Source organism: Sphingomonas liriopis (assembly GCF_024211255.1).
Lineage (GTDB): Bacteria > Pseudomonadota > Alphaproteobacteria > Sphingomonadales > Sphingomonadaceae > Sphingomonas > Sphingomonas liriopis.
In genome coordinates this window covers 1-54,963 of the sequence record NZ_JAMLDY010000023.1, presented here as the reverse complement: position 1 = coordinate 54,963, position 54,963 = coordinate 1, and the positions used below count along the sequence as shown (strand labels likewise).

General features: G+C 65.4%; 59 protein-coding genes. 20 read left to right on the top strand and 39 right to left on the bottom strand.

Features of this window, described 5'->3' with window-relative positions; genetic code table 11:
* Nucleotides 1–13: 13 nt before the first annotated feature.
* The 6 genes from M9979_RS15700 to M9979_RS15675 form a co-directional block, all read right to left on the bottom strand.
* Nucleotides 14–289, bottom strand: a complete 276-nt coding sequence (locus M9979_RS15700) for a hypothetical protein (protein WP_254290298.1) — start codon at nucleotides 287–289, stop codon at nucleotides 14–16.
* Between the two features lie 30 nt (nucleotides 290–319).
* Complete coding sequence (locus tag M9979_RS15695; protein WP_211280109.1) at nucleotides 320–607, bottom strand: ribbon-helix-helix domain-containing protein; 288 nt, start codon at nucleotides 605–607, stop codon at nucleotides 320–322.
* Nucleotides 607–1,242: a nucleotide-binding protein gene (locus M9979_RS15690; protein WP_254290297.1), complete on the bottom strand. Its 636-nt coding sequence runs from the start codon at nucleotides 1,240–1,242 to the stop codon at nucleotides 607–609. Before M9979_RS15690 ends, M9979_RS15695 begins: the two co-directional genes overlap by 1 nt.
* Nucleotides 1,243–1,303: 61 nt before the next feature.
* Complete coding sequence (locus M9979_RS15685; protein WP_254290296.1) at nucleotides 1,304–1,936, bottom strand: transcription elongation protein SprT; 633 nt, start codon at nucleotides 1,934–1,936, stop codon at nucleotides 1,304–1,306.
* 341 nt (nucleotides 1,937–2,277) lie between these two features.
* Nucleotides 2,278–2,694, bottom strand: a complete 417-nt coding sequence (locus M9979_RS15680) for a type II toxin-antitoxin system VapC family toxin (RefSeq protein WP_254290295.1) — start codon at nucleotides 2,692–2,694, stop codon at nucleotides 2,278–2,280.
* Complete coding sequence (locus tag M9979_RS15675) at nucleotides 2,691–3,785, bottom strand: hypothetical protein (protein ID WP_254290294.1); 1,095 nt, start codon at nucleotides 3,783–3,785, stop codon at nucleotides 2,691–2,693. Before M9979_RS15675 ends, M9979_RS15680 begins: the two co-directional genes overlap by 4 nt.
* Before the next feature lie 140 nt (nucleotides 3,786–3,925).
* Here M9979_RS15675 and M9979_RS15670 point away from each other — a divergent pair, with 140 nt between their 5' ends.
* Complete coding sequence (locus tag M9979_RS15670; RefSeq protein WP_254290293.1) at nucleotides 3,926–4,753, top strand: BglII/BstYI family type II restriction endonuclease; 828 nt, start codon at nucleotides 3,926–3,928, stop codon at nucleotides 4,751–4,753.
* On the opposite strand, the gene M9979_RS15665 is transcribed toward M9979_RS15670, so the two are convergent.
* The 8 genes from M9979_RS15665 to M9979_RS15630 form a co-directional block, all read right to left on the bottom strand.
* Entirely contained in the window at nucleotides 4,722–5,348 is a 627-nt protein-coding gene (locus tag M9979_RS15665) for an MT-A70 family methyltransferase (protein ID WP_254290292.1), read from the bottom strand. The genes M9979_RS15670 and M9979_RS15665 overlap by 32 nt on opposite strands.
* Nucleotides 5,349–5,643: 295 nt before the next feature.
* On the bottom strand, nucleotides 5,644–6,231 hold the full coding sequence (locus tag M9979_RS15660) for a recombinase family protein (protein WP_254290291.1): 588 nt from the start codon (nucleotides 6,229–6,231) through the stop codon (nucleotides 5,644–5,646).
* Between the two features lie 163 nt (nucleotides 6,232–6,394).
* A complete protein-coding gene (locus tag M9979_RS15655; protein ID WP_254290290.1) occupies nucleotides 6,395–6,748 on the bottom strand; it encodes a response regulator in 354 nt (117 codons plus the stop codon).
* A 33-nt stretch (nucleotides 6,749–6,781) separates the two neighbouring features.
* Complete coding sequence (locus M9979_RS15650) at nucleotides 6,782–8,311, bottom strand: sensor histidine kinase (RefSeq protein ID WP_254290289.1); 1,530 nt, start codon at nucleotides 8,309–8,311, stop codon at nucleotides 6,782–6,784.
* Between the two features lie 255 nt (nucleotides 8,312–8,566).
* Nucleotides 8,567–9,049: a c-type cytochrome gene (locus M9979_RS15645; RefSeq protein ID WP_254290288.1), complete on the bottom strand. Its 483-nt coding sequence runs from the start codon at nucleotides 9,047–9,049 to the stop codon at nucleotides 8,567–8,569.
* Nucleotides 9,050–9,063: 14 nt separating this feature from the next.
* Nucleotides 9,064–10,299: a molybdopterin-dependent oxidoreductase gene (locus M9979_RS15640; RefSeq protein WP_254290287.1), complete on the bottom strand. Its 1,236-nt coding sequence runs from the start codon at nucleotides 10,297–10,299 to the stop codon at nucleotides 9,064–9,066.
* Between the two features lie 89 nt (nucleotides 10,300–10,388).
* Nucleotides 10,389–11,540, bottom strand: coding sequence for a TDT family transporter (locus tag M9979_RS15635; RefSeq protein ID WP_093008091.1), 1,152 nt, complete (start codon nucleotides 11,538–11,540; stop codon nucleotides 10,389–10,391).
* Nucleotides 11,537–12,412 carry a LysR family transcriptional regulator gene (locus M9979_RS15630; protein ID WP_254290286.1) on the bottom strand — a complete coding sequence of 292 codons (876 nt, stop codon included), beginning with the start codon at nucleotides 12,410–12,412 and terminating at the stop codon, nucleotides 11,537–11,539. The genes M9979_RS15635 and M9979_RS15630 overlap by 4 nt, the downstream gene beginning before the upstream one ends.
* 146 nt (nucleotides 12,413–12,558) lie before the next feature.
* Between M9979_RS15630 and M9979_RS15625 the strand changes: the two genes are divergently transcribed.
* Together M9979_RS15625 and M9979_RS15620 are read left to right on the top strand one after the other, a co-directional pair.
* On the top strand, nucleotides 12,559–13,626 hold the full coding sequence (locus M9979_RS15625) for a molybdopterin-dependent oxidoreductase (protein WP_254290285.1): 1,068 nt from the start codon (nucleotides 12,559–12,561) through the stop codon (nucleotides 13,624–13,626).
* Entirely contained in the window at nucleotides 13,623–14,135 is a 513-nt protein-coding gene (locus M9979_RS15620; protein WP_007406274.1) for an MgtC/SapB family protein, read from the top strand. Before M9979_RS15625 ends, M9979_RS15620 begins: the two co-directional genes overlap by 4 nt.
* A 51-nt stretch (nucleotides 14,136–14,186) precedes the next feature.
* Here M9979_RS15620 and M9979_RS15615 read toward each other — a convergent pair whose 3' ends face one another.
* The 4 genes from M9979_RS15615 to M9979_RS15600 are packed head-to-tail and all read right to left on the bottom strand — an operon-like array spanning nucleotide 14,187 to nucleotide 17,271.
* Nucleotides 14,187–14,957: an anti-sigma factor family protein gene (locus M9979_RS15615; RefSeq protein WP_007406229.1), complete on the bottom strand. Its 771-nt coding sequence runs from the start codon at nucleotides 14,955–14,957 to the stop codon at nucleotides 14,187–14,189.
* Nucleotides 14,954–15,463, bottom strand: coding sequence for an RNA polymerase sigma factor (locus M9979_RS15610; protein ID WP_254290284.1), 510 nt, complete (start codon nucleotides 15,461–15,463; stop codon nucleotides 14,954–14,956). Before M9979_RS15610 ends, M9979_RS15615 begins: the two co-directional genes overlap by 4 nt.
* A gap of 1 nt (nucleotide 15,464) precedes the next feature.
* On the bottom strand, nucleotides 15,465–16,904 hold the full coding sequence (locus M9979_RS15605; RefSeq protein WP_254290283.1) for a YncE family protein: 1,440 nt from the start codon (nucleotides 16,902–16,904) through the stop codon (nucleotides 15,465–15,467).
* Nucleotide 16,905: 1 nt separating this feature from the next.
* The gene (locus M9979_RS15600) at nucleotides 16,906–17,271 is read right to left on the bottom strand and encodes a DUF305 domain-containing protein (protein WP_254290282.1); all 366 of its coding nucleotides are present in this window, start codon (nucleotides 17,269–17,271) and stop codon (nucleotides 16,906–16,908) included.
* Nucleotides 17,272–17,503: 232 nt separating this feature from the next.
* Between M9979_RS15600 and M9979_RS15595 the strand changes: the two genes are divergently transcribed.
* Together M9979_RS15595 and M9979_RS15590 are read left to right on the top strand one after the other, a co-directional pair.
* Nucleotides 17,504–18,061: a recombinase family protein gene (locus M9979_RS15595; protein ID WP_254290281.1), complete on the top strand. Its 558-nt coding sequence runs from the start codon at nucleotides 17,504–17,506 to the stop codon at nucleotides 18,059–18,061.
* Between the two features lie 77 nt (nucleotides 18,062–18,138).
* The gene (locus M9979_RS15590; RefSeq protein ID WP_254290280.1) at nucleotides 18,139–18,657 is read left to right on the top strand and encodes a hypothetical protein; all 519 of its coding nucleotides are present in this window, start codon (nucleotides 18,139–18,141) and stop codon (nucleotides 18,655–18,657) included.
* A gap of 39 nt (nucleotides 18,658–18,696) precedes the next feature.
* On the opposite strand, the gene M9979_RS15585 is transcribed toward M9979_RS15590, so the two are convergent.
* Complete coding sequence (locus M9979_RS15585) at nucleotides 18,697–19,101, bottom strand: MerR family transcriptional regulator (RefSeq protein ID WP_479725612.1); 405 nt, start codon at nucleotides 19,099–19,101, stop codon at nucleotides 18,697–18,699.
* 72 nt (nucleotides 19,102–19,173) lie between these two features.
* On the opposite strand from M9979_RS15585, the gene M9979_RS15580 reads away from it, so the two are divergent.
* A complete protein-coding gene (locus tag M9979_RS15580; RefSeq protein ID WP_254290278.1) occupies nucleotides 19,174–19,941 on the top strand; it encodes a glutaredoxin in 768 nt (255 codons plus the stop codon).
* A 21-nt stretch (nucleotides 19,942–19,962) separates the two neighbouring features.
* Here M9979_RS15580 and M9979_RS15575 read toward each other — a convergent pair whose 3' ends face one another.
* The 11 genes from M9979_RS15575 to M9979_RS15525 all read right to left on the bottom strand — a co-directional run bounded on the left by M9979_RS15575 (nucleotide 19,963) and on the right by M9979_RS15525 (nucleotide 32,299).
* Entirely contained in the window at nucleotides 19,963–20,295 is a 333-nt protein-coding gene (locus M9979_RS15575; RefSeq protein WP_254290277.1) for a copper-binding protein, read from the bottom strand.
* Nucleotides 20,292–23,432, bottom strand: coding sequence for an efflux RND transporter permease subunit (locus M9979_RS15570; protein ID WP_254290276.1), 3,141 nt, complete (start codon nucleotides 23,430–23,432; stop codon nucleotides 20,292–20,294). Before M9979_RS15570 ends, M9979_RS15575 begins: the two co-directional genes overlap by 4 nt.
* Nucleotides 23,429–24,928, bottom strand: coding sequence for an efflux RND transporter periplasmic adaptor subunit (locus M9979_RS15565; protein WP_254290275.1), 1,500 nt, complete (start codon nucleotides 24,926–24,928; stop codon nucleotides 23,429–23,431). Before M9979_RS15565 ends, M9979_RS15570 begins: the two co-directional genes overlap by 4 nt.
* On the bottom strand, nucleotides 24,925–26,151 hold the full coding sequence (locus tag M9979_RS15560; RefSeq protein WP_254290274.1) for a TolC family protein: 1,227 nt from the start codon (nucleotides 26,149–26,151) through the stop codon (nucleotides 24,925–24,927). The genes M9979_RS15565 and M9979_RS15560 overlap by 4 nt, the downstream gene beginning before the upstream one ends.
* Before the next feature lie 87 nt (nucleotides 26,152–26,238).
* The gene (locus tag M9979_RS15555) at nucleotides 26,239–26,601 is read right to left on the bottom strand and encodes a hypothetical protein (protein WP_254290273.1); all 363 of its coding nucleotides are present in this window, start codon (nucleotides 26,599–26,601) and stop codon (nucleotides 26,239–26,241) included.
* Nucleotides 26,602–26,676: 75 nt separating this feature from the next.
* Nucleotides 26,677–27,840 (bottom strand): permease, encoded by a 1,164-nt coding sequence (locus M9979_RS15550; protein WP_254290272.1) that lies wholly within the window; start codon nucleotides 27,838–27,840, stop codon nucleotides 26,677–26,679.
* Nucleotides 27,841–27,843: 3 nt separating this feature from the next.
* Nucleotides 27,844–29,013: a copper resistance protein B gene (locus M9979_RS15545; RefSeq protein ID WP_254290271.1), complete on the bottom strand. Its 1,170-nt coding sequence runs from the start codon at nucleotides 29,011–29,013 to the stop codon at nucleotides 27,844–27,846.
* The gene (locus M9979_RS15540) at nucleotides 29,010–30,953 is read right to left on the bottom strand and encodes a copper resistance system multicopper oxidase (RefSeq protein WP_254290270.1); all 1,944 of its coding nucleotides are present in this window, start codon (nucleotides 30,951–30,953) and stop codon (nucleotides 29,010–29,012) included. The genes M9979_RS15545 and M9979_RS15540 overlap by 4 nt, the downstream gene beginning before the upstream one ends.
* 67 nt (nucleotides 30,954–31,020) lie before the next feature.
* Entirely contained in the window at nucleotides 31,021–31,590 is a 570-nt protein-coding gene (locus M9979_RS15535; protein WP_254290269.1) for an RNA polymerase sigma factor, read from the bottom strand.
* Complete coding sequence (locus M9979_RS15530) at nucleotides 31,587–32,027, bottom strand: periplasmic heavy metal sensor (RefSeq protein ID WP_254290268.1); 441 nt, start codon at nucleotides 32,025–32,027, stop codon at nucleotides 31,587–31,589. The genes M9979_RS15535 and M9979_RS15530 overlap by 4 nt, the downstream gene beginning before the upstream one ends.
* The gene (locus tag M9979_RS15525; protein WP_254290267.1) at nucleotides 32,024–32,299 is read right to left on the bottom strand and encodes a hypothetical protein; all 276 of its coding nucleotides are present in this window, start codon (nucleotides 32,297–32,299) and stop codon (nucleotides 32,024–32,026) included. The genes M9979_RS15530 and M9979_RS15525 overlap by 4 nt, the downstream gene beginning before the upstream one ends.
* A 128-nt stretch (nucleotides 32,300–32,427) precedes the next feature.
* Here M9979_RS15525 and copC point away from each other — a divergent pair, with 128 nt between their 5' ends.
* Both copC and copD read left to right on the top strand, forming a co-directional pair.
* Nucleotides 32,428–32,796, top strand: a complete 369-nt coding sequence (gene copC, locus M9979_RS15520) for a copper homeostasis periplasmic binding protein CopC (protein ID WP_254290266.1) — start codon at nucleotides 32,428–32,430, stop codon at nucleotides 32,794–32,796.
* Nucleotides 32,797–32,800: 4 nt separating this feature from the next.
* Nucleotides 32,801–33,724, top strand: coding sequence for a copper homeostasis membrane protein CopD (gene copD / locus M9979_RS15515; protein WP_254290265.1), 924 nt, complete (start codon nucleotides 32,801–32,803; stop codon nucleotides 33,722–33,724).
* 243 nt (nucleotides 33,725–33,967) lie between these two features.
* Here copD and M9979_RS15510 read toward each other — a convergent pair whose 3' ends face one another.
* From M9979_RS15510 to M9979_RS15480, 7 genes are all read right to left on the bottom strand, one after another.
* Nucleotides 33,968–34,654, bottom strand: a complete 687-nt coding sequence (locus tag M9979_RS15510) for a ZIP family metal transporter (protein WP_254290302.1) — start codon at nucleotides 34,652–34,654, stop codon at nucleotides 33,968–33,970.
* Between the two features lie 10 nt (nucleotides 34,655–34,664).
* Nucleotides 34,665–35,639 (bottom strand): cation diffusion facilitator family transporter, encoded by a 975-nt coding sequence (locus M9979_RS15505; RefSeq protein WP_254290301.1) that lies wholly within the window; start codon nucleotides 35,637–35,639, stop codon nucleotides 34,665–34,667.
* A gap of 10 nt (nucleotides 35,640–35,649) precedes the next feature.
* Nucleotides 35,650–38,877, bottom strand: coding sequence for an efflux RND transporter permease subunit (locus M9979_RS15500; RefSeq protein ID WP_254290264.1), 3,228 nt, complete (start codon nucleotides 38,875–38,877; stop codon nucleotides 35,650–35,652).
* A gap of 3 nt (nucleotides 38,878–38,880) precedes the next feature.
* Complete coding sequence (locus M9979_RS15495; RefSeq protein ID WP_254290263.1) at nucleotides 38,881–40,047, bottom strand: efflux RND transporter periplasmic adaptor subunit; 1,167 nt, start codon at nucleotides 40,045–40,047, stop codon at nucleotides 38,881–38,883.
* Complete coding sequence (locus M9979_RS15490; protein ID WP_254290262.1) at nucleotides 40,044–41,309, bottom strand: TolC family protein; 1,266 nt, start codon at nucleotides 41,307–41,309, stop codon at nucleotides 40,044–40,046. Before M9979_RS15490 ends, M9979_RS15495 begins: the two co-directional genes overlap by 4 nt.
* Before the next feature lie 65 nt (nucleotides 41,310–41,374).
* On the bottom strand, nucleotides 41,375–41,674 hold the full coding sequence (locus M9979_RS15485) for a hypothetical protein (protein WP_254290261.1): 300 nt from the start codon (nucleotides 41,672–41,674) through the stop codon (nucleotides 41,375–41,377).
* A 52-nt stretch (nucleotides 41,675–41,726) separates the two neighbouring features.
* Nucleotides 41,727–42,389 carry a cation efflux transmembrane domain-containing protein gene (locus M9979_RS15480; protein WP_254290260.1) on the bottom strand — a complete coding sequence of 221 codons (663 nt, stop codon included), beginning with the start codon at nucleotides 42,387–42,389 and terminating at the stop codon, nucleotides 41,727–41,729.
* Between the two features lie 70 nt (nucleotides 42,390–42,459).
* On the opposite strand from M9979_RS15480, the gene M9979_RS15475 reads away from it, so the two are divergent.
* The 7 genes from M9979_RS15475 (at nucleotide 42,460) to M9979_RS15445 (ending at nucleotide 46,550) form a co-directional block, all read left to right on the top strand.
* On the top strand, nucleotides 42,460–42,864 hold the full coding sequence (locus M9979_RS15475; RefSeq protein WP_254290259.1) for a MerR family transcriptional regulator: 405 nt from the start codon (nucleotides 42,460–42,462) through the stop codon (nucleotides 42,862–42,864).
* Nucleotides 42,865–42,921: 57 nt separating this feature from the next.
* Nucleotides 42,922–43,254: an ArsR/SmtB family transcription factor gene (locus tag M9979_RS15470; RefSeq protein ID WP_254290258.1), complete on the top strand. Its 333-nt coding sequence runs from the start codon at nucleotides 42,922–42,924 to the stop codon at nucleotides 43,252–43,254.
* Nucleotides 43,255–43,265: 11 nt separating this feature from the next.
* Nucleotides 43,266–43,694, top strand: a complete 429-nt coding sequence (arsC, locus tag M9979_RS15465) for an arsenate reductase (glutaredoxin) (protein ID WP_254290257.1) — start codon at nucleotides 43,266–43,268, stop codon at nucleotides 43,692–43,694.
* Nucleotides 43,694–44,980, top strand: coding sequence for an arsenic transporter (locus M9979_RS15460; RefSeq protein ID WP_254290256.1), 1,287 nt, complete (start codon nucleotides 43,694–43,696; stop codon nucleotides 44,978–44,980). Before arsC ends, M9979_RS15460 begins: the two co-directional genes overlap by 1 nt.
* Nucleotides 44,977–45,411: an arsenic resistance N-acetyltransferase ArsN2 gene (gene arsN2 / locus M9979_RS15455; protein ID WP_254290255.1), complete on the top strand. Its 435-nt coding sequence runs from the start codon at nucleotides 44,977–44,979 to the stop codon at nucleotides 45,409–45,411. Before M9979_RS15460 ends, arsN2 begins: the two co-directional genes overlap by 4 nt.
* The gene (arsH, locus tag M9979_RS15450) at nucleotides 45,411–46,157 is read left to right on the top strand and encodes an arsenical resistance protein ArsH (RefSeq protein WP_254290300.1); all 747 of its coding nucleotides are present in this window, start codon (nucleotides 45,411–45,413) and stop codon (nucleotides 46,155–46,157) included. The genes arsN2 and arsH overlap by 1 nt, the downstream gene beginning before the upstream one ends.
* A gap of 81 nt (nucleotides 46,158–46,238) precedes the next feature.
* The gene (locus M9979_RS15445) at nucleotides 46,239–46,550 is read left to right on the top strand and encodes a hypothetical protein (protein WP_254290254.1); all 312 of its coding nucleotides are present in this window, start codon (nucleotides 46,239–46,241) and stop codon (nucleotides 46,548–46,550) included.
* A gap of 233 nt (nucleotides 46,551–46,783) precedes the next feature.
* Here M9979_RS15445 and M9979_RS15440 read toward each other — a convergent pair whose 3' ends face one another.
* Entirely contained in the window at nucleotides 46,784–47,473 is a 690-nt protein-coding gene (locus tag M9979_RS15440; RefSeq protein WP_254290253.1) for a DUF6118 family protein, read from the bottom strand.
* Between the two features lie 33 nt (nucleotides 47,474–47,506).
* Complete coding sequence (gene traA, locus M9979_RS15435; RefSeq protein WP_254290252.1) at nucleotides 47,507–50,431, bottom strand: Ti-type conjugative transfer relaxase TraA; 2,925 nt, start codon at nucleotides 50,429–50,431, stop codon at nucleotides 47,507–47,509.
* 173 nt (nucleotides 50,432–50,604) lie between these two features.
* On the opposite strand from traA, the gene M9979_RS15430 reads away from it, so the two are divergent.
* From M9979_RS15430 to M9979_RS15410, 5 genes are all read left to right on the top strand, one after another.
* Nucleotides 50,605–50,934, top strand: a complete 330-nt coding sequence (locus M9979_RS15430; RefSeq protein ID WP_254290299.1) for a conjugal transfer protein TraD — start codon at nucleotides 50,605–50,607, stop codon at nucleotides 50,932–50,934.
* Nucleotides 50,935–50,947: 13 nt separating this feature from the next.
* Nucleotides 50,948–51,166: a conjugal transfer protein TraD gene (locus M9979_RS15425; protein WP_254290251.1), complete on the top strand. Its 219-nt coding sequence runs from the start codon at nucleotides 50,948–50,950 to the stop codon at nucleotides 51,164–51,166.
* A complete protein-coding gene (locus M9979_RS15420) occupies nucleotides 51,163–51,447 on the top strand; it encodes a hypothetical protein (RefSeq protein WP_254290250.1) in 285 nt (94 codons plus the stop codon). The genes M9979_RS15425 and M9979_RS15420 overlap by 4 nt, the downstream gene beginning before the upstream one ends.
* Nucleotides 51,447–52,991, top strand: coding sequence for a type IV secretory system conjugative DNA transfer family protein (locus tag M9979_RS15415; protein ID WP_254290249.1), 1,545 nt, complete (start codon nucleotides 51,447–51,449; stop codon nucleotides 52,989–52,991). The genes M9979_RS15420 and M9979_RS15415 overlap by 1 nt, the downstream gene beginning before the upstream one ends.
* Before the next feature lie 887 nt (nucleotides 52,992–53,878).
* Nucleotides 53,879–54,757 (top strand): replication initiation protein, encoded by an 879-nt coding sequence (locus tag M9979_RS15410; protein WP_254290248.1) that lies wholly within the window; start codon nucleotides 53,879–53,881, stop codon nucleotides 54,755–54,757.
* Nucleotides 54,758–54,963: the final 206 nt, after the last annotated feature.

Below are 54,963 nucleotides of genomic sequence, written 5' to 3'. Positions count from 1 at the left end.
TATCGACACTGCGCTACCGCTCATCCTCCATCTCGTTTTGAAGGCGTGCGATCTGGGCTCGGCGGCTTTCGTTGCGCGCCTTCCGTCCCTCCCACATCCGTTCCGCATCGGCCCAGCCTTGGGGGTCGCTTTCCTTGAAGCGTTGCCAGCGTTCGGCGTTATCGCGATCAATGTCCCGAAGCGTCCCGCTCCACCTTTCCTTCCGTCGTTGATCGAGCAACCACAGAACGCCCCATCCTATCGCGCCGTATCCCACAAACAGCGCGACCGTGTTCAGCGTCTCGATCATACAACCTGCTACTAGTATAGCTGTATACGCCTATACCCGCCGACTTGCCCGGCTGCGTCCCTTCTTCACAAACAGGTCGTCCAGCGCCTCGCCCAACAGACTCTGCACAGTAGTCCCCTCCTCGGCGGCGAGGATGCGGAGCTGCGTGCTGACCTCTGGGGCGAAATGTCCACCGATCAGTTTGGTCCCTTGCCGTCCCGCCTGCGCGGGTTTGGCGGGGGTTGCCGTTGGCACGACGGACGGGGCGGGCGTTGCCGGCGCGTCGCCGCCGGCCTTGGCCCGATCAAGCATCGCCTGAAGTGTATTGCCCTTCGCCATTACGCCGCCTCCACCTCATCGTATAGACGTATAGCAGTATACTCGTATAGACGTTTGATTTCTGCTGCGGCGGGGCCGTTAGGCTCGAACTCCTGCACTGCCTGGCCAGCAGCCTGAGCGCGGAAGAACGCCTTGCGGTTGCCGATCGTCACCGGACAGACCGCCGCGCCCAGCTCCTCGACCGCCTTCATCGCGTCACCCGTCTCCTGTCCTTGCGGCGGGACGAATGTCAGCACGACGGCGAAGGCGCGATCGAGCTGCCGCACCACGTCGAGCGTGTGCGTCATGCTCATGGTGTCGAACACCGCCGTCTTCGTCGGTACGAGGATAAAGTCGGCGTGCCGCGCAGCCTCGTAGGCAACATCGCGCGCAACGGCCGCGCCGTCGATCACCACAAGGTCTGTGCCGGCGTCGGCACACGCCTTGAGCATTGCCGCGAGCCGCACCGGCTGGATCGAAGCGACGGCCGGCGTATCGAGCTGGCGCACGTCTTTCCAGAACGATGCTGTCGCCTGCGGGTCCAGGTCGATGATCGCGGCTTCCTTGCCCGCCTGCTCGGCCGCTACGGCGAGGCACGTCGCCAGCGTCGTTTTTCCGACGCCGCCTTTCTGGGACAGGATGGCTAGAACCTTCATGCTGCACTCCTGCGGTATAGAACTATACTTGTATACTTATATACGACGTGGAAGGGAAGCGTTACGGCTTCGAATCATCGCCGTCAGTGTCAAGCGGATCATGGTGCATAGACCCATGCCCCTCGACCGGGCATAGCGGTGCGCCGGCCGTCTCGAGCCACTTGCGCGCGGTCCTGACGGTATAGCCACACGTCCCGCACTCGCATTTGAGCAACCGCGTCGCCTGCTTCTTCGGGCGCGTCGTCTCGCCGCCGGTGTCAAGCCGGGCATGGGGAAGGGGGCCTGCTGCCGCGAGAATGGGCGCAACCGTGGAGAGGAAGGCATCGCCCGGCGTCGTGGCGGTCATCCGACCGATCAACCCCAGGCCCACCGCAACCCGTTTAAACGCTTTCCCATGCCCGGCGGGAATACCCACTGCGGCGTGAACCAGCTCGCGCGCGAGGATCGCTGCGATCTGCGCCGGCATCGCATCGGGGTCATGCGCCAGGTCCGGCCGGATAAAGATTTCAAAATGGCCGTCACCGCTGCAACGGTTGTCCCAGCACTCGCCGATCGCACGGCCCCGCGCGCCCCGGCTGGTGAAGCCGATCGCGACACGCACACGGGAGGGCAGGGGGACGCCCAGCGCCGCAAACAACGGTGCCATGCCGATCGCCACCCGGTTCAGCCAGCTCTCGCGATTGTCGTGGTCCATGTCCCGTCTTCCTTCCTCACATCGCTCTTGGGCGATGGCCCTCGGCCATCGGCCCTGCCTCGTGGCGAACAGCGGGGGGTGAGGGGGCAGCGGGAATCTGCCGGGGTGGTGCGGGCGCAGCGAAGCGAGCCACGGCCCGGCTGATTGCCGTTGCTGGGAGAGGGGGGCAGCGCTCCCCTTTCCCTCCTGTTGAACGAACGTCGCCGGCACCGCCGGCGGCATCAGGGTGGCTTGCCGCCCCCCCGCGAGCGATCGTCACCCGCAGGGACGAGACGCCACAGGCGGCTCGGTCGGAGCGCAGCGGAGATAGAGCGCGGTCCTGGACGGACGCGGACCAATTGCTACGGATGTATTACTTCAAGCCCTGGAAAGTATTTCAAAAAGTCGTCCTGATTGGTAGTTACTAAGGGGACCCCCTCAACCTCTGCTAACGCTCCAATTAAGAAGTCTGGAAGTACATTTGTCTTCACCGGGTCATCGGGACCGCGCTTCTTTTGCTTGTATGTTTTATACGCTTGCCCGGCCTTAAATAAGGCATCGTCACTATTACGAAGCCGTTCGAGCGCCCACTCGGCAATAGCAGCATCTGTTTCTTCTCGCGATTTCATACCGGCCGCTAATTCGCTATATACGATATCGGCGATGACCAGGGGGCCTTCAGCTCGCCGCTCTTCGATTTTAGCAACAGACCACGCATGATGCGTTTCGCCATGATTGATCGCCGACAAGATCGCGCTTGTGTCGAGAAACGTTGTCATTTGTCTCTTGTGAGCCTCATCAATTCCTCGACGGACATTGTCGGCGTGACGTTCGCATCTTTGAGGCGGGTCAAGGCACGTTGGGTATGGACTCGTATAAAGCCTTGCAAATCGAACGCTTCCAACTCATCCGCATCTATGACGTCAAACCCAGCGTATTTTGCGAGCATCGCGCAAGCTCGCGGGATCGTCTTCAATATGCGAGGATTTGACGGATGTACCGCCCCCTGGGGCCGATTGTCGTTAGCCGCGAACCACTGAACATCGGGGATCGTTAGCTCGGTTCGCTCTCGGACATGCTCATCAGAAAACCGTTCTCGGCCACCGCAAGCGGAATAGAGCATTACTAGGTGCTTAGTCGCGAGATCCTTTTCGAGGCTTCGCGCTCCGGCGACCTGAGCGAAGCTAGACCTCGTCAAAAGCGATCCATATCGCTCTGGTTCTATCTGCTCTCCATCAAGTTCTCGGTCTTCAATAAGACGGTCTAGGGCAAGAAACAGGGCGTCAACCCACCACAGCTCAACACGTCTACTAGAAAAATCAGAAAGATGTCCGATTTCATATATATAATTAAGATTTGTGGATAATTTACGCGCAGACTTTGCTTTATATCTCGGATTCGTCTCTACAAACTGTTCAATATCGTTTGCCGATATGCGTTTGGTACTCCAACCGAACTCACGTGCCACTCTCTCCGAAATGTATTTATTTGCCCAAAGCGCCGGACGCCGCTGTGCGGCATCAGCTCCCGTCCATCGGCCAACATAGCTAAAATTCAAGGCAAAAAGAGCAAGCTTATCGAAGTTGATAGTGTGTGGAGCAGTAAGGGCTTGAAATACCAGCTCATCCGCAACTAGGTGATCGATACCATTCTTGCTCTTGTTAAAGAGAAAGAAGTTGATCGGAATATATTCGGAATGGCCAGACTGAGAGACGCGTTGGCGGAAAACCTCGCGCGGAACGTCTTCCATCCGACCATCGAACCCGATCCGAATACTTTCATACAGCTCCAGCAACCCATTAGCGGGGGGGCCCCAGCTAAAGTTTTTGGTGAAGCTACCCGGCTTCCAGTCCTGCTCGCCAGCAGCCATCCGGTGTCGATTATCCCCTAACACCTCGCATACCGCGAGATGGTGTTCGCAGGCATACGGATCTCGCTTCTGAGAGGCAATCCATGCCACCTGGACAGATCGGAATCGGCAGAAGCGCCGCTAGGCGCTATTGGGTGAGCATGTTTGAAGATCTGGCCGAACGCGGCTTCCAAATCGAGTTTCACAGCCACGCGACGGCAATCCTAAGCGTCGATTTTCCCGACGCGATCGGTGAGCTGGGGGCAGCGCTAGGCGCGCTGTCCATCCCGATCGAAGAAATTATCGGTTCGGGCGGCGGCGAAACCAAGGGGACGCAGCGCTTACGGCGCGCACTGGCCGAGTTGGGCTGGCACAAGGTCAATTTCACGATCGAGAAGCGCATCAACGGGGTGCAAAGAGAATCGATATCTCACGAGGTCGATCATGTTCGAACTTTCCCGGATGGCCGGGTCATCGCGCTTGAGATCGAGTGGAACAACAAAGATCCGTTCTTTGATCGCGACTTAGAAAACTTCAAGCGCCTGCACGCGGAGGGAGCGATCAGCGTTGGCGTGATCGTCACGAGGGGATCGAGCCTACAGGATGATATGGTGCAGCTTGTACGCCGTTTCGCGACAGAGCGAGGCCTGGAATCGGGCGAAGATCTCGGGTCTTTGGGTCTAACGCCTACACCCCGACAAAAAGCCGATGTTGCACGCCGGATGCGGGCGGGCGGTGCGACATTTGCTGACGCTTGGTCACTGAGCTTTGTGAAAGACAAATATGGAGCGGCCACGACCCACTGGCGCAAGCTTGAGGATCGTGTCCATCGCGGCGTAGGCAACCCATGTCCGCTCCTCCTCATTGGCCTGCCCAGCACCATCGTCACCTTTGATGAGCATCTGGATGTGGGCGCTATTGCTGAGGGTGAGGAGGAGCAGGAGATCCTCGCGGAGCCTACTCCGCTGCCACCGGTAACTCAGCCTTAGAATGATGGGCGTAGGTCGGCCACGACGGGGTATATTCCTCGTCAGCCTGGTTGCCCCACACAGTCCAATCCGGGCGCGTTCCGCGTGAGAACATTTCTAGGAAGGGGCCAGGGCTGCACTCTTCGATAAGCGGATATTGCTCATCGGGTTTACGGCTGTGCTCCCGCTTGCGGCTTTCCAGATAGTTCACCTGGGTTCGGCCGGGATCGAGCGTGCGAGCGTTCTTACCCCGCACGCCAAACAGGATCAGCTCGGTGACGTTGCGGAAATAGAAACCGACACCCCGCCCGTCGGACCCGCCGTCCTTGCGGATCTTCCGCCAGACAATGTTGGATTTGTACTCGAACCCCCATTCGCGCAGCACGCGTAGCCCGTCCGGTAGTAGAGCATTAGGAACCCATAAATAAAGGTGTGCTGTTGGGGCAACACACTCCGAAACCGGTAACGCACAAATGTCGTCCAGCGTCATCGTCTCATAGCGATTGAGCCGGCGATGCTCGGGCGCGACCTTCCCGGTGCGATTTTGAAACTGCCATGGCGGATCCGCCAGCACGGTCTTGAAGCCACCGCCGCCGGCGACGTCCAACAGATCCATTCCCGCCGGGCTGTAAGTCGGTGACTTTGTGGACGCCTTGCGCTTAGGTTGTGACATTAGGCTGCGTCCTCATTTTCGATAGATTTTGGCGCACGGCCGACATAGCCGCGCAAGCTTCGCCGGATGACTTGGCTCATAGTTTCGTCCCGACTATCGGCTACCTGACGTGCCCGCTGGACTAGCGTTTTTGGCACTCGTACCGTCACGACCACATCATCTGCCATCAGGCTCTCCGGCGTACCTTGTATGTTCTCGTATTGCGGTGTAATACACAATGCAAGCCGGTTCACCTGTCTCAGGCTTTTTTACTTGGTTCGATCAACCGCTCGCGATGCGCACGTAGCACGCGTTGCACGGTCGAGCGCGACACGCGGAACAGGCTGGCGAGCTGGGCAGGGGAGCCTTGGCCTGCTTCCGCCCTGGCAATGATCTCGGCGCGCTGCTGGCCGGTAAGGCTCGGCCGGCGTCCAAGATGGCGGCCGGCGCTACGCGCGTGGGCCAGCCCGCTCATGGTACGCTCGCGGATCATCGCGCGCTCGAACTCGGCGAACGCGCCAAGCATCTGCGTCATCAACCGGCCCGGCGCGGTGGTGGTGTCGATCGCCTCGGTCAGCGACCGGAAGCCGGCGCCGGCCGCGGTGATCGCCTCCAGCGTGAACAGGAGGTCGCGAAGGGATCGGGACAGCCGGTCGAGCTTCCACACCACCAGCACGTCGCCGGGCGTCAATGCGCCGATCGCGCGCGCCAGCTCTCGGCGGTCGGCATGGCCACCCGATGCTTCCTCCCGATAGATCGGATCGCACCCGGCATCGGTTAGCGCACGAAGCTGCGGAGCGAGGTCCTGGGTGTCGCCGCGGGACACGGGCGCATAGCCGATTTCCATGCCTGCTTTCTGACACGGGGTTCTGACACCTGTAAACCCGCGGAAAAGCTGGGGCGGGGGGTTAGTGTCACAACCGGACGGCTCCGACACCGTCCCGATTGGGATGGTAAATCGGGAGAACCGTCACCAAGGCAGGTGTCACGGAAGCTCTTCGGCGAAAGCCTTATGCAGCCATCTGATGGAGCGAAGCGATCACGCGATCCTGTCGGTAGGGTTTGGGAAAGAACACCGTCTCCGCCGGCATGACGGTACGCGGCGGCAAGGGCTTTCCTGACGTGATGATGATCTTGATGGGTGGCCAGCGGTCGCGGATGCACGCGGCCAGCTTTATGCCGTCTAGGCCGCCCGGCATGTCGATGTCGGTAAAGACGATCCTGATGTCCGGCCTGCTCTCCAGAATCGCGATGGCCTCAGCGGCGTTCGCCGCTTCCAGCGGTTCGTAGCCAGCGTCCTCGACCACCTGTACCGCGAACAGCCGCAGCAGTGGCTCGTCTTCGACAACGAGGACGATCGGCACGGGTTCGTGAGAAGCAATTGTCATAGGTTCGTGCTACGCCTGGGCCAAGTGCTCGACGGAGGCGCGCAGGTCAGCCTCGAATCCATTGGGTTCATAACGGAGCTCGGTACCGCCCGTTCCGGTCAGACCAAGCCGTATCAGCCGGGAGCCGAAGCCTTTTCGGCTCGGCGAGACAACAGGAGGTCCGCCGCGCTCGCGCCAACGAACGATAAGGTCGTTGTCCTCGATGGCCCATGTAAGTTCGACATGCCCGCCCTCCACACAGAGCGCGCCATATTTGCACGCATTCGTCATCAGCTCGTGAACGACGAGCGAAAAGGACAGGGCGGCACGCGCGCCAAGCGGCACCGAGGGGCCATCCAGAGTCATCCGCTCACTGAAGCCGACCGTCTCGACCACGGCTTTGGCAACAGTCCGCAGGTCCGCGTCCTTCCAGCTCTTCTGAAGCAGCACGTCGTGCGCCGCACTCAGCGCGACCAGTCGGCGCTCGAAGCTCTCGACCGGTGCGCGCTCGGAAACGGTGCGCAATGTCTGGCTGGCGATCGCCTGGACCATCGACAGCATGTTCTTGAGCCGGTGGTTGATCTCGCCGTTAAGGACGCCTTGCTGCTGTTCGGCACGCAGGCGGGCGACACCGGCCTCCAGTCGGTCCGCGACGCTGCGCAGGAACAAGAGCTCGTCGGCTGTCCAGAGCCGCGGCCGGGACGCGTTGACGATGAAGATGGCAACCGTGCGTCCGCGTTCCCGCACCGGCATGTTGACCAGTGCGCCGATGTCGAGCGCGTACATTGCGGCGGTATTGGCCGAGGTGCGGCGATCAGTCGCCACGTCTTCGATAACCAGCGGTTCGCCCGCCACCAGATCGGCGCGCAGCGCGCCGTAATCGTCGAAGCGGTGACGACCGGCGATGCTGGCGATGCCCGGCGCGGTCCAGTCGGCCTCCACATCGACGATCTCCACCTCGGGATCGACCAGGCCGAAACTCGCCCGCTGCACCCCAAGGACGCGACCGACAACGGCAGCCGCCGCAGAGGTCATCTCGACCGCCTCGTCGCTGGCGCGAATGCGCTCGCTGATTTCTATCAGTGCCGTTTGCAGCTCCAGCAGCCGCGCGCTGACCTGTGCAGCACGCCGAAGATCGAGCTGATCGGAAACCTGACGGCCAAGCGCACGCAACAGCGTCATTTGTTCCTGGGTCAGGCCTTCAGGCCGCGGCTTCGTGTCAATTACGCAGAGTCGCCCGACGACCACCCCTGAGCGAAGGACCAGCGGTACGCCGGCATAGAAGCGGAACGCCCGCTCGCCCGTGACCAGTGGATTCGCCGCGGTGCGGGGATCGCGCGTCAAATCGGCGATGACCAGCATGTCGGCTTCGTCGACATCGATCTGGCACACCGATTGGGCAATGTCGGTCTGACGTACGTCGAGGCCCACACGCGCCTTGAACCACTGTCGATCGTCATCGAGCAGGCTGATGAGCGCGATCGGTGTGTCGCAGGTGCGCGACGCGATGAACACGATATCGTCGAACGCCTGCTCTTCGGGCGTGTCGAGTACCGCCAACTCCTTCAGCGCGCCCGCACGGCGCGCAGCCTGACTTTGCGACAACACCCCGCCCTTTCAATAGCCTGGCCGTCCCCCCGGACTTCCCTATCCCTCATAGTCTTAGCCGCATTCAGGGGGCCGAGATACGTCTGATTGATAAGTAGAGGTGCAAGCTGGCGAGGGTACCAACCCGACTTTTCGATTGGGAACGGCCAGCGAGCGGTCAGGGCATTCCCATTGGGATGGTATTTTGGGATTGTGGCGGAGGCTCGCTTAGCCGGTTCCACCTGAGCCATCGGGAGCCGCCTTGGGGTCGGGATCCTGCGCCTTGCCGGTTGCGGGTGCCGCCTTCTGGCTCGGCATAGCGGTGAGATAAGCAACGATCGCGTCAACGTCCTTCTCGGCCACCGGCGCCTTGTACACCTCACGCATCTTGGTGACGGTCGCCTTCCACTGTTCCGCCGATAGCGCAGGCTGGGTCAGCGCCATGCTGGCTGAGTGACACGAGGTGCAGTTGGCATTGATGACGTCGGCGTGCGGACCGTCGGGGTAGGTCGCGTCGTCGGCCGGCAGGTCGACGCTGGTCGAGGCAAGCGAGAAGCCGCGCGCTGACACGCTGGCAGCCGGTGCCGGCTCAGACGTCTCGGAGATCGGAACGGGCGCCTTGCGGCTGCTCGGCGCGCCGATCGAGACGAGGATGATGCCGGTCAGGCCGATCAGGCCAGCGGCCAGCACGCCGGGAGACGGAGTCTTCATGATTTCCTCGCTCCTCAGGCCGCGATGATGGTGGTGGTTTCAATGTTGCCGCGCATGAACCCGCCTGGGTTCCAGATCGGCTTAATCGGCTGGGCGACCCCGTTGGTGTTCCAGCAGCGCGCCATGATCGGGTTGGGGCCGCGTCGGAGCGGCACGCGCCCGTCCCAGCGCCGAAAGCTGTACCTGCCCTCGTCCGCGCCGAGCATCGTCTTATACCAGGTGCGGCCACCATCCGACGATACATCGACCTTGGCGACACCGCAGTCGCCGCCCATGGCGATGCCGCCGACCGGAATCGACGCCTCATAGGCGATCGCCTGGCCATCGGGCAGGCTGGTCATCCAGCTGCGCGGGATCATCCGGTTGATGGGGACAGTCGGGAAGTCCTTGGCGCCGGGCGCGACATTCGCGCCGGGTGTCGCGGGGATCTTGTAGGCCTTGGCCATCCAATACTGGTCGTCAGGACCGGGTAGCACCTCGATCGAGTTCAGCATCTTGACCCAATAGGTCGAATACCACCCCGGCACGATCAGCCGGCAGGGAAAGCCGTTGAGGAACGGCAGCTGCTCGCCGTTCATGCCGAATGCGATCATCACCTCTCCGTCGCGGGCATGGTCGATGTCGAGCGCCTTCTCGAAGTCAGGGGCGCCCGCCACGACCGGCTGATCGAGCGCGCCGAAGCGCACCTGTACCGCGCCTGCCTTGACCCCCGCGAGGTCGAGCACGTCGCGTAGCCGCACACCGAGCCATTTGGCGTTGCCCATCGCGCCGTTGCCCCATTGGGCACCGGCGACCCGCGGCTGGAATAGCCCGCGACTGTTGCCCGAGCACTGATTGACCGCCGCCATTTCGACCCGTGGAAGGCGCAGCAGCTGAGCGAGGCTGATCGACAGCGGCCGGTTGACGTGGCCGAAGACGTTGAGGCGGAAAGTCTCGACATCGATCGAGGTCGGGATGTCGGCCCAGTGCCAGCGGACGAAGAACTGGTCGTTGGGCGTGAACACCGACTTGTCGAACACGTCCATCGGCGTTTCCAGCAAAGGCGGATGGACACGCTGGAGGATCATGCTGCCCTTGCCGGGAAAGGCGCTGGTCATCGGCCGTTCGGCATTGCCGCCAGGCAGCTTCAGGTCGACGAGCTGCTGTGCCAGCGCAGGTGCTGCGGCAAGGCCGGCGCTGCCGAGCGCGGCATGCCTAAGAAAGCGGCGACGGCTGGTCTCACTCGCCAGCCCGGCGTCGAAATTGTCCATGACAAGGCTCTCCTGTGGCCAGCCACGCTGGCGGATCGAAGGGGCGTTCTGCAAGTGATCGAACCGACTGATCCGATCACCACGGCGGATCAGTTCGGGGTGGCGATGCAGGGCGAGACGAACAGGTTGCCCCGCCATGCGCCAGCCAGCGTCTTGGCACCGACCAGCAGCCACATCGCCGCAAGCGCGACTGTCAGCACCGTGCCAGCTATGCCGAAGAAGCCGAGGTTCAGCGTCGTGCCGAGGCGGAAGGTGGCGACGGTGTAGACGCCGAGCGGAAAGGTATAGCCCCACCAGCCCAGGTTGAACGGCACACCAGCGCGCCAGTAGCGGATGGTGATAAGCGTCGCGAGCGCCAGCCACCACAGGCCGAAACCCCACAGGCAGAGTCCGGCGACAACGCCGATCCCTTGAGCGACGCTACCGACATCGGCCAACCCGTGCGCCGCGAGGATCGCCGGCGCATCTGCCCCGAGCACCAGCATGCCCAGAGCACCCGTGCCGATCGGCCCCAGCGCCAGCCAGGAGGATGCCGCCATGCTTTCATGCGGCAACTTATGGAGTGCCATGCGCAGGATGAGGATGGCGAGGATGCCAAACGCGACCGGCACCGAATAGGCCCACAGCACATAGGAGGTCGCAAGCGTGACTAGCTGCGCGTGGGGATCGGCCAGATGCGGCGCGAGCAGCCCGCCGCTGGCACCCGCCACTTCGGCAGCGACGACCGGCAGCAGCCATACCGCGGTCATGCCGTCCAGGCTATGCTCGTGGCGGGTGAACATCAGGTACGGGATCAGTACGCCGCAGGCGAGCGACATGGCGACGTCGATCCACCACAAGACCTGCGCGACCGGCACGATGCCATTCCCGAACCGCGCGATGCCGAAGGCGAGGCAGCCGTTGATGATTGTCGCCAGCCCCATCGGGATGGTCCCGATGAACATTGACACGGTGTTGTGCCCGAAGATGCGCCGCGCCTCATGCCCGAACATCACCCAGCGCGCGCCATAGAGGCCGGCGAACAGCGCGAAGAGTGCGATGTTGAAGAACCACAACACCTCGCCGAATGGCTTCAGCGAGGGTCCAATGCCGGGTACCTGCGGCAGTGCGAGCGCGAGGATGCCCGTGCCCATCGTCGCGGCGAACCAGTTGGGCGTGAACTGGCGGATCATCTCGCGGGGGTGATCGAGCCGGCTGAGCGGCTTGAGGCCGCTGAGAACGGAGTGCGTGTCGGCAGTCATGCGACCTGCTCCTTGATAAGATCCGTCAGCGCGTCGGCCGCGCGGGTGCGATAGCGTTCCTTGTGGCGCAGCGCGTGAAAGGCGCGGTCGGGCAGCCCGAGCGGCAGCTCGACCAGATCGCCGGCCTTGAGCGCGCGCGCGACGACCAACCGCGACAAGACGGCAACGCCGGCACCGGCCTCAACGGCGGTGCGCACCGCCTCGTTGGACGGCAGCGTCATCGCGATCGTCAGCTGGGCCGGATCAAACCCGCGCGTTCGCAGCACGTCCTCGAAGGTCGAGCGCGTACCCGATCCCTGCTCACGGACGATCCAGCGTGCAGCGCGAAGCCAGTCCTCGTCGTCGACGCGCCCGGCGTCCTCGCGGCCGACCAGCACCATCGGGTCATACCCGACATTCCAGTGGGCGAGCGCCGGTTCGTCCACCTCGCCCTCGACGAAACCGAGCTCCGCCGCGCCGCTCAGGACCTGCGCTGCCGCGCCCTCGGTGTTGTCGATCGCCAGCTCGACCGCAATCTGCGGGTGGCGTTCGTGGAAGGCGGCGAGCTTTGCCGGCAACCAGTAGCTCGCGATCGTCTGGCTGGCGACGATCCGCAACGAACCACGCGCAAGCCCGGCATAGTCCGCCAACATCGTCTCGGCATGGGCTGCCCGCCCCAGCACCGCGCGCGCTTCCTCCAGAAAGCCTCGGCCTGCTTCGGTCAGCTGGATGCCACGCCCAACGCGGTGAAACAGAGGAACCCCGTAGCGCGCTTCGAGGGCCGCGACCGCGCCGGAGGCAGCGGACTGCGTGACGTTCAGCGCTTCCGCTGCCTTGGTGACGTGTTCTCGCTCGGCGACACCGACGAAGATTCTGAGCTGCTCCAGGGTCATGCAGCATATATCGTGTACTTAGATCGATACGACCAACCGTTTGATATGGTCATTCCAATCTGGATATCGGAATGGTCGGCAGCCTTTCGTCTGCGATGGTCTCGAAGACTTGAAGCGTTACGCGTGTCCGCGACGTTTGATCGTCCATGACCGATATGATCGAGCGCAGTTCTGATCCCTACAATGCCGAGCCGACGCCCGGTGCGTTGATCGAGCGGTTCCTGACGCCGCAGGCGCTGTTCTACGTGCGCAGCCACGGGCCAGTGCCGGATCTGCCCGCCAATCATCGGATCGAGGTGAGCGGGAGGGGCATGGCGAGCCGCTCCTTCTCGGTGGAAGAACTGAAAGCTACGTTTTCCGCGCACTCGGTGACAGCCGTGCTCCAATGCGCGGGTAACCGGCGCACGGACCTCCAGCAGGTCGGCAAGACGTCGGGCGATCCCTGGGACGTAGGCGCGATCGGCAATGCGGAGTGGACCGGCGTACGTTTGTCCGATGTTCTCGATGCGGTCGGCGCGCCCGATGCGTCCGAGCTGTTCGTGGCGTTCACCGGCGCGGACGAGGTGGACGTGGAGGGTGAAGAAGCCTTGTTCGGGGTATCGATCGCCATGAGCAAGGCGCGGGAGCCCGACGTACTCCTCGCCTGGGCGATGAATGGCGAGCCGCTGACGCCCGAACATGGCGCCCCGCTCCGCATGGTGGTGCCTGGCTATGCCGGGGTCCGCAGTGCCAAATGGCTGACACGGATCGAGGTGCGTGAAACGCCCTCCGAGGCACCGATCCAGGCGCACGACTACAAGCTCTTCCCCGCCGCTGTGACGAGCGACACCGTCGACTGGAGCCAGGGTCTGACGATCAATGCCATGCCGCTCAACGCCGCGATCTGCTCGCCCGGTGCGGGCGAGAGTTTGGCCGCCGGAGAGGTGCGGATTGAGGGATATGCCATTGCCTATGACCGCCGTATTTCTCGGATCGAAGTGTCGGTGAACGGCGGTCGCGACTGGCAACAGGCGACCTTCGCCGATGATCCGGAGACGCGCTGGGGCTGGCGGCGCTGGATCCTTGACGCCACACTCGCCAAGGGACGCCAGCACCTTGTCGCCCGTGCCTTCGACGAGACCGGGCAGGGACAGCCCGAGCGGCCGGATACGATGTGGAACTTCGCCGGCTATCTGTGCACCGCCTGGCATCACGTTCACGTGCTGGTCGAATGATCGAAGCATCAGCGGCACCGGACGTCGCTTTCTGGATCGATGCGATTGGCCGGCTGGTGGTGGCGACCGCGGCCGGGATGGTGCTCGGCTGGGAACGCTCGCGTGAGAACCGGCAGATCATGGGCCTGCGGACGCTGGGTCTGGTCGGTCTGGCGAGTTGCATCGCCGTTCAGGCGATCGTGCATAGTGGCTTGCCGAACGTGAACGCCGATGCCGCAGGACGGGCGATGCAGGGCATTCTGTCCGGCGTCGGCTTCATCGGTGCCGGTGCGGTGCTGCGGGTCGGCCAGGGTCAGGAAGTGCATGGATTGGCGACCGCCGCGTGCATCTGGGTGACAGCCACGATCGGCGCGGCAGCAGGGTTGGCGGTGTGGCCGCTCATCATCGGCGGGGTGAGCCTTGCAATGCTCGTCCTGTTCGTCGGCGCGCCGCTGGAACGCCGCATCCGCGAGCGAGCCCGTCTGACGCCGGCCGAGACCGACAGGAAGGATGTCGAGCGCAAGCCGTGATCGCGCTGGACCGCCCGGTGCCCGTCGGCGCCGGGAGGCGGCAAGGCGCTATCAGGACACAAGCGCGGCATCTGCCTGACGCCGGACTTCATCGGCGATCGGATGCAGTTCGGCCGCGGGTCGCTCGCCCACCACACTATAGCCGATCCCGTCGACCGCCCATGTGACCCGGCCCATGGTCCCGCTGGACGTGCTGGTCATGCTCGCGGTCTTGTCGATCTGCATGGGCCTCGTCAGCACCGCAAGTTTCGACGCTTGCGGTCCGTCGTAGAGGAGCAGTGCCGCAGGGCCGTGGGGCGTCGCGACCAGTCGCCCCCCGCCATAGCGATAGCCGGCCGTGCTGAGGTCCGGGATCGTGACGCGCTCACCCAATCGAGCGGAGGTCCATCGGATCAGCATGGCGCGCTGGTCGGGGCCGATCTCCGCCGGTCGGATTCGGTCGGCGGCATAGACACGGAAATTATCACTCGCCTCGTTGGCCAGCGCCGCGATGCCCGCGCGGGGTTCGCCGCTCCACCGCGCGCTCGACCAGCCACCGCCAAACCCCAACGCCAGCAGAAGTGACGCGGCGATGGCGAGCTGCCAACGCGGTTGCCGTTGCCGTCCCCTGATCGCTGCCACGCGCATCGTCGCCGGGATCGGTTCATCCGCGACGGGGGCGAACAGGGATGCAAGGGCTCGCGCCTGCTCCGCCTGCTCTCGCACACGGGCATGCACGTCCGGCTGGCCTTCAAGATAGGCGTCGACCAGGCGCTGCCGCTCGGGCGACAGCCTGCCATCGATCCACGCGGCCAGATCGTCCTCGCCGATCGGGCTGGTCATTGCACGCTCCTCAATCGCGGCCGTTCACCCTCCCGGAGGAGGGTCGCCAGACGGTCGCGCCCCCGCGATATGCGCGACATTACCGTGCCCAGCGGCACGCCGACTACGGCAGCGACCTCCGCATAGGGCAGGCCCTCGACCGAGACCAGGAGCAGCACCGTTCGCTGTTCTTCAGGCAACGCATCAAGCGCGCGCAGCAGGTCGCGGTGGTGCAGGCCTGTGTCCTGATCGGCCGGGCGGCCGAACGCGGCGTCGTCCACGAGGTGGAGCGGAACCGCCGTACCTCGCCGGCTATGCTGCCGCTGATGATCGACCAACAAATTGTGCAGGATCGCATAGACCCACCGGCGGACCTCCGCACCCCGTCGCTGTCGCCAGCGCCCGACCGCGCGCTCCAGGCAATCCTGCACCACGTCATCCGCCATCACCCGGTCGCGCAACCACGACCGGGCATAGCGGCGCAGCCCGGGGATCAGCGGTTCGATCGCGGCGGCAAGCGGGTCCATCTCAGTCGCGCTGCACCTGCACGATGCGCCCCGGCGCGCCGTTCACCACCTCCGCAACCGCCAGAAAGCGCCGGGGTGTCACGGTGCTGCCCTGAACGATCTGGCGGATCGGACCCGATGCGTTGACGATCGCCGCACCTGCCGGGTTGCTCATGAAGTTCGCAAGCGGCTCTACAGCGCCGCTGCCGTCCGCATTGGCGGTCAGCACGAGCATGTAAGGCTTCTTGGGCTGCAAACCGGTAACGGCACTCTGCACGACCTGAATGATGCCCTGGTCGAAGAGGGTGATGCTGCTTGCCGTACCTTTGCCGCCAATCGGCCCCATGGTCAGATGCAGCGCCTTGCCCGCTGTGCCGAGCGGCTGGAGATTGTCGGTGCCGGGGCCTGTCGGAACTGCGTTCGACACATAGGCGATCGCCTGCGGTGCCTGTCCGACCGGCACGGTAGCGACGACCGTGTTGCCGGCAGTGTCGATCGCGGCCAGCTCATCGGAATTCTCTAGCCCGACATAAACGCGCCGGCCGTCGCCCGATGGCCAAACACCGTGCGGCATCTTGCCGACCGGAATTGTTGCCACCGGCGTGAAGTCGGACGTGCGGAACACCTTGACCACATTCTCTCCGCCGACCGTCACATACGCGAACTGCCCCTTGGCCGTGCGGGCGAAATTGACATGGTTCGTGATAGGCCCGGTATCCAGCACCTTCAGGATCGCGAAGGGTGGCCGAGCATCGAATGCGACCGTCTTGCCGATGTCCTTCAGCGTAAACCACACTTGCTTGCCGTCCGGCGTCGCGGCGATGTTGGGGCAGAAGGGGCTTGGCTGCGCCACCTGTCCGACCTGCGCGTGGGTCGCGACATCGAACACAGCCAACACCGGATTGAACGAAGAGCAGACATAGCCGTACCGGCCATCGGGAGAGAAGATCGTCATGCCCGGACCACCGGGCGTCTTGATGCGCCCCGTCTCCTTGTACGTCGTGGGGTCGAGCACGGCGATATAATCCTCGCCGCGGACCGTGACCCACACCTCCTTGCCGTCCGGCGTGAAGAACGCCTCGTGCGGACTGCGCCCGACATAGGTCGTGTGTTTGACGGTGTTGGTGGCGGTGTCGATCCACGACACGGCGTTCGATCCGATCGACACGACCGCCAAGGTCTTCCCGTCCGGCGAGAAGCCCAGGCCGTGAACCAGCACCTGTCCCTTGTAGAGCGGGGAGAAGTTCATCGGCTGGGGATCGCCGAGTTTGATGACGCCGAGCAGCCGGTTGTCGGCCGGGTCGGTCACCGACACCGTGTTGGAGAATTGTTCAGACGCATAGACGCGGTCGCGGTGGCTGACGGGCATGTCCTTAGCGTTCCACGGCGCCTGCTGGGCCATGGCGAGGCCCGGTGCGGCGCTCATCAGCAAGGCGGCCGAGCGCAGGATGGTCCGGATCATGTCAGTGCTCCATAGGGCTATGGTGGTCGCCGCCCTGCGTCGGGGCTGGCGTCGAAGGCGGTAGCGGCTGGCCGATCGCCAGCTTCATGGCGGCGATCTCCTGCTGCTGATCGATGATGATTTCCTGCGCGATGCGCTTGAGCTGCTCGTTATGGCCGTAGCGCAGCTCCGCCACCGCCATATCGATGGCACCCTGATGATGCGGAAGCATCATCGCGACGAAGTCGCGGTCGACGTCGCCGGACGGCTTGACCATCATGCCCGCCATCATCCGGTCCATCGCGGCAGACACCATGCTGGCGTAGCCATCGGCAGAGGCGGCCGCGGCTGCGCCCGTAAACAGGGCCGAAGCAGTCAGACCCAGCATCCAGTTTCGTCTACGCATAAGCCTCCGGCGCATTAGTCCTGAAAGCATAGACGACGCTCGTCCGGGTTTATTCCATGGGTGAGCCGGTTATCAGCCTTCCCGATTGGGAACCTCCAACGGGACGGATCGGACCATCATAAAAATGCGCCCAATGAACGCCGGAGCTTTCCCAAAATATGTTCCCAAAATATGAGTCCCGAAATTCGCTGTTCGAGTTGGGATAACGGGACTCATGCTGGTTGGTTATGCGCGTGTCTCGACGTCCGATCAGGACCTGGCGCTGCAAACCGATGCGCTGACCAGAGCCGGGTGCGAAAAGCTGTTCACCGACAAGGTTAGCGGCGCGAAGCTGAACCGGCCCGGCCTGATCGAGGCCCTCAATTTCGTGCGGGCCGGCGACACGCTGGTCATCTGGAAGCTCGATCGGTTGGGCCGCTCGATCCAAGGCCTGATCGAACTGGCGGCCGACCTCTCGGCGCGCAAGGTCGATTTCCGGTCGCTGACGGATGGGTTCGACACGTCCACGCCATCGGGGCGGCTGCTGTTCCATATCCTTGCCTCGGTCGCGGAAATGGAGCGCGAGCTGATAAAAGAACGGACCATCGCCGGTCTAGCGGCAGCGCGTGCCAAGGGTGGCACCGGCGGGGGTCGCAAATCGGTGATGACGCCAGACATGCTCGACACTGCGCGCAAGCTGCTGGCGGCGGGCGACAGCCCCGCCAAGGTCGCCAAACTGCTGCAAGTCGGCCGCTCGACCTTCTACCGTCACTTCCCAGCCGGCGAACGATAGCCGGTGTCATAACCGGACGGTTTTGACACCTCCCCCTGAGTGGCCAAGTCAGCTAATCGCTTAGTCACCTAGCCGTAATGGATAAGTTGAATCACCGCCGTTTTCTGCTTTCGTTCTCCACGATACTGAATCATAGAATCGTCATGCCGATCGCGCGTGAACATCGCTGGCTCTACCCGATCGACTGGCGTGAACTATCTGCCTTCATCCGGTTCGGTCGCGCCAAAGGACGCTGCGAACATTGTCAGCGCCCGCATGGTCGTCATGTGCTGCATCTGGGCGATGGCGTCTGGTGGGATGAGGATATAAGCGGGTGGCGCAACGGACAGGGCAGGGGCGTTCGCCGCTTGCCTTCGCCGGACGCCCTATTACGCGCGCAACCTGGCTTCGTCGGCATTGATCCACCATCACAAGTGCGGATTACGCGCGTGGTCCTTGCTAGCGCGCATCTGAACCATGATCCGGGCGACAACCGACCGCGCAACCTCGCTGCACTCTGCCAGCGGTGCCACATGCGCCACGACGCCAGCGAGCATCGCCGACGTCGGTGGATCAACGCCTTCCGTATGCGTGCAATCGGCGATCTGTTTGCCTGATCGGAGATTTCCTGCTGACCGCCTAGGAGCAATCAAAGATCACTCAGCGGGTGAATCGAACGCCGTCAGGATTGGGCACGGTCCTGCCGATCCCGAGCCGCACTCGCTCGCAAGCCGACGGAGCGAAGCACGCGCCTGTTCAAGCTCGGCGATCTTCGCATCCAGCGCCGCAATCTGCTCATGGGCGAGCTGGCGCGCACGCGCGCGATCGTCGGTCGCATCCAATGCCAGCAGCTCGCCGATCTGCTCGAGCGTGAACCCGGCCGCTTGGGCGGAGCGGATGAAGCGGAGCCGGCGCGCGTCGTCGGTGCCGTAGCGCCGGATACCGCCGGCTGTACCAGCCCCGGTCGGTCTTTCGGGCTCGTCGAGAAGCCCACGGCGCTGATAATAGCGCACGGTCTCGACCCCCACGCCGCCTTCGCGCGCGAGCCCCGCAATCGTCATGCCCGCCATGCCTTGACTCCGGACTATGGTACGGACCCCATATAGGCGGGGCGAACAAGCTGGAGAAGCGACATGGCGAGCGCCCCCGCCAAACAGGCGACGATTTACCGGATGGTAATGCCCGAACACACCTGTCCCTTCGGGCTGAAGGCGAAGGATCTGCTGCGCCGCGAAGGCTATGCGGTCGACGACCACTGGCTGACGACACGCGCGGAGACCGATGCTTTCAAGGCGAAGCACGGGGTCAAGACGACGCCGCAGACCTTCATCGCCGGCGAACGGGTGGGCGGCTATGACGATCTGCGCCGCTTTTTCGGCAAGGCGGTGCGCGATCCCAAGGCCGTCACCTATCGGCCGGTGATCGCGGTGTTCGCGATGACGGCGCTGATGGCGTTGGCTGCCAGCTACGCCGTGCTGGGCACGCCCTTCACCGTGCGTGCCGGGGAATGGTTCATCGCCTTCTCGATGTGCGTGCTGGCGATGCTCAAGCTCCAGAACGTCGAGGGCTTCTCGTCGATGTTCCTGAACTATGATCTGCTCGCCAAACGCTGGGTGCCCTATTCCTACGTCTATCCGTTCGCGGAAGGCGGGGCGGGCGTGTTGATGGCCGCTGGCGCGCTCACCTGGCTCTCGGTGCCGGTTGCGCTTGTCATCGGCACGATCGGCGCGGTGTCGGTGTTCAAGGCCGTCTATGTCGACAAGCGCGAGCTGAAATGCGCCTGCGTGGGCGGCGACAGCAACGTGCCGCTCGGATTCATATCGCTCACCGAAAACCTGATGATGGTTGCGATGGCACTATGGATGATCGCCGCCCCATTCGCGCTGTCGATGACGCACTGACGCGAGCGACCGCCCGCATCGTCAATGCGGGCTGATCGCCGTGACCTCGGCCGCCATGCCCTTCACCCTAGCGGTGAACGCGACCCGCTGTCCCGACCGTAATCCCTTGAGCAGGGCGGGGGGAAACGCGCGAAAGGTCATCGTCATGGCGGGCCAGCCGATGGTCGGGATCGGGCCATGCTTGATGGTCACGGTTCCGCCTTTCGCATCGATCGCGGTGATCGTCCCCATGCCGTTTCCGGTCTTCACCACTGCCGCAGCAGCGGACGGCTTGCCGCCTTGGGCAACGGCACCCGTCGCGATCGGCACGAGCAGCAGGATCGACGCGGCGCGCAGGGAGTGTGTGAGCTTCACGATGTTTTCCTTTCGGGGTGGGTGAGGGTTCGGCGCCGCAACAGCATGTAGGCGGCGGGCAGGATGAACATGGACAGAAGCGGTGCGGTCAGCATTCCGCCGATCATCGGCGCGGCGATCCGGCTCATGACCTCCGACCCCGCACCATGCCCGATCAGGACGGGAAACAGCCCGGCGACGATCACCGCGACAGTCATCGCCTTGGGCCGCACCCGCAACAGCGCGCCCTCCCGGATCGCCTCCGACACCTGGTCTGGCGACGGCGACGGCCCGCGTTCCGCCAGCGCGTGTTTCAAATAGATCAGCATGACGACGCCGAACTCGGCCGAGACGCCGGCGAGCGCGATGAACCCGACGCCGGTCGCGACCGACTGCGCATAACCGAGCAGCCAGAGCGTCCAGATCCCGCCGGTCAGCGCGAAGGGCAGCGTACCCATGATAAGCGCCGCCTCGTCGAGCCGTCCGAAGGTGAGGTAGAGCAGGAGGAAGATGATCGCGAGCGTCGCCGGCACGACGAGCATCAACCGCGCCTCGGCGCGCTGCAGATACTCGAACTGCCCGGAATAGGCGATCGACACGCCCGGGCTGAGCCGAACATCCTTGGCGACGGCACGGCGCAGGTCGGCGACCGTGGAGGCCAAGTCGCGCCCACGTACATCGACATAGACCCAGGTCGAGGGCCGACCGTTCTCGGTCTTGAGCATCGGCGGGCCTTCCGCGATCGTTACGGAAGCGACGGTGCCGAGCGTGATCTGCTGGCCCGATGCGGTCACGATCGGGAGAGTTCGCAAGCCCTCCAGGCTATCGCGCAGCTCGCGCGGGTAGCGGACGCTGATCGGGTAGCGGGCGAGACCCTCGACCGTCTGGCCGATCGTCTCGCCCCCGATCGCGCCCGACACGATCTCCTGCACATCGGCGATGTTGAGGCCGTAGCGCCCTGCGGTCGCCCGATCGATGTCGACATCGACATAGCGGCCTCCCGTCAGCCGCTCGGCCAATGCCGAACTGACACCCGGCACGGTCCTGGCGACGCGCTCGATGCTGGCGGCAATCCGATCCATCTCGGCGAGATTGGACCCCGCCACCTTCACCCCGATCGGGCTCTTGATGCCGGTCGCCAGCATGTCGATGCGGTTGCGGATCGGGGGAACCCAGACGTTGGTGAGGCCCGGCACGCGCACCGTGCGGTCCAGCTCCTCCACCAGCTTCGCCGGCGTCATTCCGACGCGCCACTGATCGCGTGGCTTGAACTGGATGGTGGTCTCGAACATCTCGAGCGGAGCAGGGTCGGTCGCAGTCTCAGCGCGCCCGGCCTTGCCGAACACGGTCGCGACCTCGGGCACGGTCTTAATCAGCCGATCGGTACGCTGAAGCAGCGCCGATGCGCTCGCGGCCGAAAGGCCGGGAAGCGCGGACGGCATGTAAAGCAGGTCGCCCTCGTCCATCGTCGGGATGAACTCGCCACCCAGCCGCGTCAGCGGCCATGCCGTCGTCGCCAGCACCAGGGCGGCGATGCCGATCGCCAGCCACGGCCGCGCCAGCACACGGTCGAGCGCGGGCAGATAGGCGCGGGTGAGCGCGCGGTTGAGGAGATTGTCGTTCTCGGCGGGGATGCGTCCCCGGATCAGCCATCCCATCAGGACCGGCACGAGCGTCACCGACAGGATCGCCGCTGCCGCCATCGCATAGCTCTTGGTGAAGGCGAGCGGGGCGAACAGCCGCCCCTCCTGCGCTTCGAGCGTGAAGACCGGCACGAACGACAGGGTGATGATGACGAGGCTGAAGAACAGCGCCGGCCCGACCTCGGCCGCGGCCTCGGTGATGACGCGCCAGCGTTCCTCGCCTGCCAGCGCGACGCCGGGATGATCGTTTTCCCATCGCTCGATCCGCTTGTGCGCGTTCTCGATCATCACGATCGCGGCATCGACCATCGCACCGATCGCGATGGCGATGCCGCCCAGCGACATGATGTTGGCGTTCACGCCCTGCACGCGCATGACGAGCAAAGCCGCCAGTACGCCGAGCGGCAGCGTGACGATCGCGACCAACGCCGATCGGACGTGCCACAGGAAGAGCCCGCAGATGATCGCGACGACGACGAACTCCTCGATCAGCTTGCCCGACAGGTTCTCCACCGCGCGATCGATCAACTGCGAGCGGTCATAAGTGGTGACGATCTCGACACCGGGAGGAAGGCTCGCCTTCAATTCCGCCAGCTTGGTCCTGACGGCCTCGATCGTCTGGCGTGCGTTCTTGCCCTGGCGCAGGATGACGACGCCGCCCGCGACCTCGCCCTCGCCGTTCAACTCGGCGATGCCGCGGCGCATCTCGGGGCCGATCTGGATCGAGGCGACGTCGCCCAGCGTGACGGGCACGCCGACACCGGCGACCTTGAGCGGGATCGCGCGAAAATCATCCACGCTGCGCAGATAGCCCGACGCGCGGACCATATATTCCGCCTCGCCCAATTCGAGGACGGACCCGCCGGCCTCCTGATTGGCGCGTCGAATGGCATCGACGGCCTGGGTGTGGGTGACGCCGAACGCGGCAAGCCGCGTCGGGTCGAGCAGCACCTGATATTCCTTCACCATCCCGCCGATGCTCGCCACCTCGGCGACGCCGGGCAGCGTCTTCAGCTCGTAGCGCAGGAACCAGTCCTGCAAGGATCGGAGCTGCGACAGGTCGTGGCGGCCGGTGCGGTCCACCAGCGCATATTCATAGACCCAGCCGACGCCCGTCGCATCGGGACCGAGAGCGGCCTGCGCGCCCTGGGGGAGGCGGCCTTGCACCTGGCTAAGATATTCGAGCACGCGCGAGCGCGCCCAATAGAGATCGGTGCCATCCTCGAAGAGGACATAGACATAGCTGTCGCCGAAGAACGAATAGCCGCGGACCGTCTTCGCGCCGGGGACGGACAGCATCGTCGTGGTGAGCGGGTACGTCACCTGGTTCTCGACGATCTGGGGCGCCTGGCCCGGCCAGCTCGTGCGGATGATGACCTGCGTGTCGGACAGGTCGGGGAGCGCATCGACGGGGGTGGCGCGCATCGCGAACACCCCGGCGATGGCGAGCGCGACGGCCGCCAGCACGACGAGGAAGCGGTTCGCGACCGACCAGCGGATGATGGCGGCGATCATCGACCGGCCTCGCGCGTCATGCGGCGCAGCGTCGGCCCTTCCGCGGGTTGGTCGAAGCCGAAGCGAACCCGGTCGCCCTTGCGATAGCCGCGCACCAGCGCGGGATCTGCGACGCGGAAGGTCATCGTCATGGCGGGCCAGCCGATCGCCGGGACGGGCTGGTGGGACAGGGTGACGCCGCTGCGATCGATCGCCTCGATGCTGCCGACCGTTTCGTAGATCGGCGCGGCGGGTTTAGGCGCCGGTTTTGCCGTGGGCGGCGCTGCACCCCCGATCGGCCGCGCGTCGAGGCCGGCAAGGCTCGCTTCGGAATCGATCAGGAACTGGCCCGACGCGACGACCTTCTCGCCTTCGGACAGGCCGGCGACGATCTCGGTCTTTCCGCCGCCTTCCGCACCGATGCGGACCTCGGCCGGTCTGAACCGCCCGCCCGGCCCTGCCAGCATGACGAGCGTGCGCCGGCCGGTCCGGATGACGGCCTCGCTGGGAACGAGCAGCGCATCGCGGCTCCCCTGATCGAGCGCCACGCTGGCGAACATGCCGGGGCGCAAACGGCCGCCCCGATTGGACAGCTCGACGCGGATCGTCAGCGTGCGGCTCGCCGCGTCGGCCTGCGGCAGGATCGCGGCGATCCGGCCCCTGAAGCTCTCGCCCGGAAAAGCCGCCAGCGTGGCGGTGACGGGCGTGCCGATACGGAGCTTCCCGGCGATGGCCTCGGGGACGGCCGCATTCAACCACACGGTGTCGAGCCCGTTCACCTCCGCCAGTGTCTGCCCCTGCGAGACTGTCATGCCCTGCCGGACGCCGAGCGTCTTGATGACGCCGCCCACCGGCGTGCTGATCGTCGTCACGCCTTTTGTCCGGCCGCTACGCTCGGCCGACGCGACAAGCCCGGCCGGCATTCCCAGCAGCAGCAGGCGCTGCCGGGCGGCGCGCGCGAGCGCGGCATCCCCGGTTCGCCGAACGGCGAGATATTCCGCCTGTGCGCCCGCCCATTCGGGCACGAGAATATCGGCGAGCGGCGCGCCGGCCGGCACGACGTCGCCCGGCGCGCGCATATAGACACGCTGGACGAACCCGCCGCTGCGCGCCTGCACGATCGCGACGTTGCGGTCGTTGAACTCGATGCTGCCGGTCGCCGCGGCTGTATTGGACAGTGATCCGCGTTCGGCCGCGACAATCCGCGCGCCGAGCCGTTGGAGGCCGGCCGCATCGATCACCACGCCCGGCGCGGCACTGCCGCCTCCGCCCTCGTCGGCATAGCGGGGGATCAGTTTCATCCCCATCGACGAGAGACCCGGCCCGTCGTGCCGCTCCGCAGGGATCATCGGATCGTACCAGTAGAGGATCTTCTTCTGCGCGGTCGGCGATACGGCGTCGTCGGCCGCGGGGGCCGTGCCGAGCCTGGCGATCCCGAACCCTGCGCCGCCTGCGACGACGGCGAGCAGGGCCGCGGCACCGAGCAGGCGGGGTCGCGTGATGGCGATGCTGCTCATCGGTCCTCACTCCCATAGGTGATGGTAAGGCGTACCGCGTCGCGCGCCACGTCGGCCTCGCGGTCGAGCGCGGTCAGCTCGGCGTCGGCGAGCGCCGTCCTGGTTTCGATCACGTCGAGCAGGCCCGCCCGCCCTGCCGAATAGCTGGCGGTGTCCAGCTCGGAGCGCTGCCGCGCGAGCGGCAACAGCACGTCGCGCGCCCGCATCCACTGCGCGTGATGCATCACGTGATCGGCAAGTCCCGCCTCGAGGTCGGCAGCCAGCGCCCGGCGCGTATCCTCCCGCTCGGCTTCGGCCTGCGAGGCTGCCGCCTGACGGGCAGCGATCCGCGGATCTTGCCGGGTGCGCGTGAACAGCGGCAAGCTCATCGACACGCCGGCCGAGACCATATCGCCATAGCGCGGATCGCGCCGTTGGTAGGCGACGTCGAACCCCCAATCCGGGCGCTTGTCGGCGCGGGCCGCGTCCACGTCGGCCTGCACCCGCCCCACGCTGGCGTCGGCGGTCTGGATGTCGGGATGGCGCAACAAGGCGGCGCGCAGCCGGGCCGGCACGAGGTCGGGCGCGGGCACGTCCCCGGTCGCCTCGGGGGCTGGCACGCCGGTCCAGCGCGCCAGCATCACCCGCGCCCGCCCGACGTCGGCGACCAGCGTGTCCCTGCGATCCTCCAGGGCGGCAATGGACTGATCCACCGCCAGGGTCTGGGCCGGGCGGGCCGATCCCGACGCGACCGCGCTGCGTGCCGTGGTCGGGAGGGTATGAAGCGTCGTCAGGACGCGATCCATCGCCACAAGGCGGCGCTGGGCATAGGCCAGCTCGATCCAAGCGACGCCCGCGCCGAGGCGTATCTGGCGAAGTCGGGACGCTTGCGCAGCTTCGGCGGTCGTGATCGCGGCGCGCGCCTGTGCCTGGGCCGCATGACGCTTCGCCAGATTGGGGATGTCCTGCTGCACGCCGATGCGCGCCATCGTCATATTGTCGCCGCCCAAGGTGAAGGCGGGCGGCCCGGAGATGGGGTAGTTGTCGAGACCGAACGACAGACGCGGGTCGGGAAGACTGCCCGCCGCGCGGGCGTCCGCACCGGCAGCGTCGATCCCCGCGCGCGTGGCCGCGGCACCCGGCGCATTGGCGACCGCTTGGCGGAGCGCCTGGTCATAGGTCAGCGGCCCCGCGTGCGCGGCGCTGGCGATGGCGGACAATGCCGCCACGACGAATAGCTTCATGTTGGTTTTCCGTTCTGGTCGAGGCCACGATCGGGTTGCGCCTGCCGCCACGAGGGCAACAGGCGTCAGAACCCTAACTCGGGTCGATCAGACGGTGGGCGGCTCCGGCTCGGGCGCGACCTCACGCCCGGCCAACATCGGGGCCGGCGGCCATGTCGCGGCGAGCTGCGCTACGCGCGCGCGCTCCACGATCGGTCGTTCCGTGTCAAAGGTCATCGGGACGACGCATCCCATCTGCGCGATACACGCGAGCGTCAGCCCTTTGCAGGGACGCTCGGGCGAACGCTTTTGCGCGGATGCCATGTCCGTGCAATCCATGCCGCTGGGCATCGCATGACTGGCGGCAACCTTCGGCGTGTACGCAGGCCCGGACGCATACGCCATTCCCTGACCGAACAGGCCGATAAGGGCTCCGATCAGGAGCAACAGGGAAAGGCGGGTCTTCAACACGCGGATCTTGTCAGCCGGTCGGAGCTAAGTGTCAATGAATGTGGCATCGCGATAGCCCGACTTCTGCGGCGAAGCTCAATGATGATGGTGATGCTCGTCAGATTGTTGATTTTGATTGTCTTTCATCATTTGCAGCATTTCCGGGCCACCGGTCGCGAGGAAGCGCCAGAGCAGCATCGAGGATAGAGCCAGGCCGATGATGTTGAGCCACGTCGTGTAGTTCCAGCTCAGCCCCTCGGTCATGAGCTGAGCCGAGCGCGTGGCCGGGATCATCCCGGCAAAGCCGAATACCAACTCGACCACATAGGCGGCGCCAACCATCGCCGCGTAGAATATCAGGGCGAGCACTGCGGCGGCTTTCAGCCCGTAGTAGCGACGGTAAATGTCCAGGATGGGGATGACGATCAGATCACCGAAGATGAATGCGATCACGCCGCCGAAGCTCGCTCCGCCATTCCAGAGCACCGCTGCCAGCGGCACGTTACCGACCGAGCAGACGAACGTCACCACTGCGATCAGCGGGCCGATGAGCGGGCCGACGATCTTGGCGAGTGTCGGGTTGTCGGCTGCGAAGATGCTGGCCCAGAAGGTCTGCGGCACCCACGCCGCCACGGCACCCGCGATCAGCAGGCCGAGCGCGATGTCGAACCACAGCGATGCCCAGTCCATCCAATAGTAATGCGCGGTCGCGGTCAGCCCCTTGGCCGAGAACAGACGATCGCGCAGCGACCCGCCCTCGACGCTCATGTCCATCGCAGCGTGCCCTTCCATCTTGCCCGCCACGCCCTTGTCCGCTTGCTTTTTGGCCTGCTCGACCATCCGACGCCGGAAAAAGACCCGCATCAGCGCGACCATCAGCACGATCATGACAAGGCCGCCCGCCCAGGTGCCCGCGGTAAACCGCCACCCCAGCAGGATCGCTAGGATCAGACCCAGCTCCAACACGAGATTGGTCGAGGCGAACTGGAAAGCCATTGCGGCGGTGAAGTTCGCGTCCTTGCGGACCATCGAACGCGCGATCGCGACCGCGGCATAGGAGCAGGAGGAGGATGCTGCACCGAGCGCGGATGCCTTGATGATCGTGCCCGCCCGATCGTCGGGCAGCAGCTTGGCCATCTCCTTATGGCTGACCACCGCCTGGATCACCGCGGAAATGAGAAAGCCGAAGATCAGCGCCCACAGGATTCCCCAGCCCATGATGCCCGCCATGCGCAGCGCCTTGATGATCGCTTCTAGCATTCTTCAGAACCACACTCTCACGCCCGCGACGAAGCTCGTGGTGGTGGGGTCTTTGCCTTGCGCGCGTGTGAAGTCAGCAGTGCGACCGGTTTGCGCCAAGTAGGAGACGCCGACATAGGGCGCGAACTGTCGCCGGATTTCATAGCGGAGCCGCAGCCCCAGCTCGGCATCGGTCAGCCCGCGGCCGATACCGTTTTCGCGCACATCCTGGGCCGCTAGATTGAACTCGACACGCGGCTGGAGGACGAGCCGCTGCGTGATGCGCTGGTCGTAATAGCCTTCCAGGCGACCAAGCAGGTCGCCCTTGGTCGACAGGAACAGCGCGCCCTCGACCTCGAACATGTAGGGAGCCAGCCCCTCGAAACCGACCGTCGCGTAGGTACGCTTCGGGGATGGCCCCAAGTCCTGACGAACGCCGCCCTGAAGATTGAAATAGGGGCCGACTGCCCGGCTATAGAGCGCTTGCACCTCGGCGCTCTCGATGCCCTCGCGAAACGCGCCTTCGCCCTCACTCTTGAGCCAAAGGCGGTTGATGTCGCCGCCAAACCACGCCTCGCCGTCCCAGCGATAGCCGTCGCGACCCTGTCGGGCCTGATATTCGGCGAGGTTGAACATCACTTGATGGAAGGGCTGGCCGCCCTGCTCGAACATCATATCGCTGCGCGCCTTCGCCATCTCGGCAGGGGCGAACATGCGATCGGCGTAATGGTCCATCGGCGGGGCAGGGGCAGGCGCATCGCCTGCGGGAAGCGCTGTTCCGGTCTGCGCCATGCCCGGCATCGCCATGCCGTTCATGCCCGACATGCCGTTCATGTCGTGGCCCTGCTGGCCGGCAGGCATCGACATTCCCGGCATCGCCGAATGATCCATGCCCTGCATCGGCTGCGGCGCGCCCTGTGCGGGTTGCTGACCGCTTGGCGGCAGCTGCATGCCCGGCATGGCGGAATGGTCCATGCCCTTCATGCCATCCATCGGCGCGGTCGATCGCTTGGCCGGCGTCGCACGATGCGCGGGCGCGCGCTTACTCTTGGCAGAGGGCTTCGCCTTCGCCGCCGGCTGCTTCGCGGGCATCGTCATTCCCGGCATGTTCATGCCCTGCATCGACTGCGCTGCGGCGGGACCGGTGACGACGATCGTGGCGGTCGTCGCAAGGAATAAGGCGAAGCGGCTCATGCGGCTTCTCCACGCGGACGCACGCTTACGGTCCGCATCATGCCGGCGTGCATGTGATAGAGAAGATGGCAGTGGAACGCCCAATCGCCGACGGCATCGGCGGTCAGATCCCACGTTACTTTGCCGCCGGGTTGGACGATGACCGTGTGCTTGCGCGGCGCGTGATCGCCATGCCCCGTCACCAGCTCGAAGAAGTGACCGTGAATGTGGATCGGGTGGCCCATCATCGTGTCGTTGATAAGGTTGATCCGCACCCGCTCGCCCTCGAGGAAGGGGATCGGTTCATGGACGTCCGACATCTTCTCGCCGTCGAAGGACCACATGAAGCGCTCCATGTTACCGGTGAGGTGGATGTCCAGACTGCGCGACGGCGCACGCACGTCGGGATTGGGTGTCAGCGACATCAGGTCGCGATAGACGAGCACCTTGTGCCCGACGTCCTCCAGCCCCTGACCGGGGTAGTCGGTGCGATCCATGGGCATGGGCGAGATCGTCTGGACACCCGGTCCCTTCTTGACCTGGGGCGCTTTGGAGAAGTCGCGCATCTTCATCGACCCCATGTCCATCGCGCCCATGCCGCCCTGCTGGCTGCCGATCGCGCCATGATCCATGCCGGCCATCCCGCCGGCAGCCATCGCACCGTGGTCCATGCCGCCATGATCCATCCCCGGCATGGCACTACCGCCCTGCGCCATCGCACCGGTCGCCATGCCGGCGCCGGGGGTCGTAAGCCGGGCGGACGGGTTCTTCTCGGCGGTCGGATCGACTCCGCGCGTCATGCCGCCCCCCGCCATGTCCATTCCGTCCATGCCGGCCATCGACGACATGTCCATGCCCATGTCCTTCATCGAGGCGAGGGGGCGGGGGCGGAGCGCCGGAACCTCGGCCGCCATACCGGCATGCGGCGCCAACGTCGCGCGTGCGAGGCCCGATCGGTCGATCGCCTCGCCGACGAGCGTGTAGGCCCGGTTGTCGGTCGGCGTGACGATGGCATCATAGGTCTCGGCGACGCCGATCTGGAACTCGTCGACCTCGACCGGCATGACGTTCTGACCGTCCGCCTGGACGATGGTGAGGCGCAGGCCGGGGATGCGGACGTTGAAGGTCGTCATCGACGAGGCGTTGATGATGCGTAGCCGCACCCGCTGCCCCGGCGTGAACAGCGCCGTCCAGTTGTCGCGCGGGCCATGCCCGTTGACGAGATAGGTATAGGCCGGGCCGGTCGCGTCGGAGATATCGGTGGGGCTCATCCGCATCTTGCCCCAGTCCATCCGCTCCTTGAGCGTCTGATCCTTCCCCGCCAACAGCCCGGCAAGCGTCTGTTGCTGATAATTGAAATAGCCCGGGTTGACCTTCATGTAGCGGAAGATCGCGGCGGGGCTGATCTGGCTATGATCGGAAAGCACGATGACGTGCTCGCGATCGAACTGCACCGGATCGGCGTCGGCCGGGTCGATCACGATCGGCCCATAATGCCCAAGCTGCTCCTGAAGCCCGGAATGGCTATGATACCAGTAGGTGCCATTCTGTTTGAGCGGGAACTCGTAGAGGAAGCTCGATCGCGCCTTGATGCCGGGGAACGAGATCCCGGGCACGCCGTCATACTGCGGTGGAACCAGCAGGCCATGCCAATGGATCGAGCTGTCCTCGTCGAGGTCGTTGATGACGTTGAGGCGGACATTCTGGCCTTCACGCAGGCGGATCAGCGGCGCGGGAACCGTGCCGTTGATCCCGATCGCCTTGGACGGGCGACCGTCGATCATCATCGTCTGTCGCGCGATCCGCAGCGTGATGTCGTTGCCGGTGACGGTCGGCAGGGGTGTCGCAAGACCCGTCGAATTGGTCTGCGCCCAAGCCGGCATATAGGCAGACAGCGCGAGCCCGCCCCCCGCCAGGGCGGCCCCGCGTAGCATCTGGCGGCGGTCGATTATGCGGCTCATACGATCCTCAAGGCTCTCGAACGGGTCTGTCCCTCTAGCCTTGATACGCGGCGCGGCGCGCTACCCCTCAGCGGTCTCGCAAATGCTCCGCCAGCTTCGCGCGCGCGCGATAAAGCCGGGTTTCGACGGCCTTTTCGCTGATAGATAGCACGGCCGCGGTTTCGACCTGGCTGAGCCCTTCGATCGTGCGGAGCACCAACGGCTCCTTCAAGTTGGTCGGCAGGGCCGAGATGGCGCGGGTCACGCGGTCCAGCTCCTGCCGATCACTCGCGGCATCATCGACCGCCACCTGATCGTCGGCGACCGCCTCGGCTTCGTTCCCGATCGCAATGGCGCGCGAGAAGAAGCGACGAACCGTCCGCTTGCGGCCCCAGTCGCGGCATTTGTTGATCGCGATCGTCGATAGCCATGCGCGCATCGATCGCGCGCCATCGTAGCGGGGCAGCGCCTGATGGGCCGCGACGAAGGTCTCCTGCAACAGATCCAGCGCCTCATCGGGCTCGCCGACACAGGCGCGGACCATCCGGAATATCGGCTGGCGATGCCGCCGCATGATCTCGGCAAAGGCGGCGTCGCGACCCGCGATGCTGAGCGTCGCCAGCTCCCCGTCGGTCAGCGTCGTCCAGTCGAGGCTCACCGCGTATCGTCGGTGAGCGCCTTGACCACCGCCTGATCGAACTGTGCGGTCTGATTGGGCCGGAGAAGCTGCCGCATCGCAAAGATGTGCGCCAGCGTCGCCTTCTGCAGCTCGCCCATCGCGGCGTGGCTCTGGTCGACCGCAGCGGCAACCCGCGGCCCGTTGCCGTGTTCGGCCTCGATCGCTTCGGCAAGCCGGGCATTATCAGCCCGCAATTCAAGCTCATACGCGCGCCGTTGGACAGCGAAACGCTGCTCCAGCACCGCAAGCCGTGCTTCCTGGTTAGCGTCCAGGGCCAGCTTGTGATGGAGTACGTCGTGCAATTCCGCACCGGGCTGCGCTGGTGCCGGAAGCAACGCCCGCCCGACGAAGACACCGATGATCGCCGCGATAAAGCATGCGAGAACACCAAGCAGGAGTCGCGTGCGGCCGCTCATGGTGCGCCGAGCAGCAGGGCCGACGGGGCGAGTGGCGACACTGGGCTCAACGGGGAAAGGGTATATGCCGCACGGGCCTCCCTCGCAGGTACGCCAGCGCCGATCACGCCGATGACGAGGGCCGCGGCGATCGTCATGGCGCCTGCGCCCATGCCGACGCGCACAGCGGGGCGCGCCGCGATGCGGGCAAGCACCCGAGCTTCGATACCGTCGAGGTGCGCGGGCACGGGTGCCTGTGCCAGCCTCATCAACACTGCGTCGAGGTCGTCCATATCGTTCACTCCGCCCCTCTAGCATGGATTACGCGGGCGCAGCGTCTACCCCTCACAACGACAATTCGAGGGGTGGTCCGTCACGGCGCGTATTGAAGGGCAGGACCCTCTTTTAAGGAAGATTTCTCATGCGCCGCGCATCCGTCCTTACTGCCGCTGCCGCTCTCGTCACGTTCGCCGGAACTGCGAGCGCCCATCCCAAGCTCGTGTCTGCGTCGCCGGCGGCGAATGCGACGGTTGCGAAGCCTGCGCATATCGAGCTTCGGTTCAGCGAAAAGCTGATGCCCACCTTTTCCAAGGCCGATCTGACGATGGCGGCGATGCCCGGCATGGCTGCGATGAAGATGGCGAGCACCGCCACGCTCTCGTCGGACGGACAGACCCTCGTCATCACGCCGAAGACGTCGCTTCCTTCCGGCCGTTATAGCGTCGCCTGGCATGTCGTATCGACCGACACGCACAAGGTCGCCGGAACCTACGCCTTCGCGGTGAAGTGAGCGGATGGGAGACTGGTCGCTGATCGGCGTCCGCTTCGCGATCTACCTGATGCTGGCGGCGCTGTTCGGCCTCGCCGCATTCAGCCTTTATGGGCTGCGCGAAGGGGAACGTGACGATGCGCTTGCACTGCACGTCTGGCTGGTCGCCAGCGCAGCCTTGGGCATGCTGTTCTCGGCGGTCTGGATCGTGTTGCTGGCCTCCTCAATGGCGGGGACGCCGGCGTGGCCGATCGATCGCGAAGCGGTCGCGGCGCTGCTCACGGGGTCTGCGATCGGGGCGGCATGGAAGCTGCGCATGGTCATGCTCGCCTTTGCAGGGCTGTCAGCCTTGTTCGCGGCGAGACGCACGGTCTGGCTGAGCGCGGTCGCGATCTGCTCGGCCGTCGCGCTGGCGACGCTGGCATGGACCGGACATGGCGCGATGGACGACGGCGCAACGGGCTGGGTCCACCTCATCGCCGACATTCTTCATCTGATTGCCGCGGGTGCGTGGGTGGGTGCGTTGCTGGGGCTGATCCTGCTTGTCTCCCGGCGCGCTACACGCGTCGATCCGTCTCACCTCGTGCTGACGCACCGCGCCCTGCACGGGTTCGCAACGATGGGGACGATCATAGTCGGAACGCTGATCGTGACCGGTGTCGTCAACGCCTGGCTGCTCGTCGGGATCGACAATGTCCTGAACCTTGGCAGTTCGTCCTACGGTCGACTGCTGATCGCCAAAATAGTGCTGTTCGGAGCGATGCTGGGACTGGCCTCGCTCAACCGCTTCCGGCTTACGCCAGCGTTCGAGCGATCGATCGCGACCGGCAGGCATGCGAGCGCGCTCGGCGTGCTGCGGTGCAGCCTTGGCCTCGAGACGGCAATCGTCGTCTCGATCCTGGCCTTGGTCGCCTGGTTGGGAACGCTAGAACCGCCCGCGTCGATGTGAGGAAATCCATCACGCTCTTCCGAGCGTTTTACGGGTCGTCGGGTCGCGACCTGCGCACCACGCCATCGCGCCACGGCCGTTGCGAGGATCGAAGCGTGATCCGGAGATAGGCGGCACGGCCTCGGATCGCATCCATCGTCCGGCCCATCTCGCGCGCGATCTGCCCGATGGTTTGTCTGGCCGTCACGCGCCGTCGAAGGTCGGCATCGGCCTCCTCGGTCCACCGGGTGCCCCGTTGTCCAGTCAGCCCAACACCTCCTCGATCAACAGCAGCCCGAGAAAGCCGATGAAGAACATGGCGCTGATAAGCGGTGTATCCGGCTTCTCGTGTGCCTCGACCAGCAGCTCCTCGGTCACGAGATAGAGCAGGGCCATGAGCCCGAAACTCAGGAACCCCGCGATGACGACGGGCGGGAACAAGGCGATCGGCGTCGCCAGCGCCGCGCCGATCGGGAGCAACAGCGCGATCCCGACGGTGATCGCGACGATGCGGGCCTTGGACCGGATCGTCGCGCCAAGCTCGGCCGTCACGGTCAATCCGAGGAAAAGCACCTCCAGGGTCAAAGCGATGGTGAGGAGCAAGCCCGCCTTACCGCCGGCGATAAACGCCAGACCGAGCACCAGCCCGTCGATCAGGATGTCGACGCCGACAGCCCCAAGCATCGCGACCGGCCCTTTGGCCCGACCCTCGATCGCTTTGAGCGACAACATCACGATGATGCCGATCGCCCCGCCGATGAAGGTAGCGATCGGCGAGCCTTCGTGCATGACCTGAGGCAGTATTTCGACCGCGGCTGCGGCGAACACCACGCCCGCTGCGAGATGCTGCATGGCGCTTACGATTGCTTCGCTGGGACGCCGGGTGACGGCGACCAGCGAACCGATCAGCACGGCCGCAACGGGGATCAGGGTGAACGCTACAGCCTGCATCGCCATGCCTTCAAACCGCCTTGTCGGATTCGAGCATGCACGGTGTCCCCGGATCGGTCTCGATCTGGATCGTCGCGTGGTCGATCCCGAACTTCTCCTTCAGCGCTGCCGCGACGTCAGCGGTATAGGCGTCGCCCGGATAGCCGCCGGGAACGAGCAGATGCACGGTCAGCGCCGTTTCGGTCGTGCTCATCGGCCAGACGTGCAGATCGTGGATCTCCTGCACGCCCTCGCGGCCACGAAGGAAAGCGCCGATCTCCTGGGGGTCAAGCCCGGGCGGGGCGGCCTGAAGGCTCATGTTCACGGAATCGCGGAGCAGTCCCCACGTCCCGATCGCGATCACCGCAACGATGACCAGGCTCGTCACCGGGTCGATCCAGGTGAGCCCGGTCTTGATGATGACGAACCCGGCGACGACAACGCCTGCGGACACGGCAGCATCGGCCGCCATGTGCAGGAAGGCGCCCTTGATGTTGAGGTCGCCTTTGCGCCCCGACATGAACAGCAAGGCGGTTGCGGTATTCACGACGATCCCGATCGCCGCGACGATCACCACGGTGCCGCCCGCGACAGGCGCCGGCTCGGAAAAGCGCCGGATTGCCTCCACCGCGATTACGACGATCGCGACGAGCAGCAACAGCGCATTAAGGAATGCCGCCAGAATGGAGGAACTGCGGAAGCCGTAGGTGTAGCGCCCCCTGGGCGAGCGCCGCCCCAGCGTCGCCGCACCCCATGCGATCAGCAATCCAAGCACGTCGCTCAGATTGTGTCCGGCATCCGCCAGCAGCGCCATCGATCCCGAGGCGATGCCATAGCCCGCTTCGACGATGACGAAACCCAGATTGAGGGCGGTGCCGATCGCGAATGCCTTGCCGAAGCTCTTGGGGGCATGGCTATGCCCATGCCCCCCGTGAGCGTGGCCGTGATCGTGACCACCGGCTTCGTTGTGGTCATGGGCGTGTCCGCCCGCTGCATGATCGTGCATCATTTGCCTTTCAGTGCGCCGCAGCGGGGAGGGCAGGGAGTTCGAGATGACCGTCTGCAGGGGTTGCCAGCGTGCGCGCGCCGAAGCGGGCGTAGAGCGTCGGCAGCACGAACAGCGTCAACAGCGTCGCCGAAATTAGACCGCCGATAACGACGGTCGCGAGGGGCTTCTGCACCTCGGCCCCCGCGCCGTGCCCCAGCGCCATCGGCACGAAGCCGAGCGACGCGACAAGCGCGGTCATCGCCACTGGACGAAGCCGTGCAAGCGCGCCTTGGTGCGCTGCCACGGCCCGGTCCACGCCCGCGCGCATCAGGTCGTGGATGGAGGACACCATCACCAATCCGTTGAGCACCGCGATACCCGACAACGCGATGAAGCCGACGGCCGCAGAGATGGAGAAGGGCATTCCCCGCAACACCAGCGCCAGCACGCCGCCCACCAGTGCCAGGGGCACGCCGGTAAACACGATCAGCGCGTCGCGGACGGAGCCGAGCGCCCCGTAGAGCAGCAGCATGATGACTGCGAAACAGATCGGCACGACGATCGCGAGCCGATCGCGTGCTGACGCCAGATTCTCGAACTGTCCGCCCCATTCGAGATAGGTGCCGGCAGGGAGCTTCACCTGGGCATCGATCGCGGCGCGCGCGTCGGCAACGACGCCCGCCACGTCCCGGTCGCGGACGTTCGCCTGCACAACGACACGCCGTTTGCCGTTCTCGCGGCTGATCTGGTTGGGACCATCGACCACGGCGATATCCGCGACCGTCGACAACGGGACGAAACCGCCGCTGGCGGTCGGGACAGGCACCTGCGCGACCGCGGTCAGGTTGGACCGCGCGCTTTCCGCCATCCGGATCACGACGGGAAAGCGGCGATCACCTTCGAAGATGACGCCCGCCTGCCGGCCCCCGATCGCCGCGGCAACGGTGTCCTGCACGTCACCGGCCGTCACCCCGACCCGCGACATGGCGGTGCGGTTCGGACGGATATCGAGCATCGGCAGCCCCTCGGTCTGCTCGACGCGCACGTCTGCCGCGCCGCGCGTTTTGCGCAGGATGCTCGCGATCCGGTCGGCGGTCGCGTTCATCTCGCCAAAGTCGTCGCCGAACACCTTGACCGCGATGTCGCCGCGCACGCCCGCGATCAGTTCGTTGAACCGCATCTGGATCGGCTGGGTGATCTCGTAAGCATTGCCCGGCAGAGTGGAGAGACGCTTTTCCAGCCGCTCGACCAGCGCCTCCTTGGACAAACCGGGGTCCGGCCATTCCTTCTTGGGTTTCAGGATAACGAACGTGTCGGTTGCGTTCGCCGGCATCGGGTCGGACGCGATTTCCGACGTGCCGGTGCGCGAGAAGGCGAACCGGACCTCAGGCGCCTTGGCGAGCGCCTTTTCGACCTGAAACTGCATGGCCTGGCTCTGGTCGACCGACGTGCCGGGGATACGGACTGCCTGGACGAGGATGTTGCCCTCGTCGAGCTGGGGCAGGAACTCCTGCCCCAAGGTGGTGAAGGCGACGCCGGCGAGCGCCAGCGCGCCGATCGCGACGCCGATCGTTAGGCTCGGACGGCGCATGGCAGCGTCGAGGCCCGGTTCGTAGCGTTGCCGCAGGAACGCCACGACCCGGCTTTCCTTCTCCTCCACCCGCTTGCTCAGCCAGATGGCGATGGCCGCGGGCACGAAGGTCAGCGACAGGATGAAGGCGAAGACGAGCGCGATGATGACGGTCAGCGCCATCGGCTCGAACATCTTGCCCTCGACGCCGGTGAAGGTGAGGAGCGGCGCATAGACGAGGATGATGATCGCCTGCCCGTAGACCGACGGGCGGATCATCTCGCGGGCGGACGCAGCGACCAATCCAAGCCGCTGTTGCATCGTCAGCTCGCCCTCACGGTCATGCTGCGCCTCGGCAAGGCGGCGCAGCGCGTTCTCGACGATGATGACCGCACCGTCGACGATCAGACCGAAGTCGAGCGCGCCGAGACTCATCAGATTGGCGGACACGCCGGCTTCCAACATGCCGATGCTGGTGAGCAGCATCGTGATCGGGATGACGAACGCGGCGATCAGCGCCGCCCGGAAATTGCCGAGCAGCGCGAACAGGACGACGATGACCAGCACCGCGCCTTCGGCGAGGTTGCGGGCAACCGTGGAAATGGTGGAGTTCACCAGCTCGGTCCGGTTCATGACCGGCTTCACCACCACGTCGACCGGCAGCGAACGACCGATCTGCGTCAGCCGCTCGGCGACGCCCGTCGACACGGTGCGACTGTTCTCACCGATCCGCATGACCGCGGTCCCGACCACGACCTCATGACCGTTTTCGGATGCCGAGCCCATGCGGAGCGCCTGCCCGGTACGAACGGTCGCGATCTGGTTGAGCAGGATCGGTACGCCCTCGCGGGTGGCGACAACGGTCCGGGCCAGCTCGTCGGCATTGCGCACGCGCCCATCGGAACGAACGGCAAGCCCTTCGCCGTTCCGGTCGACGACGCCCGCACCGGCGCTCGTGTTGTTGCGGTCGAGCGCGGTCGAGAGGTCCTGCAGCGTGAGGCGCATCGCCGCCATCCGCTGCACGTCGGGGACGACGAGATATTCCTTGGTGTAGCCGCCAAGGGAATCGACGCCGGCGAGACCCGCCGTGCTCTTCAACTGTGGCGTGACGATCCAGTCCTGCACGGTGCGCAGGTAGGTCGCCTTGTCGGCGTCGCTGACGAGGTGATCGCCTTCGGGCGTGATGTAGCTACCGTCGCGTTGCAGGCCGGGTTCGCCGTTGCGGTGCCGGGTCTGATCGAGTTCGCGATATTCGACCGTCCACATGAAGATGTCGCCGAGCCCGGTCGCGATCGGTCCCATCTCCGGATTTACGCCCTGAGGCAGGTCTTCCTCGGCGGTGCGCAGACGCTCCGCGACCTGCGCACGCGCAAAATAGATATCGGTCTTGGCGGAGAAAACCGCCGTGACCTGGGCAAAGCCGTTGCGACTGAGCGACCGGGTGTATTCAAGGCCGGGAATGCCGGCGAGCGCTGTTTCGACAGTGAAGGCGACCTGCTTCTCGATCTGGTCGGGTGAGAGGGCAGGGGCGACGACGTTGATCTGCACCTGGTTGTTGGTGATGTCGGGCACCGCGTCGATCGGGAGCTGACGCAGCGCGCCGATCCCGATCAACGCTGCCGCAACGGTGAAAAGCAGGACGAGCCAACGCTTCTCGACGGAGAGGGTGACGATGCGACCGATCATGGCTCAGTCCTCGTCTTTCGCGGCGCTCTTGCCGAGTTCGGCCTTGAGCGTGAAGCTGTTGGTCGACGCGATGCGCTCGGAACCGGTCAGGCCGGAGGCCACGACGACCTGACCGCCGTTGGTCCGACCCAGGGTCACGGGCATCGCACGGAAGCCGGTCGGGGTGCGGACGAAGACGAACGGCTTGTCCTCGATCATCTGCACCGCGGCCGATGGCACGGCGACGGTGCGGTCCCCGCTAGCGGGCACGAGGATCGACACATTGACCGTCTCGCCGACCCGCCACGTGCTGCCGGCATTGTCGAGCGTCGCGATTACCGGCACCAGCCGGGTCGTCTCGTCGAGCACGGGCGAAACGAACGTCACACGGCCTTCCTGACGTCTACCGGATGCCGTCACCTCGACGCGGGCACCGGGCTTCACCCGGCCCGCATCGTTCGGCACCAGCGATGTCGTGACCGTGACCTTGGAGAGATTGGCGACGCGGAACAGCTCGGCGTCGGCTGCGACCGTCTGCCCAAGCGTCGCGGAACGGGCGATGACCTGACCGCCGATCGGCGAGCGCACGGCGATGCGGTTGAGTGCACCGCCCCCGCTGCCGGTCGCCGACAATTGCTGCTGCGCGAGACGCTGGGCGATGCCGGCTTCCGTAGCGGCCGTTCGTGCGGCGACCAGATCCTGTTCCGGCGATACGCGCTCGGCGAACAGGCGCTGCTCGCGTCGTAGGTTCGATTGGGCGAGGGCGCTACGCGCACGGGCGGCTTCCACCTCCGCCTTGAGCGACGCCGCCTCCCGGCTCTCGATGATCGCGAGCGGATCGCCGCGCCCGACCGACTGGCCGAGATTGCGGGTCAGCGCGACGAGCCGCCCCCCGACCGCTGCCGACACCACCTGGACGCCCTGCGGGTCGCCCTCGATCGTCGCCGACAGTTCGATCGCGCCGGCTTCGCCGCCTATGGTCGGACGCGTGACTTCGATGCCGGCGTCCGCAATCTGCTGGGCGGACAGGGTAACGATATCCTTGGGGGCTTCCTTGCCCTCGGCACCTTCGGCCGCCTCCGTCTTCTCGGCGCCGGCATTGCCGCCCGCCTCGCTACCGCCCTTGCCGCACCCGGCCAGGAGGATCGCCAGTGTCACGGGCGCGAGCGCCCGCACGATGTTCTTCTTCATCGGTCGATTTCCTCAAGCGAGGGCGCCGCGGCAACGAGCCGTTCCAAGCGTGCCTTGGCGTCATGATAGGTGGCGAGCGCGTCGATCGCGGCGGTGCGCGTCTCGGAAAGGGTGCGTTCGGCATCGAGAAGGTCGAGCTGCCCGAACTTGCCCTCGCGGTAGCCGATCCGCGCGATGCGCGCGGCCTCGGTCGCCGACGCGAGCGCCGGCCCGCTCGCGTTGCGGGCGGACGTGGCCGCGTTCGCAACCTCGACCTGAGCGCGGGCGATGTCCTGCGCGGTGTCCAGTTCGGCCGCACGCTGCAGCGCCTGCGCCTGATCGCTCTGCGCACGGGCCTGCGTCACGCTCGCGCGACCGTTGTTGAAGAGGGGGAAGGGGATCGACACGCCGAAGACCGCGGCGACGTCGTTCGTTGCCTCGAGACGGCGTGCGCTGGCGCTAAGCGTCACGTCGGGAATGCGCTGCGAGCGGGCAAGCCTGACCTGTGCATCGGCTGTGGTTACGTCGGCGCGCGCTGCTGCCAGTGCGAGTGTGCCCGCGGGTTCGATCCGTCTCGCTGGACCGAACCCCTCGATACGATCGTACCATGCCATGTCGAGCGCGCCCGTGACGGGTTGGCCGATCCGGCGCGCCAGATTGTCGCGAGCGACGTCGGCAAGGCGCTGCGCGCGCTCCACGGCGGTCTCGGCGTTGATGCGCAGCACGTCCGCGCGCTGCTGCTCGAGTGGTGAAGCACGCCCGGCCTGCACGCGAACCCCGGCCGCACGCAATGCCTCGCGAGCGATGCCGGCTTGCTCGCGCGCGGTCGCAAGGCGGCGCTCGGCCGCCGTCGCCTCGATGTAGAGCTGGGTCACGGCAAGGCGAAGATCGGCCTCGGCCAAGGCTGAGCCGATCCGGGCGCGGTTGCCGATCGCGTCCGCGACGGCGATCCGCGCCGAGCGCTTGCCCCCCAGTTCGATCGGAAACGCCAGCCCCGCCGTCGTCTCGGCGCTGCGCACGCCGCGGTACTGGCCGCTGCCGGCGATGTTCTCGGTTTCGGCGACGATCGACGGGTTGGGCCGGTAGCCGGCAACGGTGCGACCGGCCTCGGCCGCCCGCACCCCCGCTGTCGCTGCCTCGAGCGTCGGCGCGGCTGTGCCGGCAAGCGCCAGCGCGCGCTCGAGCGTGAGCGGGGGACTGGTCGATGCCGGTCCGGATGATTGCGCGTGCGCGATCGACGCGCACGACGCCACGGCCAAAAGGGCCGCGATAAAACGCTGCATGGGTAACGGACTCCTGACGAACGCTGGATTCCGCGCGGGAATGCCCGGCGGAGCTTAGACGTCGGTCAGGCTTGGGGCGGTCGCAGCGCCGGGTCCGAAGGCGCGCGCGGCATCGGACCCTTGTCCCATACTGACAAGGCCACGCGCAGTCCGGTGACGGACCCAACGGGATCGGGTGCCATCGGCACCCCGATATCGTGGCCGTGGCATCCACCATGATGATGTGGATAGCCCTTCTGGCTATCGGCCGGCACCTGATCGCCATCGCCATCGGCATGGCCGATCGATGTCACCTTAGACACCTCGACGCCCGGCCCCTCGGCCGCGTGCGCGACCGATCCGAACCCGAGCGACAGCACGAGCATCAGACAGAGGAAAAGGGCCGACAAACGGTGCATCGACCCTGCCCGTAGCAGTTTACCGGCTGCCATGTAACGATCCCTGGAAATCGACGGGCGCGGAAGGCGGGAAGGACCGCAGCTCGGCACGGGCCTGCCGCATGATCTGGATGCCGCCCGACAATCCCAGCGCGGCCATCAGCGCCGCGACGACAAGATCGGGCCAGGCACTGTTCAGGCCGAAGACGCCGCCTGCGGCCAGGACGACGGCGATGTTGCCGATCGCGTCGTTGCGCGAGCAGATCCAGACCGATCGCATGTTCGCGTCGCCCTCACGGAAGCGGTAGAGCATCACCGCCACCACAAGGTTTGCGATCAGCGCGGCGATGCCAACGATCCCCATCACCTCGGCGTGGGGCGCGGCGCCGTGGACGGCCGCCCAGCCCGCAGCGGCGAGAACATAGAGGCCGAGCAGCGCGAGGGTCGCCCCCTTCAAGATGGCCGCACGGGCGCGCCACGCTATCGCCATTCCCGCGACGCCAAGGCTGATCGCGTAATTCGCGGTGTCGCCGAAGAAGTCGAGCGCGTCGGCCTGGAGCGCCTTCGATCCGCCAGTGATACCGGCGACGATCTCGACGCCGAACATGGCGCCGTTGATCGCAAGCGCAATCCACAGCGCGCGCCGCCATTTGGGGTCATTGAAAGTGCCCGCCTTGTCGGACGCGCAGCTCGTGCAGGCCATGTTTCCGCCCCTCGATAGAATCGATCCGGCAGCCTATATGCACCCTCTAGTCACTAGAGGGTCAAGCGCCATGTCCGGCCAACTGACGATCGGAAAACTAGCCGGGGCGACCGGCACCAAGGTCGAGACGATCCGCTATTACGAGCAGATCGGCTTGCTCCCGGCACCGGCGCGCTCGGCTGCGAACTACCGGACCTATGACGCCGCGCATCTTCGCCGCCTGTCGTTCATCCGGCGCGCGCGCGATCTTGGCTTCTCGATCGACCAGGTGCGGGAATTGATGGGGCTTGCCGACCGGCGCGACCAATCCTGCATGGCTGTCGACGTCATCGCCAACCAGCACCGCGATGCGATCACCCGCAAAATTGCCGACCTGACGGCGTTGGCCAGCGAGCTGGATGCGCTGATCGATTCCTGTAGCCGCAACACCGTCGCCGACTGCCGGATCATCGAAGCCCTGGCTCCAAGCGTTTAGTGAAGCCGGCGCGGAGACAGCATTAGACAAACTCCGTATATCCACTATGCTGGATACATGGAAAACGACTCAGCTATCGTTGCGCTAGGCGCACTTGCGCAGAGCACGCGCCTCGACGTGTTCCGGTTGCTGGTGCGACACGAGCCGGACGGCATGGCCGCAGGCGATATCGCGCGTCAGCTCGACGTGCCGCAAAACACCATGTCGGCGCATCTCGGCATCCTCGCGCGCGCCGGTCTGGTCCACTCCGAACGGCATAGCCGCTCGATCATCTACCGCGCCGACCTGGACGGCCTGCGCGCGCTGACGCTGTTCCTCGTCAAGGATTGCTGCGCCGGCAATGCCGAGCTGTGCGCGCCCCTTGTCGCCGAACTCACCCCCTGCTGCTGAAAGGACGCCCCGTGGCCGTCGATATCGTCATCTACCACAATCCCGAGTGCGGCACGTCGCGCAACACGCTGGCGATGATCCGCAATGCCGGCATCGAGCCGCATGTGGTCGAATATCTGAAAACCCCTCCGGCGCGCGCGCTGCTGGTCGAGCTGATCGACCGCGCCGGCATGACGCCCCGCGATCTGCTGCGCGAGAAAGGGACGCCCTATGCGGAGCTGGGCCTGGGCGACACGTCGTTGCCTGACGACGCGCTGGTCGATGCGATGATGGCGCATCCGATCCTCATCAACCGCCCGCTGGTCGTCTCGCCGCTCGGCGTGAAGCTGTGCCGGCCGTCCGAAGCCGTACTGGATCTCCTGCCGAGCGATCAGCTCGGCGCATTCGCGAAGGAGGACGGCGAGCAAGTGGTCGATGCTTCGGGCCAGCGCGTCGCCTGATGCTCCTTGCCGTCCTGATCTTCGTCGCCACGATCGCGCTCGTCATCTGGCAACCCAAGGGCCTCGGCATCGGGTGGAGTGCGATGGGCGGGGCCGTCGTGGCGCTGCTTGCGGGCGTCGTCACGCTGTCCGACGTGCCGGTGGTGTGGGGCATCGTCTGGAACGCGACCGCCGCGTTCGTCGCGATCATCGTCATCAGCCTGCTGCTTGATGAAGCCGGGTTCTTCGAATGGGCGGCGCTCCACGTTGCCCGCTGGGGCAGGGGGCATGGTCGCCGGCTGTTCGTCCTGATCGTGCTGCTCGGCGCGGCGGTGTCCGCGCTGTTCGCCAACGACGGTGCGGCGCTGATCCTGACGCCGATCGTCATCGCCATGCTGCGGGCGCTGGGGTTCAAGGACAAGGCGACGCTGGCGTTCGTCATGGCGGCGGGGTTCATCGCCGACACCGCCAGCCTGCCGCTGGTCGTCTCGAACCTCGTCAACATCGTGTCGGCCGACTTCTTTCACGTCGGCTTCGGCGAATACGCGGCCGTGATGGTGCCGGTCGACCTCGTGTCGATCGCCGCCACGCTGGGGGCGCTGCTGCTGTTCTTCCGGCGCGACATACCGGCAGACTATGACGTGGGGGCGCTGCGCGCGCCGCGCGACGCGATCCGCGATGCCGCGACCTTCCGCGCCGGATGGATCGTGCTGGCGCTGCTGCTCGCCGGTTTCTTCCTGCTCGAACCGCTCGGCGTGCCGGTCAGCGCCGTGGCCGCAGCCGGCGCGATCCTGCTGTTGGTGATCGCGGGGCGGGGCCATGTGATCCAGACCGGCAAGGTGTTGCGCGGCGCGCCCTGGCAGGTCGTGATCTTCTCGCTCGGCATGTATCTCGTCGTCTATGGCCTGCGGAACGCTGGCCTGACGGACCATCTGGCAGCGCTGCTGGATCGCACGGCGCAAGGCGGCGTGTGGGGCGCGGCGCTGGGTACGGGCGTGATCGCGGCCGTCCTGTCGTCGGTGATGAACAACATGCCGACCGTGCTGGTGGGCGCACTCTCGATCGACGCCACCCACGCCACGGGCGCGATCAAGGAAGCGATGATCTACGCTAATGTGATCGGCTGTGATCTCGGCCCCAAGCTGACGCCGATCGGGTCGCTCGCGACGCTGCTCTGGCTCCACGTCCTCGGGCAGAAGGGCGTTCGGATCGGATGGGGCTATTACTTTCGGGTTGGCGTCACGCTAACCGTGCCGGTGCTGCTCGTCACGCTCGCGGCGCTCGCGATCCGGATCAGCCTCGCGTGACGGGACTGACCATCACGGCGCTCGAACCCGCCGAGCTGGCCGGGCTGGCATGGTTCCTCGATGCCGCCAGCCTGCCAAGCGCCGATCTCGCCGCTCCCGGCCGCCTGTTCTTCCGGTTCGAGGCTGATAGCCTCGTCGGCTATGGCGGCCTGGAGGGGGAGGGGGCCGACCGCCTGCTCCGCTCGATCGTCATCCTCGCCGATCGTCGGGGGCATGGCCTAGGGCGGGCATTGGTAGCCACCCTCGAGCAACAGGCGCGCGACCTCGGGGTGGAGCGCCTGCATCTGCTGACGACGACGGCCGCGCCGTTTTTCCGGGCGCTCGGCTATGCCGACGCCGACCGCGGCGCGGCCCCCGCGGCCGTGGCCGCATCGCGCGAGTTTACCGCGCTATGCCCGGCATCGGCCGTCTATCTCGTGAAAGCTCTCTGATGCCGCTCCGCACACTCGCCGATCCCGATACCCTGCCGTCGCTCGATCCCGCCTATGTCATACAGCGGCCGGCGCTGGGGCTTGGCCCGCTCGATTCCGCACCGCGTATCCTTCTGCTCTATGGTTCGCTGCGCGAACGGTCCTTTTCCCGGCTGTGTGTCGAGGAAGCGGCGCGCCTGCTCCGCTTCTTCGGGTGCGAGACACGCATCTTCGATCCATCGACCCTGCCGCTGCCCGACCAACATGCCGGCGACGACCATCCAGCCGTCCACGAGCTGCGTGAGCTGTCTTTATGGTCGGAGGGTCAGGTGTGGTGCAGCCCGGAACGTCACGGCCAGATCACTGGCATCATGAAGCTGCAGATCGACCATCTGCCGCTGTCGATGGGCGGGATGCGCCCGACGCAAGGGCGAACGCTGGCGGTCATGCAGGTGTCGGCCGGATCGCAGTCGTTTAACAGCGTCAACACGCTGCGCGTGCTGGGTCGCTGGATGCGAATGGTGACGATTCCGAACCAGTCGAGCGTCGCCAAGGCGTTCAACGAGTTCGACGACGCCGGGCGGATGAAGCCGTCCAGCTACTATGATCGGATCGTCGACGTGATGGAGGAGCTGGTGCGGTTCACGGTGCTGATGCGCCCGCACGCCGCCCAACTCGTCGACCGCTATTCCGAACGCAAGGAAGCGGGCGTACCGATCGACACGGCGACCGATCTCTCGAGCATCGCAACTGCCCGCGAAGGATAGCGGCCAACTCGATAGATAGCCGAGCGGAGCCATAGACGTTATCTTGGTGGTCAATCGAACCTAGCCGCAAGAGGACAGGAGATGGCGATCAATACGATCATTCAGCTCGGCGCACACAGGGCAAAGACCTGCAAGACGCGGTTCGGCGATGTGATAGTCACGGCTCCCCCGCCCTCCAAGGCGATGGTCCAGCACAACGTGAAGGTCAGCACGCAAGCGCTCGAACGGGTAACGAAACGTTTGGCTAAAGCCGGCGTCCGTCTTTACGCTAAAAAAGACGTACCCCTCTACTCGCTCGACAGCGACAATCCCGACGTGATGATCCGCAAGCTAAACGGGAAGGTCGAACGAGGGAGCTTCATCAACGGCGAGTTTAACGCGGAGGCAAGGTAGGGTCGGCAGGAGGGTCGTTCGCCAGGTTCGCGTTCAAACTCTCACGATTGACCACGCATGTGCATCATGGTTGTCCTTTCTCGCGTAGTTTGCTAGATAGAAGATACTCGCGGCCTTTCTTTGGAAGTGTCCGTTTCCCGTAAGGGAACTAACACGCCGGGGCCGTCCGAAAGGGCGGCCCTTGGTTTATCCGCCGCATCGTAAGCTGTGCCACGTGGCACAGCCTCCGGTTTTCAGCGCTGAGCGCGCGCGCTCTCGATCCTGATAGTACATTGAACCGGCTTCCCGGTTTTGGTTGCCGCGCGCTGACACCGCTCGACTGCTGTGCGGTTGGCGGTGACGATCCGATCGCCCGCGGCGATATTGGCGAAGGCATCCGGCGCTGCGGTCCGCATCATGCGCTGCCCGCCTTCCCACATCGGCATGTCGAGCGTGCGCGCCGCCATCCGCTCCGGCCATTGCCAGCCTGTCGGCACTGAACTCGCCACGATGCCGGCGAACACTGCCCATACGATCATGCCGACGACGATCCCGCCGATCGCCGACACGCCCAGCCACTTGTTCTGCTCGTCGCCGCGCCGCGCCGACACGGTGACGCCCTGCAAAGCGCGCGTCGCGTCACGCAGCTCGCCGGCTGCGCTCTTCACCGCCTGCCGGTCCTCGGCGACAGCACCGGCGATCCGGTTGGCGACCTGGCGGGCGACCGCTTCCTCCTCGATCGCCTTCCGCATGAACTCGGCGCGCTGGAAGGTGGCGTTCGCCAGCTTCGTGATCTGGCCCAGCGTCTCGCCATAATCGGGCGGTTCAGGTCGATCGTCGCGCGCCGCGATCCCCTCGATCGCGCGCCTGAGCAACGCCAGCTCGCCGCGCACGCCCTCGAACGCTTCGGCCGCGGCATCCCGTTCGTGATCTTCCTCGTCCATCCCGCCTCCTTCTCGTATCCGAAAGCACGAACTCTAGCGGCTCATGCCCCTGTCACGGTCGATCGCCGGCCCGACCGATCGCGCTAGCGCATCGCCGATCGACCGCTCACGCTCGATCCTGATTTCCAGCTCGGGCGCACGACGGCGCAGCGCGGATTCAAGCTGCGGATCGCGGGCCAGCCCGCCCGCCGCCTGCGCCATACGCCCGCGCGTCTTCTCGGCGCCCTCATGGTCGCCGGCCCGTTCCAGGCCGGCACGCTGGCGCTGCATCGCCTGCCAGCCCGTCACGAACCGATCGGCGCGCGCGTCCGGATCAAGCCGGATACGCTGCTCCTCGGCCATCGCGCGCGCCGCACCCCCCGTATTGCCGCCCGATGCCTGCTCGATCAGCGAGGGATCGCGCCGGAACGCCGCGGAGAGATCGCGCGCGGCATCGGGCCGGGCAGCGTCCAGCGCCGCGCCCGCCTTGCGCAGCGCGTCTTCCTGATAGGGTAGCACGGGCAAGTCCCTGGCCGTCTGCCGGGCGATATCGCCGGCGGCACGGGCATAGTGTCCGATCGCCCTGGCCTGGTCGGGACGGTCGTTACCGATCGCTGCCCCGCCCCTTTCGGTTGCCGGTGCCTTTTCCATCGCGGGCTTCGGTTTGAACCCCGCGAACATGCCCCGCGCCTTGTCGCGCACCTTCTCGACCACCTGGCGCGCGAGTTCCGGGAACCGGATCTCGCGCCGATCGGCGAACGCGCGGGCATGGTCCTGCTCGCCGCGTGTCGGCGCATAGTCGCCGGCCATGTCCTTGCCGCGGTCGCGCGACAGGGCGCTGACGAGCTGACGCTGATCGGCGAAGTCGTCGCGGCCATAATGGAGCTGCACGTTGTCGCGATGCCGCGACATGCCGACATAGGCGCTGTGCCGGTCCATGCCGGGGGTAGCGAGGATGTGCGCGCGATCGACCGTCACGCCCTGCGATTTGTGGAACGTGGCGGCGTAGCCATGATCGACATGGGCGTAGTCCTTCGCGTCGAACGCGACCTGACGGCCCCCGTCGAGCCGAACGGTCATGCCCTCCGGCGTCACCTGCTCGATCGTGCCGAGCGTGCCGTTCTTCACTCCCAGCGACCGCTCGTTCCGAAGGAACATCAGGCGGTCGCCGCTCGCGAACTGGCGCGATCCCCGGTCGGCGCTGAACGTCACATCGCCGCCAAGGTCGCCGGTCGCGCGAAGTCGCCCGCGCGCTTCCTCGTTCAGCTCGCGGACCTCGGCGTTGGTATGGGTGAGGATGACGCGGGATTTGCCCGGCTCGGCCTGACGCGCGCGATCCCAACCGTCCACCAGCTCGCCCCGCGCCTGCTCGCGCGTGTCGGCCGCGTGGACCATGCCCTTGGCGTCATAGGCGTGGATCGCCTCGCCGGTGCGCCCCGTCGCGAGCGCACGCGTCGCGTCGCGCTGCCAGTCCTCGCGCTGCCGCCTGATCTCGGTGATCTCGGCCGCGCCGTGCCGCTCGGTGACGCTGCGGAACGCCGCGCCGGCCTCGATCGCCTGCAACTGCTCGGGGTCGCCTACCATGACGACCTTGGCACCGGCGTCGCGGGCCTGACCAAGCACACGCTCCATCTGGCGCGTGCCGATCATGCCAGCCTCGTCCAGGACCAGCACGTCCCTGGGACCTAGCTGCTCGCGCCCCTGCCCCCATGCGTGTTCGAGGCTGGCGATCGTCCGCGACGTGATGCCGGACCCGCCCCCAAGGTTCTCCGCCGCGATGCCGGACAAGGCCGCGCCGCGCACCGTGTAGCCCTCCCGCTCCCACGCCTCGCGCGCGACGCCAAGCATCGCCGACTTGCCGCTGCCGGCGTAGCCGACGACGGACGCCAGCCCGGCGCTGCCGGTCACATGATCGAAGGCGTCGCGCTGCTCGGCCGAAAGGACAAGCCCCCTGCCCTCGGCCGCGCCGATCGCGGCGTCACTGTGCCGATCGGCGACGCCATGCCCGGCGCGACCCGCCAGCTCGTCGCCGGCACGCTCAAGCCGGGCTTCCGTCGCGATCATGTCGCGGGACGTGAACCGCTCCTGGTCGCGCCCGTCCTTGCCCAGCGCGACCAGCTCGGGGCTGGCGCGCACCGCCCCCATCACCTGGTCGAACTGCTCCTTGCCGTCACTATGCCGGAACGCGAAGGTCGCAAGGTCGCGGGTGGTGAACGTCGCCTGGCTGCGCGTGATGGCGTCCAGCGCGATTCCCGGATCGGCGATGATCTTCTCGCCGTTCTCGCGAGCGATGCGCGCGTGATCCTCGATCCGCTCGGCCTCAAGTCCCTGCTCCGGTCGCCGGGACGCGGCGGGGCCGATCTTGTGCTGCGGCTCCAGCCCGATCCCCTGCGCCTCATAGGAACGGTGATCGATCCGGCCTTCCAGACCCAGATCGGCCATGCGCTCGTTGACGTGCGCGGCCCATGCCTCGCGCCATTCCTTCAACAGCTCGGTGCCGTTCCAGTCACGGTTCTTCTTGCCGAACCCTTCCGGGCCTACGTCGCGCATGGCCATCATCACATGCGCGTGCGGCTTCGGGGTGCCGTCCTTCGCCTTGTCCCAATGCACATTCAGGTCCGCGACCATGCCGCGATCGACAAACTGCTTCTTCACGAAATCGCGGGCAAGCTGGACGCCCTGCTTCTCGTTCATCTCGCGTGGAATCGAAAACTCCACCTCGCGGGCAAGCTGCGCATCCTTGCGCTTCTCCCCTGCCTCCACCTCGTTCCACAGGGTCGAGCGATCGTTTAAACGCTCCGGCGCACCCTCCGGCAACATCACCTCGGAGTGGATGACGCCCGCCTTGTTGCTGAAATCATGATCGCGCCCGAGCCGATCGTCGTGCAGCTCGGATGCCGAACGATAGGCAGCGCTCGCGACGGCACTCGACCCGTTCGCGCGGCTTACGACCTTGGCGGAAAAATGGTAGATCGCCATGACGCTCCGGATACTGCCTTACTTAGCGCACGTCGGCAACGACGTATAAGCGCGCACTCATGATCTGCTGCGCATCTCCTGACTGACTTGGTGCGTCTTTGTGATCGTTCCGGCTTTACCCATGTGCTGGACGCGCTAGGATGCTTCTGACCGATACGCGGAAAGGTAAGGCCATGCGGAAGGTTCGTGATTACGATGCCGAGTTGAAGGCGCTTGGCGACAAGGCCCGGGCGCTCAAGGCCAAGCGGGTCGAACAGCTCGGCCAGCTCGTCACAGCGACCGGGGCTGATGCACTTGATGCGGAAACGCTTGCCGGCGTGCTGCTGGATGCGATCGGGTCGAAGGATGCGAGCGCGAAGGAGGCATGGCGCGCGAAGGGCGCGGCCTTCTTTCAACGGCGCGGGCGCAAAGGTGGCGGCGCTGCTGCGATCGACGGATCGGGCGTTGCGACTGAACCGGGCGGCGACGCTGCGGGCGGAAGCGGCGGAGCGGCGAACGGATAGCAGGGGTTGGGTCGTGCAACGTCGCGAAAGAACACGCCACCTGATTGAGCTGGGCGGGCTGGTCCAGAAAGCCGGGCTGGTCGAGCTGGCAGACGACGATCGCGCCACGCTCTACGGCGCGCTGCTTGATATCGCCGGACGTGCGCGCGGTGATGATGCCGTCGATATGCTGGCGTTGTGGAAGCGCCGCGGCAGACGTGCGTTCGACGCGGAAGCGGAGAAGGTGGAATGACCGGGCTGAACATTGAAGCGATCCGCGCCGAAGTCCGCGCGCTCGACTATGTGCGGGGCAGCCTAGCCGACGCCGCGATGTGGCGCGAGGACGACGAGGATTCCCGCGCCAACCTCGCGATCGAAGGCATGGCCCTATCTGCCGAGGATGACGCGCTGTTCGACATGCTGCGCGACGAACGCGTGCCCCCTCCCCTCGCCACGCAAATTCTCCTCAAGCTGCTCGGCCATCCCGATGCCGATCCGGCGCTGGCGATCACGCCTGCCGGTGCGAGCTGCTGATGCCGGCGCGCATCGGACCGCTATTGGCGCTGTTCATCGCCTTCGTGGTGCTGATGGCGAGCAATTCCTGGCTCAAGGGGATCTTCGGCGTCGGTGAAATCGCGACCGATGTTCCGTTCCTGCTGACGGGCCTGACGCTATTCGCGATCTGGAAGTTCAATCGCCGCGGCGGCAACCGCGGCAATACACTGATGGGTTCGGCCCGCTTCGGCGACCGCAAGGATTTGCGGGAGCTAGAAGGTGCGGGCGACCTAATCATCGGCCGCTCGGGAAAGTCGAATAAGCTGTTGCACTACGACGGACCTGCGCACCTACTGACGATGGCGCCCACGCGATCGGGCAAGGGCGTCGGCACAATTATCCCCAACCTTCTGCTGCTCGACCGCTCGGTGATATGCATCGACCCTAAAGGTGAAAATGCCCGCGTCACGGCTCGCACGCGGGCCAGGAAGGGCGATGTGTGGTGCCTGGACCCTTTCGGCGTCTCCGGGCGTCCTGCAGCCCGCTACAATCCGCTGGCGTGGCTCGATGCTGTCAGCCCTGACCTCGCGGAAGATGCGCAGACGGTCGCCGACGCGCTGGTCCATGACGCACCCGGTCAGGGCGGCGAGGCGCACTGGAATGAGGAGGCCAAGGCGCTGATCGCCGGCATCATCCTGCACACCGTCATTCACGAACCCCCAGCCCTAGTGACGCTCGCTACCGTCCGCGACAAGCTCACCCGCGATCCGGTCCGCTTCGCTGCGCTGCTCGTCGACATGCAGGCCAGCAGCGGCGCGCGCGGCCTGATCGCCCGCTCTGCCAATCGTCAGCTCGGCAAGTCCGACCGCGAAGCCGCGGGCGTGCTGTCTTCGGCTCAGCGTCACACCCACTTTCTCGACAGTCCGCGTATCGTGGACAGCACGTCCACGTCCGATTTTCGTTTCGCCGATTTGAAGGAGCGCCCCGCGACGGTGTTCCTCTGCCTACCGCCCGATCGGCTTGACACTTACGCGCGCTGGCTGCGCCTACTGGTTGCGCAGGCCGTTACCGATATGGCGCGCTCCCCTGCCCGTCCCGATAAGCCCGTGCTATTCCTGCTGGACGAATTTGCCGCACTCGGCCGATTGGAGCCGGTGGAGCGGGCGATGGGTCTGATGGCAGGCTACGGGATGCAGCTCTGGCCGATCCTCCAGGACATGCATCAGCTTAAGGCCACCTATGGCGAACGTGCCGGCACGTTCATGTCCAATGCCGGCGTGATCCAAACGTTCGGCGTCAACGATCACGCTACGGCCGATATGCTCTCGAAGACGATCGGCGACACCACGATCGAATATACCACTTTCGGCTCGTCCGGCCCGGGAAGCGTATTCAGCAGCGGCACATATTCCGAAAGCTCCAGCAGCCACGTTGCGGCGCGCCGGCTAGCGACGCCCGATGAAATAATGCGGATGGACTCAGACAGCCTGTTACTGTTGCGGCAGGGCCAGGTCCCTCTCGTAGTCGGCAAAATCCGCTATTACGCCGAGCGCGAATTTGCCGGCCTCTACGATCCGGGCTGAAAGGTCGTCGAAAGCACGAAGAACATCCGAAATCCGCTTGCTAGTCGGCGCGACCACAGTGGTGGCCCTTCTGATCCATAAAATTTGGGGGCAAGATTCGTGCTTTCGGCGACCGATTGATCCTGCCGCAGAAGGCCACCCTAATCGCTGCCCCCTGTATACGCGTATACGGCGCAGACGTCTCCACCTGCCTGCCGTGAAAGGTGAGTTTTGGGGTAGCTCCTCACCGTTTGAGGGTAGCAGCCGACGCTGACCCGAACTGAACACCACAAGCGTCGCTGGCATCGCGGTTTAAGCGCCGCTGGTGGCCTGCGCTGCGTCCGGTACCCGGTCTTGTCCCGGAAAGCCCTTCTCCCGCTCTCACAGCGCTTCTGTGCGGCTCTGGCGTGTAATCAGGCCCCCGGCTGCCCTTCTTCTTCTCGCATAGCCTGCGGCGCTTGCGCCGCTCTGGTGACGGCGTAGCCGGCACGCGGCAAAAACGTATCGGCCGTTAGGCCGATTCCTCACTATCTGTTTCTCTTGGTTATCCACAGGCCGGCCTACCCCAAAGCTCACTTTTCGCCGTTCAGATTCTCTAATTCTTCTGATTCAAGATTCAGGGTGCTGGAAGGCCCGGATTTCTGCGGAAAATCGGGCCTAACGGTGAGCTTTAGGGTCGATTCGCGTGAGTTTCGGGGTAGCGTGCGGTGAGCTTTGGGGCCGGTAAAAGTGAGTGTTCGGGCCGGTTGCGGTGAGCATTGGGGTAGCTGGCCGGCAGTGTCGGGAGTGACGGTGAGTTTTGGGGTAGCCCCTCACCGTTCCATCGGGGAGCCGGATCATTTGCCTGGCTCACTTTTCGCGTTTAAGGTGAGGCGATAAGTCCCTCTTGCTCACCGTTGGTCAAGTCTATGTCGCAACCTGCCGTGGTCGATATGTCGTTCCGCACACTGGCCCAGAAGGGGCGCGGCAATCCCTTTGATCCCGCCAATTATGGGGAAATCGTCAAGCCCGGCGAGCTGGTCGATATCGTCGAGCTGAGCCCCCTCACCCTCGCCGATCGTCGTATCTATAACCTGCTCATCGCCAACGCCTGGGAGCGCATTGGCGAGCCGATCATCCATCGCATCGCGAAATCGGGACTGAAAGGGACGCACCAAGGCAATGAGCGCGTGGAAAGCTCGCTGCTGCGTCTCATGGGCACCATCGCGATCGTCACGATCCGCAAGGACGGCAAGAGCTTCAAGCGCCGTGTTCAGCTCCTCGGCCCCAGCGATGAAAGCCTCGAAAAGGACGGCTTCCTTCACTACCGCATCCCGGAGGAGCTGATCGAGATACTGCGGAACAGTCAGGTCTATGCCCGTCTCAAGACGCAGGTGATGTATTGCTTCGAGTCGAAGTACGCCCTCTGCCTCTATGAGATGATCGAGCGACGTATCGGCCTCGAATACAAGCAGAAAGAGGAGTTCACGATTGAGGAGCTGCGCGGTTTGCTCAACGTCCCCGAGGGCAAGCTCGAACGCTTTGCCGATCTGAACAAATACTGCCTCAAGGTTGCCGTTGAGGAAATCAACAAGCTCTGCCCCTTCTATGTCGATTTCACGCCGATCAAGAACGGGCGCAAGGTCGAGCGGGTGGCACTCCACTGGTTCCCGAAAACGTCCAGCGGCAAGCGCGACGCACAGAACCTGATCGATCAGCACAGCATCGTGCGGCGCGCCAAGCTGCGTGGCGGGATACCCGAGCTGCCCGTGCTGGTGGATTTCAGTACGCCAGCCGCGCAAAGGTGAGGCGCTACCCCAAAACTCACTTTTAAGCCAAAACCGTATCAGTATAGGTGTATACGGCTATACTGATACGGCCACTTACTCGGTATCGACACTGCGCTACCGCTCATCCTCCATCTCGTTTTGAAGGCGTGCGATCTGGGCTCGGCGGCTTTCGTTGCGCGCCTTCCGTCCCTCCCACATCCGTTCCGCATCGGCCCAGCCTTGGG

What these genes read in the sequence shown, in the direction of transcription:
- M9979_RS15600 (WP_254290282.1), bottom strand. Translation starts at nt 17,271, where the DNA reads ATGCTGGGTCTGACTGCTTCGGCCCTGTTTACGGGCGCAGCCGCGGCC.
- M9979_RS15470 (WP_254290258.1), top strand. Translation starts at nt 42,922, where the DNA reads ATGGAAAACGACTCAGCTATCGTTGCGCTAGGCGCACTTGCGCAGAGC.
- M9979_RS15640 (WP_254290287.1), bottom strand. Translation starts at nt 10,299, where the DNA reads ATGGACAATTTCGACGCCGGGCTGGCGAGTGAGACCAGCCGTCGCCGC.
- M9979_RS15685 (WP_254290296.1), bottom strand. Translation starts at nt 1,936, where the DNA reads ATGGACCACGACAATCGCGAGAGCTGGCTGAACCGGGTGGCGATCGGC.
- M9979_RS15505 (WP_254290301.1), bottom strand. Translation starts at nt 35,639, where the DNA reads ATGCACGATCATGCAGCGGGCGGACACGCCCATGACCACAACGAAGCC.
- copC (WP_254290266.1), top strand. Translation starts at nt 32,428, where the DNA reads ATGCGCCGCGCATCCGTCCTTACTGCCGCTGCCGCTCTCGTCACGTTC.
- M9979_RS15490 (WP_254290262.1), bottom strand. Translation starts at nt 41,309, where the DNA reads ATGCAGCGTTTTATCGCGGCCCTTTTGGCCGTGGCGTCGTGCGCGTCG.
- M9979_RS15585 (WP_479725612.1), bottom strand. Translation starts at nt 19,101, where the DNA reads ATGACGATTGCGGGGCTCGCGCGCGAAGGCGGCGTGGGGGTCGAGACC.
- M9979_RS15645 (WP_254290288.1), bottom strand. Translation starts at nt 9,049, where the DNA reads ATGAAGACTCCGTCTCCCGGCGTGCTGGCCGCTGGCCTGATCGGCCTG.
- M9979_RS15665 (WP_254290292.1), bottom strand. Translation starts at nt 5,348, where the DNA reads ATGGATCTGTTGGACGTCGCCGGCGGCGGTGGCTTCAAGACCGTGCTG.
- M9979_RS15660 (WP_254290291.1), bottom strand. Translation starts at nt 6,231, where the DNA reads ATGGAAATCGGCTATGCGCCCGTGTCCCGCGGCGACACCCAGGACCTC.
- M9979_RS15550 (WP_254290272.1), bottom strand. Translation starts at nt 27,840, where the DNA reads ATGCTAGAAGCGATCATCAAGGCGCTGCGCATGGCGGGCATCATGGGC.
- M9979_RS15615 (WP_007406229.1), bottom strand. Translation starts at nt 14,957, where the DNA reads ATGACCAGCCCGATCGGCGAGGACGATCTGGCCGCGTGGATCGATGGC.
- M9979_RS15430 (WP_254290299.1), top strand. Translation starts at nt 50,605, where the DNA reads ATGCGGAAGGTTCGTGATTACGATGCCGAGTTGAAGGCGCTTGGCGAC.
- M9979_RS15510 (WP_254290302.1), bottom strand. Translation starts at nt 34,654, where the DNA reads ATGCAGGCTGTAGCGTTCACCCTGATCCCCGTTGCGGCCGTGCTGATC.
- M9979_RS15680 (WP_254290295.1), bottom strand. Translation starts at nt 2,694, where the DNA reads ATGACAACGTTTCTCGACACAAGCGCGATCTTGTCGGCGATCAATCAT.
- M9979_RS15485 (WP_254290261.1), bottom strand. Translation starts at nt 41,674, where the DNA reads ATGCTCGTGCTGTCGCTCGGGTTCGGATCGGTCGCGCACGCGGCCGAG.
- M9979_RS15690 (WP_254290297.1), bottom strand. Translation starts at nt 1,242, where the DNA reads ATGAAGGTTCTAGCCATCCTGTCCCAGAAAGGCGGCGTCGGAAAAACG.
- M9979_RS15595 (WP_254290281.1), top strand. Translation starts at nt 17,504, where the DNA reads ATGCTGGTTGGTTATGCGCGTGTCTCGACGTCCGATCAGGACCTGGCG.
- M9979_RS15495 (WP_254290263.1), bottom strand. Translation starts at nt 40,047, where the DNA reads ATGAAGAAGAACATCGTGCGGGCGCTCGCGCCCGTGACACTGGCGATC.
- M9979_RS15525 (WP_254290267.1), bottom strand. Translation starts at nt 32,299, where the DNA reads ATGGACGACCTCGACGCAGTGTTGATGAGGCTGGCACAGGCACCCGTG.
- M9979_RS15610 (WP_254290284.1), bottom strand. Translation starts at nt 15,463, where the DNA reads ATGGACCCGCTTGCCGCCGCGATCGAACCGCTGATCCCCGGGCTGCGC.
- M9979_RS15460 (WP_254290256.1), top strand. Translation starts at nt 43,694, where the DNA reads ATGCTCCTTGCCGTCCTGATCTTCGTCGCCACGATCGCGCTCGTCATC.
- copD (WP_254290265.1), top strand. Translation starts at nt 32,801, where the DNA reads ATGGGAGACTGGTCGCTGATCGGCGTCCGCTTCGCGATCTACCTGATG.
- M9979_RS15590 (WP_254290280.1), top strand. Translation starts at nt 18,139, where the DNA reads ATGGATAAGTTGAATCACCGCCGTTTTCTGCTTTCGTTCTCCACGATA.
- M9979_RS15675 (WP_254290294.1), bottom strand. Translation starts at nt 3,785, where the DNA reads ATGGCTGCTGGCGAGCAGGACTGGAAGCCGGGTAGCTTCACCAAAAAC.
- M9979_RS15480 (WP_254290260.1), bottom strand. Translation starts at nt 42,389, where the DNA reads ATGGCCTGCACGAGCTGCGCGTCCGACAAGGCGGGCACTTTCAATGAC.
- M9979_RS15630 (WP_254290286.1), bottom strand. Translation starts at nt 12,412, where the DNA reads ATGACCCTGGAGCAGCTCAGAATCTTCGTCGGTGTCGCCGAGCGAGAA.
- M9979_RS15500 (WP_254290264.1), bottom strand. Translation starts at nt 38,877, where the DNA reads ATGATCGGTCGCATCGTCACCCTCTCCGTCGAGAAGCGTTGGCTCGTC.
- M9979_RS15625 (WP_254290285.1), top strand. Translation starts at nt 12,559, where the DNA reads ATGACCGATATGATCGAGCGCAGTTCTGATCCCTACAATGCCGAGCCG.
- traA (WP_254290252.1), bottom strand. Translation starts at nt 50,431, where the DNA reads ATGGCGATCTACCATTTTTCCGCCAAGGTCGTAAGCCGCGCGAACGGG.
- M9979_RS15445 (WP_254290254.1), top strand. Translation starts at nt 46,239, where the DNA reads ATGGCGATCAATACGATCATTCAGCTCGGCGCACACAGGGCAAAGACC.
- M9979_RS15700 (WP_254290298.1), bottom strand. Translation starts at nt 289, where the DNA reads ATGATCGAGACGCTGAACACGGTCGCGCTGTTTGTGGGATACGGCGCG.
- M9979_RS15565 (WP_254290275.1), bottom strand. Translation starts at nt 24,928, where the DNA reads ATGAGCAGCATCGCCATCACGCGACCCCGCCTGCTCGGTGCCGCGGCC.
- M9979_RS15530 (WP_254290268.1), bottom strand. Translation starts at nt 32,027, where the DNA reads ATGAGCGGCCGCACGCGACTCCTGCTTGGTGTTCTCGCATGCTTTATC.
- M9979_RS15580 (WP_254290278.1), top strand. Translation starts at nt 19,174, where the DNA reads ATGGCGAGCGCCCCCGCCAAACAGGCGACGATTTACCGGATGGTAATG.
- arsH (WP_254290300.1), top strand. Translation starts at nt 45,411, where the DNA reads ATGCCGCTCCGCACACTCGCCGATCCCGATACCCTGCCGTCGCTCGAT.
- M9979_RS15560 (WP_254290274.1), bottom strand. Translation starts at nt 26,151, where the DNA reads ATGAAGCTATTCGTCGTGGCGGCATTGTCCGCCATCGCCAGCGCCGCG.
- M9979_RS15420 (WP_254290250.1), top strand. Translation starts at nt 51,163, where the DNA reads ATGACCGGGCTGAACATTGAAGCGATCCGCGCCGAAGTCCGCGCGCTC.
- M9979_RS15570 (WP_254290276.1), bottom strand. Translation starts at nt 23,432, where the DNA reads ATGATCGCCGCCATCATCCGCTGGTCGGTCGCGAACCGCTTCCTCGTC.
- M9979_RS15415 (WP_254290249.1), top strand. Translation starts at nt 51,447, where the DNA reads ATGCCGGCGCGCATCGGACCGCTATTGGCGCTGTTCATCGCCTTCGTG.
- M9979_RS15635 (WP_093008091.1), bottom strand. Translation starts at nt 11,540, where the DNA reads ATGACTGCCGACACGCACTCCGTTCTCAGCGGCCTCAAGCCGCTCAGC.
- M9979_RS15695 (WP_211280109.1), bottom strand. Translation starts at nt 607, where the DNA reads ATGGCGAAGGGCAATACACTTCAGGCGATGCTTGATCGGGCCAAGGCC.
- M9979_RS15540 (WP_254290270.1), bottom strand. Translation starts at nt 30,953, where the DNA reads ATGAGCCGCATAATCGACCGCCGCCAGATGCTACGCGGGGCCGCCCTG.
- M9979_RS15545 (WP_254290271.1), bottom strand. Translation starts at nt 29,013, where the DNA reads ATGAGCCGCTTCGCCTTATTCCTTGCGACGACCGCCACGATCGTCGTC.
- M9979_RS15605 (WP_254290283.1), bottom strand. Translation starts at nt 16,904, where the DNA reads ATGATCCGGACCATCCTGCGCTCGGCCGCCTTGCTGATGAGCGCCGCA.
- M9979_RS15620 (WP_007406274.1), top strand. Translation starts at nt 13,623, where the DNA reads ATGATCGAAGCATCAGCGGCACCGGACGTCGCTTTCTGGATCGATGCG.
- M9979_RS15670 (WP_254290293.1), top strand. Translation starts at nt 3,926, where the DNA reads ATGTTTGAAGATCTGGCCGAACGCGGCTTCCAAATCGAGTTTCACAGC.
- M9979_RS15410 (WP_254290248.1), top strand. Translation starts at nt 53,879, where the DNA reads ATGTCGCAACCTGCCGTGGTCGATATGTCGTTCCGCACACTGGCCCAG.
- M9979_RS15475 (WP_254290259.1), top strand. Translation starts at nt 42,460, where the DNA reads ATGTCCGGCCAACTGACGATCGGAAAACTAGCCGGGGCGACCGGCACC.
- M9979_RS15440 (WP_254290253.1), bottom strand. Translation starts at nt 47,473, where the DNA reads ATGGACGAGGAAGATCACGAACGGGATGCCGCGGCCGAAGCGTTCGAG.